The 57671-nt window shown below is 40.5% G+C and carries 51 protein-coding genes (1 of these 51 running past the window's edge); 34 read left to right on the forward strand and 17 right to left on the reverse strand.

Annotated elements, in window-relative coordinates; all coding sequences use genetic code 11:
- Positions 1 to 772 precede the first annotated feature (772 nt).
- Together J2Y37_RS12025 and J2Y37_RS12030 are read left to right on the forward strand one after the other, a co-directional pair.
- Positions 773 to 1996 (forward strand): diguanylate cyclase, encoded by a 1224-nt coding sequence (locus J2Y37_RS12025; protein ID WP_004672860.1) that lies wholly within the window; start codon positions 773 to 775, stop codon positions 1994 to 1996.
- Positions 1997 to 2004: 8 nt separating this feature from the next.
- On the forward strand, positions 2005 to 2484 hold the full coding sequence (locus J2Y37_RS12030) for an OmpA family protein (protein ID WP_349032973.1): 480 nt from the start codon (positions 2005 to 2007) through the stop codon (positions 2482 to 2484).
- Between the two features lie 58 nt (positions 2485 to 2542).
- Here J2Y37_RS12030 and J2Y37_RS12035 read toward each other — a convergent pair whose 3' ends face one another.
- Entirely contained in the window at positions 2543 to 3553 is a 1011-nt protein-coding gene (locus J2Y37_RS12035) for a metallophosphoesterase (RefSeq protein ID WP_004672863.1), read from the reverse strand.
- 169 nt (positions 3554 to 3722) lie between these two features.
- Here J2Y37_RS12035 and J2Y37_RS12040 point away from each other — a divergent pair, with 169 nt between their 5' ends.
- Entirely contained in the window at positions 3723 to 5285 is a 1563-nt protein-coding gene (locus J2Y37_RS12040) for a phospholipase D family protein (RefSeq protein ID WP_349032974.1), read from the forward strand.
- A gap of 1 nt (position 5286) precedes the next feature.
- On the opposite strand, the gene J2Y37_RS12045 is transcribed toward J2Y37_RS12040, so the two are convergent.
- Positions 5287 to 6111: a lysophospholipid acyltransferase family protein gene (locus J2Y37_RS12045; protein WP_004672866.1), complete on the reverse strand. Its 825-nt coding sequence runs from the start codon at positions 6109 to 6111 to the stop codon at positions 5287 to 5289.
- Positions 6112 to 6525: 414 nt separating this feature from the next.
- Between J2Y37_RS12045 and hflX the strand changes: the two genes are divergently transcribed.
- The 4 genes from hflX to J2Y37_RS12065 all read left to right on the forward strand — a co-directional run bounded on the left by hflX (position 6526) and on the right by J2Y37_RS12065 (position 9486).
- Positions 6526 to 7893, forward strand: a complete 1368-nt coding sequence (gene hflX / locus J2Y37_RS12050; RefSeq protein ID WP_349032975.1) for a ribosome rescue GTPase HflX — start codon at positions 6526 to 6528, stop codon at positions 7891 to 7893.
- An 18-nt stretch (positions 7894 to 7911) separates the two neighbouring features.
- Complete coding sequence (locus tag J2Y37_RS12055; protein ID WP_004672872.1) at positions 7912 to 8274, forward strand: hypothetical protein; 363 nt, start codon at positions 7912 to 7914, stop codon at positions 8272 to 8274.
- Between the two features lie 11 nt (positions 8275 to 8285).
- Positions 8286 to 8954, forward strand: a complete 669-nt coding sequence (locus J2Y37_RS12060; protein WP_005193606.1) for an LrgB family protein — start codon at positions 8286 to 8288, stop codon at positions 8952 to 8954.
- 85 nt (positions 8955 to 9039) lie between these two features.
- Positions 9040 to 9486, forward strand: a complete 447-nt coding sequence (locus J2Y37_RS12065) for a DUF2147 domain-containing protein (protein WP_171063500.1) — start codon at positions 9040 to 9042, stop codon at positions 9484 to 9486.
- Between the two features lie 74 nt (positions 9487 to 9560).
- Here the strand turns inward: J2Y37_RS12065 and J2Y37_RS12070 are convergent, their stop codons facing one another.
- Positions 9561 to 11732 carry a carboxy terminal-processing peptidase gene (locus J2Y37_RS12070; RefSeq protein WP_349032976.1) on the reverse strand — a complete coding sequence of 724 codons (2172 nt, stop codon included), beginning with the start codon at positions 11730 to 11732 and terminating at the stop codon, positions 9561 to 9563.
- Between the two features lie 262 nt (positions 11733 to 11994).
- On the opposite strand from J2Y37_RS12070, the gene nagZ reads away from it, so the two are divergent.
- On the forward strand, positions 11995 to 12999 hold the full coding sequence (nagZ, locus tag J2Y37_RS12075) for a beta-N-acetylhexosaminidase (protein WP_349032977.1): 1005 nt from the start codon (positions 11995 to 11997) through the stop codon (positions 12997 to 12999).
- A 338-nt stretch (positions 13000 to 13337) separates the two neighbouring features.
- Positions 13338 to 14180, forward strand: coding sequence for a class I SAM-dependent methyltransferase (locus tag J2Y37_RS12080; RefSeq protein WP_349032978.1), 843 nt, complete (start codon positions 13338 to 13340; stop codon positions 14178 to 14180).
- Positions 14181 to 14251: 71 nt separating this feature from the next.
- Here the strand turns inward: J2Y37_RS12080 and J2Y37_RS12085 are convergent, their stop codons facing one another.
- Positions 14252 to 15562 (reverse strand): alpha/beta hydrolase, encoded by a 1311-nt coding sequence (locus tag J2Y37_RS12085; protein ID WP_349032979.1) that lies wholly within the window; start codon positions 15560 to 15562, stop codon positions 14252 to 14254.
- A gap of 355 nt (positions 15563 to 15917) precedes the next feature.
- On the opposite strand from J2Y37_RS12085, the gene J2Y37_RS12090 reads away from it, so the two are divergent.
- The 4 genes from J2Y37_RS12090 (at position 15918) to J2Y37_RS12105 (ending at position 22139) form a co-directional block, all read left to right on the forward strand.
- Entirely contained in the window at positions 15918 to 17183 is a 1266-nt protein-coding gene (locus J2Y37_RS12090; RefSeq protein ID WP_004672880.1) for a glutamate-5-semialdehyde dehydrogenase, read from the forward strand.
- 288 nt (positions 17184 to 17471) lie between these two features.
- Positions 17472 to 18647, forward strand: a complete 1176-nt coding sequence (locus tag J2Y37_RS12095) for an acetate kinase (RefSeq protein WP_349032980.1) — start codon at positions 17472 to 17474, stop codon at positions 18645 to 18647.
- Positions 18648 to 18674: 27 nt separating this feature from the next.
- Positions 18675 to 20813 carry a phosphate acetyltransferase gene (pta, locus tag J2Y37_RS12100; protein ID WP_349032981.1) on the forward strand — a complete coding sequence of 713 codons (2139 nt, stop codon included), beginning with the start codon at positions 18675 to 18677 and terminating at the stop codon, positions 20811 to 20813.
- A gap of 18 nt (positions 20814 to 20831) precedes the next feature.
- A complete protein-coding gene (locus J2Y37_RS12105; protein WP_349032982.1) occupies positions 20832 to 22139 on the forward strand; it encodes an MFS transporter in 1308 nt (435 codons plus the stop codon).
- A 106-nt stretch (positions 22140 to 22245) separates the two neighbouring features.
- Here J2Y37_RS12105 and J2Y37_RS12110 read toward each other — a convergent pair whose 3' ends face one another.
- Positions 22246 to 22851, reverse strand: coding sequence for a class I SAM-dependent methyltransferase (locus J2Y37_RS12110; RefSeq protein ID WP_349032983.1), 606 nt, complete (start codon positions 22849 to 22851; stop codon positions 22246 to 22248).
- Between the two features lie 24 nt (positions 22852 to 22875).
- Positions 22876 to 23781: a DMT family transporter gene (locus J2Y37_RS12115; protein WP_349032984.1), complete on the reverse strand. Its 906-nt coding sequence runs from the start codon at positions 23779 to 23781 to the stop codon at positions 22876 to 22878.
- 176 nt (positions 23782 to 23957) lie between these two features.
- Here J2Y37_RS12115 and J2Y37_RS12120 point away from each other — a divergent pair, with 176 nt between their 5' ends.
- From J2Y37_RS12120 to J2Y37_RS12135, 4 genes are all read left to right on the forward strand, one after another.
- Positions 23958 to 24818: an AraC family transcriptional regulator gene (locus J2Y37_RS12120; protein ID WP_349032985.1), complete on the forward strand. Its 861-nt coding sequence runs from the start codon at positions 23958 to 23960 to the stop codon at positions 24816 to 24818.
- 206 nt (positions 24819 to 25024) lie between these two features.
- On the forward strand, positions 25025 to 26548 hold the full coding sequence (locus J2Y37_RS12125; RefSeq protein ID WP_349032986.1) for a fumarate hydratase: 1524 nt from the start codon (positions 25025 to 25027) through the stop codon (positions 26546 to 26548).
- 92 nt (positions 26549 to 26640) lie between these two features.
- Positions 26641 to 27189: a hypothetical protein gene (locus J2Y37_RS12130; protein ID WP_349032987.1), complete on the forward strand. Its 549-nt coding sequence runs from the start codon at positions 26641 to 26643 to the stop codon at positions 27187 to 27189.
- Positions 27186 to 27689: a hypothetical protein gene (locus J2Y37_RS12135; RefSeq protein WP_349032988.1), complete on the forward strand. Its 504-nt coding sequence runs from the start codon at positions 27186 to 27188 to the stop codon at positions 27687 to 27689. The genes J2Y37_RS12130 and J2Y37_RS12135 overlap by 4 nt, the downstream gene beginning before the upstream one ends.
- A 28-nt stretch (positions 27690 to 27717) precedes the next feature.
- Here the strand turns inward: J2Y37_RS12135 and J2Y37_RS12140 are convergent, their stop codons facing one another.
- From J2Y37_RS12140 to tig, 4 genes are all read right to left on the reverse strand, one after another.
- On the reverse strand, positions 27718 to 28434 hold the full coding sequence (locus tag J2Y37_RS12140) for a DUF2846 domain-containing protein (RefSeq protein ID WP_004672892.1): 717 nt from the start codon (positions 28432 to 28434) through the stop codon (positions 27718 to 27720).
- A 161-nt stretch (positions 28435 to 28595) separates the two neighbouring features.
- Positions 28596 to 29906 (reverse strand): ATP-dependent protease ATP-binding subunit ClpX, encoded by a 1311-nt coding sequence (clpX, locus tag J2Y37_RS12145; RefSeq protein WP_004672894.1) that lies wholly within the window; start codon positions 29904 to 29906, stop codon positions 28596 to 28598.
- A 30-nt stretch (positions 29907 to 29936) separates the two neighbouring features.
- Positions 29937 to 30542 (reverse strand): ATP-dependent Clp endopeptidase proteolytic subunit ClpP, encoded by a 606-nt coding sequence (clpP, locus tag J2Y37_RS12150; RefSeq protein WP_004672895.1) that lies wholly within the window; start codon positions 30540 to 30542, stop codon positions 29937 to 29939.
- A gap of 206 nt (positions 30543 to 30748) precedes the next feature.
- On the reverse strand, positions 30749 to 32080 hold the full coding sequence (tig, locus tag J2Y37_RS12155) for a trigger factor (protein WP_004672898.1): 1332 nt from the start codon (positions 32078 to 32080) through the stop codon (positions 30749 to 30751).
- Between the two features lie 265 nt (positions 32081 to 32345).
- Here tig and J2Y37_RS12160 point away from each other — a divergent pair, with 265 nt between their 5' ends.
- From J2Y37_RS12160 to J2Y37_RS12195, 8 genes are all read left to right on the forward strand, one after another.
- Positions 32346 to 34535, forward strand: a complete 2190-nt coding sequence (locus J2Y37_RS12160) for a TonB-dependent receptor (RefSeq protein WP_349032989.1) — start codon at positions 32346 to 32348, stop codon at positions 34533 to 34535.
- Positions 34536 to 35032: 497 nt separating this feature from the next.
- Positions 35033 to 37447 (forward strand): catecholate siderophore receptor Fiu, encoded by a 2415-nt coding sequence (locus tag J2Y37_RS12165; RefSeq protein WP_349032990.1) that lies wholly within the window; start codon positions 35033 to 35035, stop codon positions 37445 to 37447.
- Positions 37448 to 37543: 96 nt separating this feature from the next.
- The gene (locus J2Y37_RS12170; RefSeq protein ID WP_349032991.1) at positions 37544 to 38227 is read left to right on the forward strand and encodes a Fe2+-dependent dioxygenase; all 684 of its coding nucleotides are present in this window, start codon (positions 37544 to 37546) and stop codon (positions 38225 to 38227) included.
- Positions 38227 to 39327, forward strand: a complete 1101-nt coding sequence (locus tag J2Y37_RS12175; RefSeq protein ID WP_349032992.1) for an alpha-hydroxy acid oxidase — start codon at positions 38227 to 38229, stop codon at positions 39325 to 39327. The genes J2Y37_RS12170 and J2Y37_RS12175 overlap by 1 nt, the downstream gene beginning before the upstream one ends.
- Positions 39328 to 39727: 400 nt before the next feature.
- Entirely contained in the window at positions 39728 to 41425 is a 1698-nt protein-coding gene (gene leuA / locus J2Y37_RS12180; RefSeq protein ID WP_004672908.1) for a 2-isopropylmalate synthase, read from the forward strand.
- Between the two features lie 113 nt (positions 41426 to 41538).
- Positions 41539 to 42699 carry a homoserine O-acetyltransferase gene (locus tag J2Y37_RS12185; RefSeq protein ID WP_349032993.1) on the forward strand — a complete coding sequence of 387 codons (1161 nt, stop codon included), beginning with the start codon at positions 41539 to 41541 and terminating at the stop codon, positions 42697 to 42699.
- The gene (gene metW, locus J2Y37_RS12190) at positions 42699 to 43292 is read left to right on the forward strand and encodes a methionine biosynthesis protein MetW (RefSeq protein WP_004672910.1); all 594 of its coding nucleotides are present in this window, start codon (positions 42699 to 42701) and stop codon (positions 43290 to 43292) included. The genes J2Y37_RS12185 and metW overlap by 1 nt, the downstream gene beginning before the upstream one ends.
- Positions 43289 to 43876: a tetratricopeptide repeat protein gene (locus J2Y37_RS12195; protein WP_004672912.1), complete on the forward strand. Its 588-nt coding sequence runs from the start codon at positions 43289 to 43291 to the stop codon at positions 43874 to 43876. The genes metW and J2Y37_RS12195 overlap by 4 nt, the downstream gene beginning before the upstream one ends.
- A 205-nt stretch (positions 43877 to 44081) precedes the next feature.
- Here J2Y37_RS12195 and J2Y37_RS12200 read toward each other — a convergent pair whose 3' ends face one another.
- The gene (locus tag J2Y37_RS12200; protein ID WP_004672913.1) at positions 44082 to 44294 is read right to left on the reverse strand and encodes a cold-shock protein; all 213 of its coding nucleotides are present in this window, start codon (positions 44292 to 44294) and stop codon (positions 44082 to 44084) included.
- A gap of 407 nt (positions 44295 to 44701) precedes the next feature.
- Between J2Y37_RS12200 and rdgB the strand changes: the two genes are divergently transcribed.
- The 5 genes from rdgB (at position 44702) to J2Y37_RS12225 (ending at position 49325) form a co-directional block, all read left to right on the forward strand.
- Positions 44702 to 45325, forward strand: coding sequence for an RdgB/HAM1 family non-canonical purine NTP pyrophosphatase (gene rdgB / locus J2Y37_RS12205; protein WP_241323818.1), 624 nt, complete (start codon positions 44702 to 44704; stop codon positions 45323 to 45325).
- A gap of 153 nt (positions 45326 to 45478) precedes the next feature.
- Positions 45479 to 45697 carry a Sec-independent protein translocase subunit TatA gene (gene tatA / locus J2Y37_RS12210; RefSeq protein ID WP_349032994.1) on the forward strand — a complete coding sequence of 73 codons (219 nt, stop codon included), beginning with the start codon at positions 45479 to 45481 and terminating at the stop codon, positions 45695 to 45697.
- 27 nt (positions 45698 to 45724) lie between these two features.
- Positions 45725 to 46165: a Sec-independent protein translocase protein TatB gene (gene tatB, locus J2Y37_RS12215; RefSeq protein ID WP_349032995.1), complete on the forward strand. Its 441-nt coding sequence runs from the start codon at positions 45725 to 45727 to the stop codon at positions 46163 to 46165.
- Positions 46162 to 46947, forward strand: coding sequence for a twin-arginine translocase subunit TatC (gene tatC, locus J2Y37_RS12220; RefSeq protein WP_005193638.1), 786 nt, complete (start codon positions 46162 to 46164; stop codon positions 46945 to 46947). Before tatB ends, tatC begins: the two co-directional genes overlap by 4 nt.
- 185 nt (positions 46948 to 47132) lie before the next feature.
- Positions 47133 to 49325, forward strand: coding sequence for a PhoX family phosphatase (locus tag J2Y37_RS12225; RefSeq protein ID WP_349032996.1), 2193 nt, complete (start codon positions 47133 to 47135; stop codon positions 49323 to 49325).
- A 49-nt stretch (positions 49326 to 49374) separates the two neighbouring features.
- Here the strand turns inward: J2Y37_RS12225 and J2Y37_RS12230 are convergent, their stop codons facing one another.
- Positions 49375 to 50157: an NRDE family protein gene (locus J2Y37_RS12230; RefSeq protein ID WP_349032997.1), complete on the reverse strand. Its 783-nt coding sequence runs from the start codon at positions 50155 to 50157 to the stop codon at positions 49375 to 49377.
- Positions 50158 to 50277: 120 nt separating this feature from the next.
- Here J2Y37_RS12230 and lgt point away from each other — a divergent pair, with 120 nt between their 5' ends.
- Positions 50278 to 51090: a prolipoprotein diacylglyceryl transferase gene (gene lgt, locus J2Y37_RS12235; RefSeq protein ID WP_004672921.1), complete on the forward strand. Its 813-nt coding sequence runs from the start codon at positions 50278 to 50280 to the stop codon at positions 51088 to 51090.
- A gap of 36 nt (positions 51091 to 51126) precedes the next feature.
- Here the strand turns inward: lgt and wrbA are convergent, their stop codons facing one another.
- Positions 51127 to 51717 carry an NAD(P)H:quinone oxidoreductase gene (gene wrbA / locus J2Y37_RS12240; RefSeq protein ID WP_005193643.1) on the reverse strand — a complete coding sequence of 197 codons (591 nt, stop codon included), beginning with the start codon at positions 51715 to 51717 and terminating at the stop codon, positions 51127 to 51129.
- A gap of 146 nt (positions 51718 to 51863) precedes the next feature.
- Here wrbA and J2Y37_RS12245 point away from each other — a divergent pair, with 146 nt between their 5' ends.
- Positions 51864 to 53114 carry a YihY family inner membrane protein gene (locus J2Y37_RS12245; RefSeq protein ID WP_004672923.1) on the forward strand — a complete coding sequence of 417 codons (1251 nt, stop codon included), beginning with the start codon at positions 51864 to 51866 and terminating at the stop codon, positions 53112 to 53114.
- A 27-nt stretch (positions 53115 to 53141) separates the two neighbouring features.
- Here the strand turns inward: J2Y37_RS12245 and J2Y37_RS12250 are convergent, their stop codons facing one another.
- Positions 53142 to 54050, reverse strand: coding sequence for a DMT family transporter (locus J2Y37_RS12250; protein WP_349032998.1), 909 nt, complete (start codon positions 54048 to 54050; stop codon positions 53142 to 53144).
- 107 nt (positions 54051 to 54157) lie between these two features.
- On the opposite strand from J2Y37_RS12250, the gene J2Y37_RS12255 reads away from it, so the two are divergent.
- Positions 54158 to 54958: a helix-turn-helix transcriptional regulator gene (locus J2Y37_RS12255; RefSeq protein WP_349032999.1), complete on the forward strand. Its 801-nt coding sequence runs from the start codon at positions 54158 to 54160 to the stop codon at positions 54956 to 54958.
- On the opposite strand, the gene J2Y37_RS12260 is transcribed toward J2Y37_RS12255, so the two are convergent.
- The 3 genes from J2Y37_RS12260 to J2Y37_RS12270 all read right to left on the reverse strand — a co-directional run bounded on the left by J2Y37_RS12260 (position 54959) and on the right by J2Y37_RS12270 (position 57094).
- Entirely contained in the window at positions 54959 to 55855 is an 897-nt protein-coding gene (locus tag J2Y37_RS12260) for a polysaccharide deacetylase family protein (protein ID WP_349033000.1), read from the reverse strand.
- Between the two features lie 70 nt (positions 55856 to 55925).
- Positions 55926 to 56567, reverse strand: coding sequence for a fumarylacetoacetate hydrolase family protein (locus J2Y37_RS12265; protein WP_349033001.1), 642 nt, complete (start codon positions 56565 to 56567; stop codon positions 55926 to 55928).
- A gap of 29 nt (positions 56568 to 56596) precedes the next feature.
- On the reverse strand, positions 56597 to 57094 hold the full coding sequence (locus J2Y37_RS12270) for a YcxB family protein (protein ID WP_004672933.1): 498 nt from the start codon (positions 57092 to 57094) through the stop codon (positions 56597 to 56599).
- Between the two features lie 152 nt (positions 57095 to 57246).
- Here J2Y37_RS12270 and J2Y37_RS12275 point away from each other — a divergent pair, with 152 nt between their 5' ends.
- Positions 57247 to 57671, forward strand: partial view of a hypothetical protein gene (locus tag J2Y37_RS12275; protein WP_349033002.1) — the 5' portion only. The gene runs 373 nt beyond the window's last position; the window shows 425 of its 798 coding nt (coding positions 1-425); it begins with the start codon at positions 57247 to 57249; its stop codon lies beyond the right edge, outside the window.

A 57671-nucleotide genomic window follows, 5' to 3' on the forward strand; every position in this document is an offset into this window, starting at 1 on the left:
CAAATCCAAGATTTAAATCTTTCAATCCAAATCCTTGTTTCTCAACAAGTTTTTATCTGCATCACCGCCGATGGATGTGCATTCTACAGCATTTCTAACTCCACACAACCCCTTTTTTTAATTTATTGTGACGAGTGGCTGTTTTTTGAACTGACGAGTTACTTTTAATGCCTTTTCTTTGTAATTAAGAACTATTTTTAAACAATTAAGTCAAGTAGAATATGTTGATTGGTTCACACTTTTGGCTTTTTTGATTGAAGATACGGTCTGTTTTAAAAAAAACGCAATATTTATTGCTTGTAGTCTTATTTTCTACGAGCCAGTTTTCCTATGCCTCATCAAGTCATAACTTCTATGAGTTAGCTTTATCAATATTAAGTTATAGTAAATGGTCAAATACAACTCGCCCAACGATCTGCGTCATCGACAATTCTGAAGCAGCAGCTCAATTTCAAGTGAATATTCGACAGCTTGCATATGATTATCAAGTGCAACCGATCAACGTGAGAGACTTTGTAAAAACAGATTGCCATGTCGTGTACTTTTCTACGACATCCCCACAACAGCAGCATAATTTAATTCAATCACACCCTTCTCGCTCGTTGCTGTCATTAAGCACCAACAATCCAGCTTGTGAGGTTGGGAGTATTTTTTGTTTATATAATAAAAAAACGTTTTCAACATTTAAGGTTAACTTGGATGCTTTGAGTGATTCCAAAGTTCATATTGATCCTCGAGTTTTACTCTTGGCAAAGAACACGGAGTAAACCGAGTGATTTCAAGTTTATACCAATCCACTTCTTTACATGCTTTATTCCGTAAATCCCAATTTACAATTTTTGCGATTACTTTTGTTATTTGCTCATTTACTTTTGCTACGATTTCTATGTTTACCATGGAAACTTACGCAAAACAGAATTTACAACTATTAAGCCAAACGGTGCTCGAGCGGATTCAACCAGCGGTTGTCTTTAAAGATAAAGGGACGATTGACCAAATCCTAGCTGACTATACAACGGGACATGCAATTCGCAGTATCCATGTCTACGATCCTCAGAAACAATTACTCGCCGAAAGTCACAAAACCATAGAACATACGTCTTTTCTACAAGATTTATTGGATAAATGGTTTTTACATGATCCAGTTCAGCTCAGTATTATTCATCATAAAAAGCAAGTTGGTGAGTTGGTGCTCTATGGTAGTTCTGAAAATATTTTACATTTTCTAAAAACCATCATCATTGGTTTAGCAATTTCAATGCTTTTTATTGTGATTGCCTTATTGTGGTCAATCAACTTGACTTATCGTCAAATTATGCAAGCGATTAAACCATTGACACATATTGCTCAATTGGTGAGCGACCAAAAGGCTTATAATTTACGCTTCCCAAACAATCCGATTAGAGAGTTCCAAAATTTAAACACGGTATTTAACGAACTCTTGGAGGAAATTCAAATTTGGCATACACATTTACAGAAGGAGAATCGCCAGCTTTCATTTCAAGCACATCATGATCAACTCACTGGTCTACCGAACCGCAATTATTTCTATCAAGAATTGTTTAATATTTTTGAAAACCCGCAATACCGTCATAACTCTGCACTTTTATTTTTAGACAATAACAAGTTTAAAATTATTAATGATCAATATGGCCATTTAGCAGGAGATGCAGTTTTAGCCGAAATGGCTTTACGCTTGCAACAATCTGTTCGCCAAGAAGACTTTATTGCTCGCTTAGGTGGTGATGAATTTGCAATCATTTTGCATGCCATCCACCACGCTGACCATTTACAAGCGATTGCCGAAAATCTACTTGCAAGTTGCAAAGAACCATTAATTTTTAACGATCAAACGATTCATTTTGGCTTTAGTTTGGGAATCGCTTTTTCTCAGTTTGCTGAGAATCCTGAAGATTTGGTGATGCAAGCCGATCAAGCCATGTATAAAGCTAAAAACTTAAACCCTCATTGGTTTCTTTATAAACCAGAAATTTAGGATATGTTATGCGCACTCACACCCTTAAAATTTCATTTATTGCATTACTTTGCCTAACACTGGCTGGCTGTTTGAGTTTTGGGCCTTTAAAGTATCGTCAGGTCAAAATGTTAAAACAAGAAGGTTTCGTTTTAACAGACGAAGGCTGGAGTCTAGGTCTACCTGAACGCTTACTCTTTGATTTTAATCAAGCCGACATCAAACAAGAACATGCTAATGAGATTTCTCGCCTTGCGAAGCAATTAAATAAATACAATCTGCAAAAACTTAAAATTGTGGGTCATACTGATGATGTTGGTAATACAGAATATAATCAGAAACTTTCTGAGGAACGTGCTCAAAGCGTTTCGATGATCTTTCTGAATCAGGGCTTCAAGCAAAATAATTTAACAGTGATTGGTCGTGGCTCAAGTCAGCCTTATTTACCAAATACTTCAGAGGAAAACCGTGCCAGCAATCGTCGAGTCGCTGTGATCATTATTCCTTAGTTCTATGATCAACTCCATTTCAAAAAAGCCAACTCACATTGCAGTTGGCTTTTTTTATTTAAATCAATTCGATAATATCTATGGTTGGTGGAACCCTGAAACGGAATGGCACTCCGACCATTCCTGTGCCTACAGTCACAAAAACATCGGCATGTTCATGTGAGTAAAAACCTTTTTTATGCCCAAGGATAGATACTTTCTTCATAATATAACTAGTGATCCATGGCAACTCGATTTGCCCGCCATGAGTATGACCAGAAAGCATCAATGGCCGTATCGGCAACTCTGGGACCATATCAACGGTATCTGGATTATGCGATAAAATTAACCATGGTTTGTCCTGAGGCAAATCTGGCATAAAGCGCATATTCGCCTTACCTGCCCACAAGTCGCCAACACCAATCAAACGAAACTCTTCAAAATCAACAATCTTACTTTCAATATCAATGACATTGTTTTGTGCCAATGCTTCACTTAACAGACTTTGAATCGGCGGGCCTGGATATTGTTCATCATGATTTCCAGGGACAGAGTAAACAGGCATTTTTAGCTTCTTCAGAACTTCAAGTTCTTGAACCAATCGATTTTCTGGCTCATAAGTCCAATCACCAGCCACCACGACCAAGTCTGGCTGTGCTTTATTCAGTTTTTTGACAATACTTTTTAATTGCCGCTCATGACCTGAAAACAATCCCACATGCATATCAGCAACCAATGCAACCTTGATGGGTTGCGTGAACTCACGTTTTGGATTTAAACGAAATTGATGGTATTTGACATGAATTTGATGTGGCTCAATAAAGCGAGCATAAACCAACAGACTACTGAGTATAAAAACGAAAGCAGCTTGATGTAAGTTGTAATATCCAGACCAACCCGCATAAAGACTAAAAAACCAAAGCGGCACCAGTAAATAGGAGAGATAGAAAGCAAGTAAATGTACAAAAGCTTTGAAAGGATGAATCGTTTCTGTACGTGCTTGATGGATCCACGCCTCAATAAATGCCCAAAGCGCTAGAATGGCAAAAATAAGATAAAAACCAATAATAATAGGATCTGAATTCGACATTAACGTCCTCTTTCACTTTACTTTAGGGACATCCATCGCATCTTATATTTATCTTTTTCGATGAAATGGTATACTCAAGCCCAACATTTAATCAGTAACGATTATGGCGCAATTTTCTCATTTTAATCGCAAACATACAAAGATAAGCACAAGCGCTTACAATAAAAACATGCTTGCGATTTATTGCACCATTGTACTTACTGCTACAGGCTGTAGCACGCTACCTAAACATACCATCCAACCAGCGCCACAAGCCACATTACAAATTGATAGCTCACAGAGCTCATTAGCCCAAATCATTCGCCCCCTTCAACAACAGCATCCTGATCTCACAGGCTACCATGTTTTATTTGAACCATTAGAAGCCTTATCTGCACGTCTGAGTTTAATTGACAAAGCTGAGAAAAGTTTAGACCTACAATATTATATTTGGGACAATGATAAAGTCGGTGCGCTCGCCTTACATGCATTGATTCGTGCCGCAGATCGCGGTGTCAAAATAAGACTATTAATTGATGACAATAATGCAAAAAAGACCGAAGGGATTTTCCTCGCTTTAGCGCAACATCCGAATATTGAAGTCAAATTATTTAATCCCTATCGTTTCCGCAAATACCGCGCCGTTGATATGGTCTTGGACTTAAAGCGTATCAATCGACGGATGCATAACAAAAGTTTTATTGCAGATCATCAGATTGCTCTGATCGGTGGGCGCAATATGACCAACCAATATTATAATGTCAGTGAAAATTATCAGTTCTCAGATGTTGATGTCATGTTATTTGGTACGGCGGTAAAAGATATTTCAGAATCTTTCGACGATTACTGGAAGCACGAATATGCCTATGATGTGAGAGAAGTTGTTAAGCAACGTTCACACCGCCTGAATTATGAAAGCTTAAAACATCAGCTTGATGAACATTACAAACTGATCACAGTACAAAACTATTTAGACATCACCAATCACTCTCAAACCATTCATGCACTAATGAAGCAGGAGATTTCGCTTAATTGGGTCAAGGCAGAAGTCGTTAAAGACTCGCCTGACAAAATCAAGGCAAAAGCAAAAAAAGAAGAACATCTCAACTTCCAGTTACTCAATCATTTGGAACAGCCAGAAAAAAATATTGATTTAATTTCTGCTTATTTTGTACCAGAAAAGAAAGGCACAAAAATACTCACCGACTTGGCTCAAGATGGTATAGAGGTTAGAGTGCTCACCAATTCATTTAAAGCCAATGATGTTGCTGTGGTACATGCTTTTTATGGAAAATATCGTCAGGAATTACTTGAAAATGGGGTGCAACTTTATGAGTTCCTACCGGCCATAGACAAAAGTGATTTGGATAAACGCACTGAAGAACTTGCTAAAAAAGCCAAAATCAGTATCAAAGGTTTAAGTCGTTCTAGTTTACATGCCAAGCTTATGGCACTGGATGACAAACAAGTTTTTATTGGTTCTTTTAACTTTGACCCTCGTTCTGCCTATTTAAATACAGAAATTGGGGTGTTGTTGAATAGTCCTGCCCTAGCAAAAGAAGTGCATGCCACCATGGACCAAAACTTAACTAAATTTGCATATAAATTGGTCTTAGATGCTAACAACAAAATTACTTGGCATCGCCAAACTCCACAAGGACCTAAAATTTACACCAAAGAGCCTAAAATGAAATGGTGGCAAAAAGCAGGAATGAAAATAGTTTCATGGCTACCAATCGAAGGTTTTATGTAGTTTATTGATCTTGCGGAAGTGTTGTGAGCACTTTCTGTTGCAATTGCTTTAAACCTTCACGCATCCGTAGATCCACTTCTTTTGTTAGCGTTTCTACGGTATGTCCCTCTACAGGAATCGCGGGAAGCGTCAACAAATGTGCTGTCACTCTCGGCATTTCCAAAACACGTTGTACATGTTCCACAAAAGACATACTACCAATAAATGGTGCAACTAAATCTAGTTCCCCGTGTTGATTTTCATAGCAAATCACGCAGATTTGCACAGGTCGTTGTGCCTCTATTGCCGCCCCTAATAATCGCCCGTGTACTTTTTTGACGTTCCGACCATCGGTGGTAGTTGCTTCGGGGAAAAAGAGCACTGGAATGTCTTGTTTTAAAAACTCGGTAATCTGTTCTCGAATCCGCAGTGAATCACCCGAGCCACGCTTGATAAATAAAGTTCCGCCACCCTTGGCAATATTGCCCAGAATTGGCCATTTTTCCACTTCAGCTTTGGCCAAAAAGAAAACTCGAGCACCCGAACCCAGTACAGCAACATCTAACCATGAAATATGATTGCTCACCCATAACGCAGGTTCGCGCGGAATAACACCATGCACCTGTACATCAATATTAAAGACTTCACACAAACGGCGGCAGAAATATTGTACATAACGCGTATTTACGGGATTATTCGGATCTTTATATAAACCATGGCGATAAATAAGATAAAAGCCTTCACCAATGGTTTCTAAGCCTGAAGCCAACTTTCTACTATATAAATTAAATTTTGAGAATAAACTTAATGGTGAGTTGTCTTTTTCTACTGTCGCATCTTGAGTCATAAAATCATTAAAACCATAGAGTCAGTCAAAACTGAACATATATACATCGGATTGATCCAGTTATATCACGCCAATATCCACTTATAAAAGTTCGCTTGATAATAAAAACCGAATGTCAGCATATTTTTTTTCAATTTCAAATGATAGACCAAATCAATTATTATAAGTTAATCGAATTTATAGATTATCAGGTCATCAAATGAATCAACCCATCAAAACAACTGAGCAACAAAACACAATACCCTATGGCTATGCTTTAAAAATGATTTTGGGTTGGTCTATCTTATATATGGGAAGTCTTATTGCTTTTATCGAACTTATCTATCGCAATACAATATAAATCAACGAAGACTTTGCCCTTTGCTTTCAGTTTATCTTAGAATAGGACTTTAATGTCAAAGGTATGACAACAGCGTGGAATATTTAGAGCAACATCAAGGCGGTGAACGTGCAATTTTGGTGAGTGTATCTGTCCAATTGCTTGATGATCTTGATGGCGAAGAATTTCGATTACTCGCTCAATCCGCAGGTGCTGACATCCTAGAACACATTTCTGTACAACGAAATAGACCCGATCCAAAATTCTTTATTGGTTCTGGCAAAGTCGATGAAATCGCAGAGTTAGTCCAAAGCCTCGAAGCAGAATTAGTTATTTTTGACCATGCATTATCCCCTGCCCAAGAACGCAATTTAGAACGCATCCTGAAATGCCGTGTCATTGACCGTACAGGCTTGATTTTGGATATCTTCGCATTACGAGCCCGTACTCATGAAGGTAAATTACAAGTTGAACTTGCTCAACTCAAACATTTATCGACACGTCTAATTCGTGGTTTTACTGGCAATCTAGAACAACAAAAAGGTGGTATTGGGCTACGTGGTCCAGGTGAATCACAATTGGAAACAGACCGTCGGCTCATCCGAGTCCGTATTACTCAACTCAAAGATAAACTGGTTAAAGTACAACAAACCCGTTCACAAGGTCGTGCCGCACGTCAAAAAGCAGCAATCCCCACGATTTCTCTGGTGGGCTATACCAATGCGGGAAAATCAACTTTATTTAATATTTTAGCAAAAAGCGATGTCTATGCAGCAGACCAACTTTTCGCAACCCTAGATCCGACTTTACGTCGTCTCGATTGGGATGGCATCGGTGCTGTTGTGATCGCAGATACCGTTGGATTTGTCAGAAATTTACAACATGATTTAGTTGAATCATTTAAAGCGACATTAGAAGAAACATTAGAAGCAACTTTACTGTTGCATGTGATCGATAGCAGTAGCGCCAATATGTCTGAGCAAATCGAAGCTGTAGAATCTGTTCTGAAAGAAATTGGAGCCGACGCACCAATTTTGCATGTTTATAATAAAATAGACCTGAGCGGAGATACCGCAAAAATCCTCTATAAAGCGCCTGACCTTCCAGATCGTGTGTATTTGTCAGCTCATTCTGGTCAAGGATTAGAGTTACTCAGCCAAGCCGTACAACAATGCTTAATGGGACAATTACAACAATTCGATTTAGTTCTAAAACCTGCTTATGGCAAACTACGTACTCAGTTATATAACCTCAACGTTATTCAGTCTGAATATCATGATGATCATGGTGATTTGCATTTATCAATCCGTATTGCGCCACAAAAATTGGAGCAACTGATTAAACAAGCACATTTGCCTTTAGACGAAATTTTAGGAAAGAAAGCATCCTTATTCCAGCGCACTTTGGAAGAGTTTGAGATACAGCATCCACCACTAAATTGCGATCAACCATCATTTAGATAGACGAGAGTAAGAGATCATATGAAAGAGATTGACTGGACCGCTTGGTTTTACACGATTTTATTAATTATTGTATTTCGTGAGGGTGCTGTCGCAATCACCAAGGTCTTTCATCATCCAGAATTAGGAAATCTCGTCGGACTGATTGCTTTACTGGCAACGTTATTGATTTGGAGAAAATATAGAAAAATTTCCAATCGTCTGATTGATACCAACAACAAGATCATGAAAGAAAGTGCCTTCGCATTCCTGCCTATTTGTGCGGGTTCATTGATTATGTTGGTGCACCTAGGTAAAGAAATTCCTGTATTTTTATTTATCTTAACCTTAAGTACGTTATTACCATTGTGGATTTACGCCAAAATGGCAAAACGCTGGTTATAGAGGTCCTATATATGTTTATGATTATTTACGGCTTCGTTATTACGCTTATTAGCTATCTCATCGCAAAACCACTCAATAAAAAAATCCCTCAGATTCCTTTAATTGTTTTCGCCATGTTTATTGTGATTGGATTATTGTTTATTTTAGGCGTGCCTTATCAACAATATATGAATAGCGTGAATAGCATCTTTAACCATCTACTTGGCTATGTCACCGTTGCCTTGGCGATTCCATTGGCAGCCATGCGCTATGATGATTTACCGATTAAATCCATGCTTGGAATTTTAGGCTTTGCAAGTATTAGTGCTGTAGCCTTACCAATGGGGCTTGCTTATTTACTACATATGTCTGAACCAACGATTATGGCGTTTGCTACACGCGCAGTGACTACTCCTATCGCACTGAATATTGCAACCCTATTACATGCTCCGTTGATGATGGTAACGCTGATCGTGATTTTATCTGGTGTTATTGGCGCAGCCTTTTCGCCTTGGATCTTAAAACACATCAATGATGAACGTGCTTCTGGTTTAGCTTTAGGATTAGCAGCGCATGCCATCGGTACTGCTCAGGCGTGGCAGCGAGGTCCAGTAACTGGGCGATATGCAGCATTCGGGATGGCGGTTAATGGGGTGTTTACAGCCATTTGGTTACCAACCTTTATTTTATCTTTATCATAATTTTTGTCACAAATCTCATATTAATATTGAACTAGTTATTACAAATCACACATAATAGAACACTTGAACATTAAATGGATTTTTGATGATGGGGAAAAAATTAATAAGCGGTTTACTTTTATCTGTAATTAGCGGTTTTACTTTTGCAATCGATATTACAGGTATGTGGCAAAGTATTGATGACAAAACGGGTGCACCCAAAGCTTTAGTCGAAATTCGCCAAGAATCGAATGGAACCTATACGGGTAAAATTGTAAAACTTACACCTCGTATAGGCTATACACCAAAGGAAAAATGTATAGACTGTCCACCACCTTATACCGACAAACCAATCGTCGGATTGGATGTCGTTACAGGATTAAAGTATAGCGAAGGCTTAAACTATACCAATGGTCGTATTCTTGATCCGAATACAGGCAAAATTTATAGTATGAGAGCTAAACTGAATGCCAACGGCAAGCGCTTACACTTACGTGGTTATTTAGGTGTTTCTGCGTTAGGTCGCAATCAGATTTGGATTCGTGCAGATTAAAATCGACCTCGTACTAAAACAGAAAAAGCCCTATTTTTTAATAGGGCTTTTCTTATGAGAGGACAATGACGATATTAGCGTCCTTGTAACTTGGCATAATCTAAAAGCACATTGGCCGCCTCAGTCACAAAAACCTCTTCTTCCGGCAATGCTGGGCGTTGATGCGCTTTCATCTTGGCACGCGATTCAACTAGCGCATCAATTGACGCTTGATAGCTTTCCCAATTTGCATAAGGCTTTTGACCTGTTGCCAAACGACGTTGGTTTTCTGCATTTAATGTTTGTTGCTCTAAATCAATTAACTCTGCACGACGTTGGTTGATATCCAAAACAACTTTCTTCTGAGCAGAGGTTTTCTGAGCAATCGCTTTACGCGTTTCTAAGTATTTGAACTGAGAATCTGCTGCAACACGTTGAGCAGAAAATTCAGACAACTTCGCTACATAAGGCTGCACTGAACCTTCTCGTTTAAACGGTGCAGTTGGAATGGTATCCCATTTCAAAGCATTTTTCGCTTTACGCTCACCAAATTCTTCATTGTAAATATCAACCAGCTTAATGTCTGGAATCACCCCTTTATTTTGGGTACTGCCACCAGTAACGCGGTAAAACTTACGCTGTGTCAGTGTCGCTTGACCATAAGCCAATGAATCCAACTGAACCTGAGCCGTGCCTTTTCCTGTCGTCGTGCTACCAATCACGATGCCACGTTCATAATCTTGAATCGCAGCAGAATAAATCTCGCTCGCGGATGCAGAAGCTAAGTTAACGAGAACAGCTAACGGACCTGCATAGGTTTGTACACCACCATCGGTATCTTCAAAGACATTAACATTGCCATTGCCATCACGGATCTGCACCACAGGACCTGATTTGATTACTTGCCCCAACATACGGGCAACTTCTTCTAAAGACCCACCCGGATCGTTTCGTAGATCAATTAAGATCCCTTCAACTTTCTTCGCTTTCAGTTCTTCTAAGGCTTTGGCGGTATCGACAGAAACCGAACGGTATTCAGTGCCCGCACGACGTGAACGGTAATCAAAATAAAATGATGGAATTTCAATAACACCAAAGAGATGCTTGTTGCCATCACGTGTGATTTCAACCGTACGTGAACGAACACCTGCATCTTCTTCTTGAATAATATCGCGAACCAAAGTGACATTACGTGCCTGACTCATTGCAGCACCTGTGCCTAACAAGCGCACCACAACTTTGGTTCCACGTTTACCACGAATTAACCCTACAATTTCTGAACTCGGCCAACCGATCACATCCACCATTTTCTCGCCATCTTGAGCAACCCCAATAATGCGATCTCCTGATTTCACTTGACCTGATTTACTTGCTGGACCACCTTCGACGATCGTTTCAATTCGTGTGTAATCTTCATTGCCACGCTCAGGACGAATCGAAACACCGATCCCTTCTAAACGCAAAGTGGTTTGACGATTCAACTCCATCGCATCAATCGGTGGATAATAATTACTGTGCGGATCATAAGTCGCCAACATCGCATTCAATGTCTTTTCTAGCACATCATCACTTTTCACACGCCCCATTCGCTCTAACTGACGTGTATAGCGTTTAGTTAGGGTTTGAACAGGTGTTAAATCTTCTGGACCAGTCAAATCTTGACCATTTGCAAGTGATGGATTCTCTTTTAATGCTTTTTGTTTGGCTTGCTCTTCTTCTTTGCTGATCGTTAAATTAATCAGTTGTGAAACCAGCATCTTTTGCCAGTGGGCTTGTTGTTCAGCTTTGGTATTAAAATAAGGTACTTTTTCACGATCGATATCCAGATAAACATCTTTCTGCTGCAAGTTTTGCGGCTTTTTCAATTCAGCCAACATAAACTCATAGAACTCTCTTAATCGCTCTCGATATTGCGCATGAATCGCAAAAGGACCTGTGAGGTTTCCAGCTTTAAGTGATCCACCAAAATTTGAACCATATTTATTCTTATAATCTTCAACTTCATTGCTTAAAAATAATGAATGATCTGGATCAAGGCTATCAAGATACATATCTAAAATACGTTTTGAAGTCGTCGCATCTAAACGCATATTGAGATAATGCTGACGATCAACCAGTGTTGCTAACTGACGCGCGACCAATGCTTGTTCTTGTGATGGCTTGATCACCGTTGAAACGGCAGACGCTTCTGTCGCCGCAATAGCCTCATTCATGGTATGAGAGAAAAATAAACCACCAGTCGCAATTGCAACTGCACACGCTATCATTTGAAGTTTCATAAAATTTTGGTGCTTCCTTGGATATGGCAATTATTACATGCTGATCATATCGATATGAACATATTTCATTCAGTATTTATCAGCCTGTAAACTCGTCGGTTGCTATAAATAACGTCTCAACGAGTATTTATCATCAATATCATGTAGTTTTATCATATTCTGTACTGACAAAATGTAGCAAATCATTGCACAATTTAGCTATCGTTTTTTTCATCAAAATTCAAACGGAATCCATATGATCGGCGCGTTGATGCTAGATATAGCTGGCACAGAACTTACTCAAGAAGATATTGAACTCTTACAAGCGCCACAAGTCGGTGGCATGATTTTATTTGGACGTAACATTGAATCCCCTCAGCAGGTTCGCGCTTTAACCGATCATATGCGTCAAGTCCGCCCTGACATCCTGATCGCAGTTGATCAGGAAGGTGGTCGCGTACAACGCTTAAGAAAAGGGTTTACTTTACTACCGGCAATGGGTCGACTCGGTGAACACTATATCCACAATCCTCAACAGGCGATTGAACTGGCAGAACAATGCGGTTGGCTCATGGCGATTGAGGTACTTGCAGTCGGTATTGATTTTAGTTTTGCGCCTGTTTTAGACCTGAATGATGTCAGTGATGTGATCGGTGATCGTGGTTTTTCTAAAAACATGCAAGATATCGTACCACTTGCAGATGCCTTTATGCGCGGCATGAAAAAAGCAGGCATGGCAACCACAGGCAAACACTTTCCTGGACATGGTTCAGTCAAAGCAGATTCGCATGTCGCAGCAGCAATTGATAGCCGTTCATATCAGGAAATCTATGATAAAGACATGCAGAGCTTTATTCAGTTGATGCCACAACTTGATGCGCTGATGCCAGCCCATGTGATTTATGATCAAGTTGATCCAAACCCAGCAGGCTTCTCACCATTTTGGTTGCAAAATGTTTTACGCCAACAACTTAAATATGATGGCGTTCTCTTCTCAGATGATTTAAGTATGCAAGCTGCGTGTGTGGCGGGTGGTGCTGATGCGCGTATCCAAGCAGCATTAAACGCTGGCTGTGATATGGGGTTGGTCTGCAATGATCGCGCTGCTGCTTGTACCGCATTAGATGGGATCCAAACACTTGCTTTGCCAAATCAACAACGTTTAGAACGTATGCGTGGTAAAATCCCAAATATTCAGGTGGGTACAACACTGACATTAGATGAAAACTGGCAAACCGTCAGAAAAGCCATTGAAGAATTTAAGAATTCGTTTTAATTTTACTTAGATTTTTTAATCTTTTTATGAACATAATTTAATCTTGCCGAGTGTTCATCTGATTAAAGGATTTTGCCTTCGGCTCGACTTACTTTTCAGGGATGCAAAGTAAGCAAAAATATTTCGCAGCTTTAGTCGCTGCTCATAGGCTGAGGGTACATCCTGAGCAATTTCAAAGCAACGCTTTGAAAGCAGCGCAAGACCAGATCAACGGCGGCATCCATGCCGTCCCACGATAGTAAATAACAAACCTAAAATAGGATTTTGTGGAAAAATCTCAATTTTAAAAAAAGATTAATTTTATATATCCAAATTAGGAAAAATAGAGTCTAGGACAGATGACACAACAACTTTCGAAACATCGCCACATTTCATTTACAGCGCACTATACGGGGTATATTTGGTATCAAATGGGGATTTCACATCCTGCACTCGCAACCGCAAAAGGAAAAACACTTGCAGCTTTAGTCCACCCAATTGAAAGTTGGGCGGAAAAATATGTCGGTGGCAGCATGCGTACCACCTTAAAACAACGGCACACCATGCTCGATACGCATTTAAAAGCATTGATTGAACAGCATCCTCATTTACAAGTGCTCGAAATTGCGTGTGGCTTATCTCCTCGTGGTTGGTGGTTTAGACAACACTATCCAGATATCACCTTTCGCGAACTCGATCTACCAGACATGGCCGCAACAAAACAAGCTGCGCTGCAACAGATTGAACCGCATGCCGATGAAGTGCTTTCTGTGGATTTATTCACAGATGCTTTTGCAACGGCTTTTGAAACATTTGATCCAAACCTTCCATTGGTCATTATCAGCGAAGGATTGATTAACTATTTTGATAAACCGCTATTACAACAGCTCATCAAATCAATCGCTATCTATGGCAATGGCTTTAAAGAATTACATTACTTAACTGATGTTTATCCTGAGCCAACTCAAAACAAACTTGCCACCATTATTTGGAATAGCAGCCGCTTACTGAAGTGGATGTCACGCAGTGCTTTTAGTTTTCATTTTAAAACCGCGATTGAAGTTGAAAACTTTTTTAAAGAGGCAGGCTTTAAACAGGTTGAAGTGCTGCAACCCAAACAGTTTTTTGAACAAGTCACTTTAGAAAATAAACAACAACATTTAGGCGATCTCGTCTGGACGATTCAAGCAAGTAATAAATAGCCCCAATAAAAAAGAGAAGTGACTATTATCTATTCACTTCTCTTTTTTTAAATCTGTTCATAATGGTTAAATCAAACGCGTTTTTGGCGCTCGATAAAACGAGTTAAACGTTCAGCAACGTCAAAGCTACCGTGTTTAAACAAGATACGTAGACCTTGTTCAGTGATATCAAAAATTAAGCATTCAATTTTAAACTCACCTTCCTCATCAGCCAAATGCAAGGCTAAGTCACGTGGATGCTGACGAATAAAATCAAGCTGATCCAAGTCATCGACTTTCAAATACACACCAAAGAAAGTGATATCTACAATTTTAACAGCAGCTTCAGTCTCTAAATGGCGATGTGTCAATTTTGAATCTGGTTGTAAAACAGCAATGCGCTCTTCACCACGACGTTCAATCTGTTGCATTTGTTCACGCGTCATCGAAATAATGCCATCAAGATGATCGATGGACTCACCTTTCAAAAATGAGGTAAACAAATTCATGGTTTCTTTACGGCGTTGCAACTGCGGTACGTGATCTGCATTGGCAATCAAAGCAAACTGCATATCTTGGCACTGCAAAGCAAAATCTGCATTTTCATGAGGCAAAGTAAAGCTATCGTACTGCCCCGCTGCAACCAATGTTTTGCATTGTGGTACAGGTACATTACTTAAGCGCAATAAACGATTACAGTTAATTTCATAACGTTCACGCTCAGTGCTGCTGAAATCAGCCATTTGTCTAAAAAACAGACGCTTTGCTGTTGGTGACATACGGGTTTTATCAAGTTTGGCATGATTGACTAAATAGAGAATGACTGCTTGACCAAATTCTTCCATGCGATCTTCACGCATTAAATGCAATGATTCTTCGAGCAACATCCGCCAGCTTTTACGTGTCTTTTGCATCACGCCCATCAACACCATACGATCCATAAGCTCTGGGCGTTGATCAGCAAATGAAGATGCGATAACAGAACCTAATGACATCCCCATCATTGAAACTTTATCAATTCCAACAATATCGAGCCATTGCCCAAGCATTTTAGACAAATCTGGTAATTCTAGTATTGAAGCTGACGCACCTGTATCGACATTACGAATTTGTTGATTTGAGCCCATCGAAGGTAAGTCAATCAAGATAACAGGACCACTCTCAAAGAGTTGTTCAACACAATACTTATAAGAGTTAAAGTTTTGAAATGCGCCCCCGACAATTACAATCGGCGTGTTGTGGATCGTTTTAGGATCTGCAATTGCCATATATTCAATTTTCCAACCATCAATCCACGTTGTACGCGCTGGTTGTTTAAAACTGTTTTTATTGTAGATGTCAAAAAAACCAAAGCCTGTGAAGCTATGATTTAAATCCGAGTCCATTTGGATAATGGAATTCATGTCCTTCCTCCATCCTTGTTTATTTTTCTGTTGCAAGCATGTCATTTTTAGCGACCCTGCCCTGCAAGTTAACAAATTTATAAAATTTGTATTACATTTATCCTATACTTTTTCATTCTATACAAATGCATGTTTTATACGCAATCATTTCCTTAACCACTTATCTTGTTTAGACCAATAATCTTTTGCAAAATATGTATTCATATCCTGATATTCTGTATATTTATCGCATAAAAATAAAAAAAATTGCGCCAATTAACAATTTGTAATTTTTTTGAATTGTCAGTTCCGCCTATTCATTGTTCGGCATTTGACTGTTACTATCTTTATAAATACATGCAATCATCAAAATGCTATGCAAGACTCAATTCAAAACTATATGCAACAGGTAGGTACTCAGGCGCGCCAAGCGTCAAGTATTTTAATGAGTGCGCCAACTCATTTGAAAAACCATGCTTTGTCTGCAATTTATACCGCTTTAGAAAACAATCAAGCGCAAATTTTGGCAGCCAATCAGATTGACATGAATAACGGACGTCAACGCCAATTAGACAATGCGTTGCTTGATCGTTTAGAGCTGACCCCTGCGCGTTTTAAAGGAATGCTACAAGGCTTAAAAGATGTAATCGGCCTCATTGACCCGATTGGGGAAATTACAGATCTCGCCTATCGTCCATCTGGTATTCAGTTGGGTAAAATGCGTGTTCCGCTTGGTGTCGTTGGGATGATTTATGAATCAAGACCCAATGTGACTCTTGAAGCTGCATCATTGGCATTAAAATCTGGTAATGCCATCATTTTACGTGGTGGATCAGAAGCATTGGAATCAAACAAAGCGATTGCTCTTGCAATCCAACACGGCCTACAAATATCTGGTTTGCCTGAACACGCCGTTCAAGTCATTGATACCCCTGATCGCGCAGCAGTCGGTCATTTGATCACGATGACTGAATTTGTCGATGTGATTATACCGCGTGGTGGAAAAAGCCTGATCGAACGTATCAGTCAAGAAGCACGTATTCCAGTAATTAAACATTTAGATGGTAACTGCCATGTTTTTGTTGAAGCTCAAGCAGATCTACAAAAAGCTTTGCCTATCGCACTGAATGCTAAAACGCATCGTTACGGTGTTTGTAATGCCATGGAAACGTTATTGGTAGATGAAGCAATTGCTGAGGAGTTTTTACCGCGTATCGCAGAACTCTATGCTGAGAAGCAAGTTGAACTGCGCGGATGCCCTGAAACACAACGTATTTTGGGTATATCGGTTAAAACAGCGACTGAGGAAGATTGGTATACAGAATACTTAGGTCCAATCCTTGCAATTAAAGTTGTAACCGGAATGAATGAGGCGATTGAGCATATCAATAAGTACGGCTCTCATCATACCGATGCGATTATTACGGAAAACTTTAGTTTGGCACGTGAGTTCTTGGCACGAGTTGATTCAAGTTCTGTAATGATCAATGCTTCAACACGTTTTGCTGATGGTTTTGAATATGGATTAGGTGCGGAAATCGGCATTTCTACCGATAAAATTCATGCGCGTGGCCCAGTTGGTTTAGAGGGCTTAACTTCTCAGAAATGGATCGTTTTTGGAGATGGTCAAATCCGCCAATAACTTAAACTATCTCATTTAAACCCCGACACGATAAAGCGCATTAAATTGATCTTTATCGTGTTTTTATATATTTTCATACAAAAATACGGCGAAAACCAACAGATTAATCAAAAGAACCTGTTATTTACAAACTATACTAAATAAGTTGATTTATAAAACAGTTGTATAGGCTAAAGTCTATTTTGCCAATGCAACACCACATGCTAAAACATAGCGCTTGTTGCTGCTTATAAAACGCAGTCAAACCAAGCTCTCATCATAAAATTAGAATTTGTTAGGTGGTCAAACGTGGCGATATCTGTACTGGTAATAAACTGTGGTTCATCATCTATTAAATATGCGCTTATCTCAGAACGCCGCGAAGATCGCATTTATGGTCTAGCAGAAAACTTGGGTGCAGCCGATGCTCGGATTAAAGGTATCACGCTTGGTGGCGAAGCACTTGAACTCTCGATTCCGTATGCAGATCATGCCAAAGCTTTAGAAACCCTGCTCTCACGTTTATCCAACTACAATCCTCAAGCCATTGGGCATCGTGTGGTGCATGGTGGCAATATGACCCATGCTGAGCAATTAACCCAACAAACGATTGATCGCATTCGTGACGCAATTCCACTTGCACCTTTGCACAATCCCGCAAATTTGATTGGGATTGAGGCAACCATGGCGTTATTTCCACAACTCCCTCAAGTGGCTGTCTTTGATACGGCATTCCATCAAACTATGCCTGAACGCGCCTATCGCTATGCCTTACCACAATTTTTATATGATCAGCACCAAGTTCGTCGTTATGGCTTCCATGGTACTAGTCATGCTTATGTGACAGAACGCGCCAGTGAGTTAGCAGGTCAGAAGAACCAAGGCGGTTGGCTCAGTGCTCACTTAGGCAATGGCAGCTCGACCTGTGCGGTTTGGAATGGACAGAGCCTTGACACTTCGATGGGTATGACCCCACTTGAAGGTGTCGTGATGGGTACCCGTAGTGGTGATGTTGATCCAAGCCTTCCTTTATTTTTATCCAACAATTTAGGCTGGGATATCCAAAAAATTGACAGTATGCTTAATAAAGACAGTGGCTTATTGGGCTTGTCGGGTTTATCCAATGACATGCGCACGTTAGTTGAAGCATCTGAAAATGGTCATGAAGGTGCAATACTCGCGATCGAAGTCTTTTGTTATCGACTCGCAAAATCTTTATCTGCGTTAAGTTGCGCCCTCCCTCGTTTAGATGGTTTAATTTTTACTGGTGGTATTGGTGAAAATTCTACCGATGTGCGTGAAAAGACTTTAGCGTATTTATCACACTTTGGTCTGCAATTTAGTCAAGAGAAAAATAATAGCTTAGCGCGAGGTAGCGAAGGCCGTATTGACCAAGGTACAGGCCCACAAATCTGGGTGATTCCAACAGATGAAGAAGGTCGTATTGCCAAAGAAACGCGCCAAGTGCTTGAACAAACTGTTTAACCTACTCAATAAAAAATTAAGGTCATTATGAATACGATTTTACTTATTCCCACAGGTGAAGGTGTCGGTTTAACCTCTGCTTGTTTAGGCATGATTTACGCACTGGACTGTAAAGGGATCAATGCGGGTTTCTTAAAACCATTTTCTCAAATCGCAGATGTAACCGTTGATCGCACTACAACTTTATATCGTCATTTATTCCAGCATCATGCTGTAGAGCCTATAACCTATGATCGTTTAACCCAACTCATCGCACTCGGTGAAACCGATGAGTTGTTGGAAGAAGCCGTTGCATTGCATCGCCAAATTGCGGCTGATCATGATGTGATTATTGTGGAAGGTCTTGTGCCAAATGGACAAGATCACTTCGCCATCGAAGTCAATGCCGCATTAGCGCAAGCATTTGATGCTCAAGTGGTGTTGGTCAGTACCGCAGATTTAGCTGATCCACGCAAAACGGCAGAACGAATAGATGCCCACTTACGTCAATTCGGCGGCGCAGCATCGACACGAACAACGGGCGTATTATTTATGCGTACCAAAGGACTGCCTGAAAGCACAGCAGCCATCCCAGTCACACTTGATCCAAGTTTACGCTTAGATCAAAAAATAGCTGATTTTTCCTTAGAACTTCAACACTACAATCGTTTTATCGGCACAGAAGCATTGCCTATTATCGGCTTAGTTCCTTTTAGTAACATTCTCAGCGTGCCACGAAGTTTAGACATTGCTGAAATCATCAACGGCACATGGTTACATCAAGGTGACGCCAAACATCGCCGCATACTGCATACCAGTTTAATTGCGTCCAACATTGAATCTGAATTACACAAATTTGTTGCAGGCGAGCTTATTATTAGCGCGTCGCAACGTACCGATACTTTGCTTGCTGCAAGCCTTGCTAGTAGTAACGGCACACCATTGGCGGGTTTAGTACTCACCGAAAAATCCCCACCCTCTGAAAATGTATTAGAATTCTGTCAAAGTGCGATTAAACAAGGTTTACCTGTTTTACATACCCCACTTACGACATTAGAGGCACTGAAAAAGCTCAGCCGTTTTGGTAATGAAATTCCAATTGATGATACCGAACGAGCGGAACAAGTCACGCGATTTGTTTCCAGTCATATTGATAGCCAATGGCTTGATCAACATACGCAACATAATTTGCATCCACGCCTATCTCCTTCCGCCTTCCGTTATGAGTTAGTGCAAAAATCCATTGCAGCCAAAAAACGTATTGTTTTACCTGAAGGTGACGAACCTCGTACCGTCCAAGCAGCTGCCATTTGTCAGGCACGTGGTATTGCACAGTGTGTGTTATTGGCTAAACCAGAATCGGTGGCAGAAGTTGCGAAAGCACGCGGAATTCAACTTCCAGAAGATTTGCAAATCATCGATCCTGATAGCATTCGAGAGCAATATATCGAACCAATGGTCGAGTTACGTAAAGGAAAATTGGATGCACTCCAAGCAATCGCCCAACTCCAAGACACAGTTGTACTCGGCACGATGATGTTGGCATTGGATGAAGTGGATGGTTTGGTTTCAGGTGCGATTCATACCACGGCGAATACGGTTCGCCCTGCATTTCAGTTAATCAAAGCTGCGCCGAACTATTCACTGGTATCATCCATCTTCTTTATGCTGTTACCAGATGAAGTCTTTGTTTATGGTGACTGTGCGATCAATCCCGACCCAACGGCAGAACAACTGGCTGAAATTGCGATTCAATCTGCCGACTCTGCCAAAGCGTTTGGGATTGATCCAAGAATTGCCATGATTAGCTATTCAACTGGAACCTCTGGCACTGGCGCTGATGTAGACAAAGTTCGTCAAGCCACTGAAATAGCGCAACAACGTCGACCAGACTTACTGATTGATGGACCACTCCAATATGATGCGGCTTCAGTTGAAAGTGTGGGCCGTCAAAAAGCGCCTGACTCACAAGTGGCAGGGCGTGCCAATGTGTTTATTTTCCCTGATTTAAATACGGGCAACACTACCTATAAAGCGGTGCAACGTGCTGCCAATGTGGTCAGTGTCGGCCCGATGCTGCAAGGCTTGAATAAACCAGTTAATGATTTGTCTCGTGGTGCTTTGGTCGATGATATCGTGTTTACCATTGCGTTAACGGCGATTCAAGCAGCGCATGAAGTAGCTTAGCCGAGGAGTAAAACAAGCTTGACTCAATGCTCCTTTGGAAGAAGTTTTTATTTTGTCCAATTTTCTGCAATTCTGAATAGCATTGCTTCAAGATGTATACATTTAGCCCTTGCATGGTGGGTTCTTTCGATAACTCACCATGCAACCTCATTTGTCGTTTTTGTTGCTATAGGCACAGCAGCAGATCTCTTAGCGCGGGGACTATTTGGATCACTCGGTGATACCTATAATAAAAAACGACTGATTTCTTTGTGTTATTGGATGAGTCTAATCTCAGCAATCGTCATCGCATTCCTTGCGACCATGCAGATATATTTAGCAATTGTACTTTTTATTTGCCAGATTTTAGGTGGTTTAGCCATTGGTATTCGTGAACCATTGCAAAGCAGTATTGTTCCATTTCAAGTTAGCAAAGAACAACTTTCCAGTGCGATTCAATGGCGATCAGCAGCAATGACGATTGTAACTTTTTGCTCACCCATGATTGGCACAGGATTAATTTCCCTCATCGGCGCGCACAATACGATTTGGTGTAGTGTGGGACTGATTATTCTATCCATCATCTTATTGAATTTCGCCAAATACTCAAATGTCGCTTCAGAAGAAAATTCCATCCCCAAACGTCCTAAATGGTACAGCGGGTTTTCTGCAATCAAACAACTCCCACCTGAAATCAGTTTAATTAAAATCACTTTCTTCATAAATTTCGGGCTATTTCCTTTTTTCAGCGTGGTTCTACCCGCTTACTTTTATCAAAATTACAGTAAAAGTCCGTGGTTATTTGGAATAGCTGAAACATTTTTTGCAATCGGCATGTTTCTTGGTGCAACAAAAATTGGCACACTCGCCAACTCTTTCTTTGGTCGAGCAACAACCACGTATTCTGGGTATTTAGCTTTAAGCCTAGGCATTTTTATATCTGCACTGATGTGCCAAGTTTTATCCGTTTTTCACTTCGGCTATTTTAGCGTGATGTGTTTTGGTATGTGCCTAGCGGGTTGTGGGTTAATGGTCGCCGTCACCAATACTGGTTTTATGCGCAGCGCAGCAGTACCACATCATTTTCTTAATAGAATCAGTGCATCATCGACATTTGGTACAGGTGTCGCAAACCCGCTAGGTGTTGTTGTTTCAGGTATTTTCATCACTGCTTTTGGTATATATGCGACATTGATTTTACTCAGCCTCATTCTGGTTATCGCATCATTACTCTCCTTTCTGAGCGTAAATCTCCGTCAGGTATTATCTTTACCTGATAATGAAATTCATGGTGCTTATTCGCGTATCTACCCGAAGGCATTTTCTAAAGATATCAGTATGACTTAGATCAATGATATTGCGTTAACGGCGATCCAAGCAGAATAACATCACCAAACCCAAATTACCGCTTTGACTAAAACAGCTATTTATCTCAATAAACAGCTGTTTTTCTTTAGATAAATCGTGCCAACCAAACCGTATGCCCTGCACACTCAGGATCTTCCGCCACCATCCTGATCACTTCAAATCCATATCTTTCCAATAAAGTACGATATTCATCAGCGGCTAAACTGGCATGGTACAACGGCTCACCAAACATCTCGCCGATTGCCTCACCATGTGCAGGTCCACTGGTAAACATTAAAACTGTTCCCGTTCTGGCATGATGCGCAAAAGATGCAAACATTTTTCTTTGATCATCGTGTGTGAGATGAAAAAAACTATCCCAAGCCAAAATCCCCTGAAATTTCTGATCAACGTTAAAATGACGAAAATCTTGCTGTATCCATCTCTGCTCAGGAAAACTTGATTGCGCCATTTCAATCATTGCATCTGAGGCATCTACCCCTGTGATCTGATGCCCATGTTCAATCAAGTATGCCGCGATGGGTTTGGCAGAGCCGCAACCCAAATCCAAAAGATGAGAATTGACTGGAATCAAAGCAAGAAATTGATCTAACCATGTTTTTTCATATAAATGATTGCCTCGACGCTCGGTCCACGCACGACCATGTTTTTTATAAATATCAATAATGTTTTTTGCCAAATCTGCTTGCATCACTACACTCCCGTTCAGCCTGAGCTAAGCCTGCTTTGAAGTAGGCAACACGTTTGTCCGTGGGCCTTTAATAAAGAAAATCGCATTGCCACATAGAATCAAAATCACGCCAATCACGGCATTGATATGCCATTGATAACCTTCCCATATCGTTGATATGACCATAGCTACCAAAGGAAATAGCAATGTACTATATGCCGCTTTTCCTGCTCCTATCCTTCCAACCAAATAAAAATAGGCGGTAAATCCAATCACAGAGCCAAACACTGCTAAATAGAGTAAAGCTGTGATTGCGCTCAACTGCATACTTGGGAAGAAGTTATCTTGCTTAAAGCCCGAAATCAATGCCATTAATATCGCACCATAGAGCATGCCATAAGCATTGGTGGTGAAGATATCCAAACCTTGCTTTTGATGCCGAGTACTGATCATATTCCCCAGAGAGAAACCATAAGTGCCCAACACACACAGCGCAATCCCTATCAGGGTATTACGATTTAAGTCAGCTCCGATCACATCATGCCAAAATAGAGCAATGATACCGAGTAAGCCTAACAAAGCTGCGGGATAAAAACGTGCTGAGACCTGTTGAGCGAAGAACAGTTTGGCGTTGATGACATTAAAAATCATCGCCATAGAAAATATAACAGCTTCTAAGCCACTGCTGATATATTGCACTGCATAGTAAAAACAAACGAAGTTCAAGCCAAAAACACATAAACCTTGTAATAAACAGAACAAGTGATCTGTGCGATTCAGCTTTTGCAGTTTTCTACTCACGATGACAAAAACAAATAATATCATCGCAGAAATAAAGAAACGCCAGAACACGGCGACATTAGCGGTGATACCACTTTGTTGCTGTAGACTAATCGCAATCCATGTGGTTCCCCAGATCACCACAACCGAAGCATATAACAGCGCATTCATATTTTATAAACCAAAAATCATTTACACTATTTTGCTTGGTCTGAGATCTCGATAGCTTGCATCATCTTGCGTTCACTATCACCAACTTGCGGTTTTCTATTTCTTCTCTTGCATCGATGACCATTATGTATTAAAAATCGCTACACTAGTCACATATCTAAAGCTTTGAGTAGAAGATGAAATATCAGATTCTAGATCAATTACAACAATATAAAGCGCAATTACTCGACTCGGTAGAACTGGGTTCGGGTATGCAATTGGCGATGTGGCAAAACAACCAAGATCGGGTCAACGTCTGTAGCAACCACCATACTTTAAGTATGTATATTCAAGGTGGCTATCAAAGCTATCAAAAAACAGCACAAGGTTGGCACAATGGAGGCGGGCCAGATCGTATGTGTCTCATGCCCCAAGATTTTGACTCAACATGGGATCTGCGTGATTCACTCACGTTCGTGCATCTTTATTATACTCAACAGCATTTACAACGCGTGGCTGAACAAGTCTGGGATCGTGAACCGAGTCAAATCACGCTCAACCCACAAGTGTTTGTATCCGACCCACACATCTCAATGATTTACCGACATTTTCTACTCAACGGAGCATGGGATAATCACGAAAACCATTTACAAATGAGCACCGCAACCACGCTATTACTCAACCATCTCATTAAAAATTATAGCCACACACAATGGCAAGTACCTGTGGTAAAAGGAGGTTTATCACCATATGTGCTAAGGCAACTTTTAGAATGGATCGATCAGCATTTGTATCTCAGCCTCACACTGTCTGATTTGGCGCAACAAACGCAACTCAGTGAATATCATTTTGCACATATGTTTAAACAATCCATGCAGATGCCACCGCATCAATATGTGATGCAACGTCGCCTAGAACTGGCGCATCAAGCCCTACAGACCACCCGCTTAAATCTCACCGAAATTTCTGCGCAATATGGGTTTAGTTCAAGTAGTCATTTTAGTAATCGCTTTAAGAAATATTTCGGCTACTCTCCCTCTAAAATGAGAATGAAATAAGGTCAATTTATATTGCCAATAAACGATGTTCATGATGATTGAGCCGCTTTGCGTTTCCCCATCGGGAGAACATAAGAGATTTAGCAAGAAACTGAAACTCACATCTTTCGACCTTTAGCCAAATGCGCGCTAAAACTCCCACAATGGAGACTTTTTGTCATATAATTTAGCCCGCCAGCTAATCGCCCGCTCAAGAGAAATTTGATATGACAACGATCATCAAACAAGATGACTTGATTACATCAATCAAGGATGCCTTACAGTTTATTTCTTACTATCACCCACAAGACTTCATCCAAGCGATGAGCCGTGCTTATGATCGTGAAGAAAACCAAGCTGCAAAAGATGCAATTGCCCAGATCCTCATCAACTCACGTATGTGTGCTGAAGGCCATCGACCAATCTGTCAAGATACAGGGATTGTCAATGTTTTCCTTGAAGTGGGTTTAGACGTTAAATTTGATTTAAGCATAAGCTTAGATGATGCGATCAATGAAGGTGTACGCCAAGGTTACTTAGAGAACTCAAACGTTCTCCGTGCCTCTGTTTTGGCTGATCCTGCTTTTGGTCGTAAGAATACTAAAGACAACACCCCTGCTGTGATCCACTACAAACTCGTACCGGGTAACAAAGTGGATATTACCGTTGCTGCGAAAGGTGGCGGTTCAGAAAACAAATCAAAACTTGCCATGCTCAACCCATCTGATTCCATCGTAGATTGGGTCCTTAAAACAGTCCCAACCATGGGTGCAGGCTGGTGTCCACCGGGTATGCTCGGTATCGGTATCGGTGGTACTGCTGAAAAAGCCATGATGCTTGCAAAAGAAGCGCTCATGGAAGAAATCAACATGGACGAATTACTTCGTCGTGGTCCACAAAACAAGATGGAAGAACTCCGTATAGAGATCTTCGAGAAAGTGAATGCACTTGGTATTGGTGCACAAGGTCTTGGTGGTTTGACCACAGTTCTTGATATTAAAATCAAAGACTATCCATGCCACGCTGCAGGTAAGCCAGTCGGTATGATTCCGAACTGTGCGGCAACACGTCACGCGCACTTCCAACTTGATGGTACTGGTGTTGCACACATTCAAGCACCGAAACTTGAAGACTATCCTGCTGTCACTTGGGATTCTTCAAAATCAACACGTGTAAATCTCGATACCATTACCCAAGAAGAGATGAATGCTTGGAAACCAGGCGATACTTTATTGTTAAACGGTACGATTTATACAGGTCGTGATGCTGCTCACAAGCGCATGGTTGACATGTTGAACAATGGTGAAGAACTGCCTGTTGATTTAAAAGGTAAGTTTATTTACTACGTGGGTCCAGTCGATCCAGTCGGTGATGAAGTGGTTGGCCCTGCTGGTCCAACAACCGCAACTCGTATGGACAAGTTTACTCGCCAAGTGCTAGAAGCAACGGGCTTGTTCGGTATGATCGGAAAAGCGGACCGTGGTCCTGCTGCGATTGAAGCGATCAAAGACAATCAAGCAACTTACTTGATGGCCGTTGGTGGTGCAGCGTATCTCGTATCGAAAGCGGTACGTGAAGCTGAAGTGGTTGCATTTGCTGACTTAGGTATGGAAGCGATCTATAAGTTTGTGGTTGAAGATATGCCTGTTTCTGTCGCCGTTGATGTAAATGGCACATCGATCCACGCAACTGCACCAAAAATCTGGCAAGCAAAAATTGGAAAAATCCCAGTGGTTGATGCAACAGCTTAATTGAATATTTGTCCCACAAAGGAGTATCAAGAGATGCTCCTTTGTGTACTTTAGGATAGACTAAAACAAAATAATCATCATAACGTCTAGATATGTCTAAAAAATTTATCCTTACACTCATTTTAGGTTGCTGTCTGAGTAGCCTAAATTCAGCATGGGCAAGTCCTCCTACAGCTGAGACCATTGAAAAATATTTTCAAACCATCCATCAACGTGAAATTTCACAACAACTTTATGAAATTCGCAAAGCCTATTATCAAAATCTTGCCTATAAACGTGTCTTATATCAAGTCCAAGCGCCTGACTTAGATCCACGTTTACTAACGCCTAAACAACAGCTCGTGGCTGAACAAATTGCAGCATTATATTTACAAGATAGTAATTTTCGCTCACCTGAATACATCTATCAACATGCCTTTGAAAAAGCACAACGCTATTACTCAGAAGAAAGTTTAAAACATCAAATTGAAATTTTTCAAACAGAACAAGGGCAACAATTGGTTGAAAAAAACAATCTTATGGGAACTGCACTTGCACTACACCTCCCCTATGTTTTAGAACGATATTTAGCGGAAAAGGACTTTATAATCACCTTATTTCGAGATGTTTTCCCACCAATAAATAGGGAGCAAGCACAATGAAATTTAATTTTTTGCTTATGATATGTACAGCATTTTATAGCACAGGCAGTCTTGCATTACCTGCCACCCAAGAAACGGCTCAAGCGGTATTAAAAGCGAGTTTGTTCGATCAAACCATTCAATATTATCAAAATGATAATATTGCAACACGTTATAGCCAAGCTATAGTTCAAATCATTCCTGAAGCAGATCTACGTAAAGATCGCTTACTTTATCAAAAAGATATTGCTCAGCGCTTTAAACAAGAAATGCGTAGCCAAGATTTTAGTGACTATTATCAGCGTTTTTTCACCCAATTCTATGTCAATTTTTATGAAGAAGAAGACTTGGTCGCATTATTACATTATTCTGAACATCCGCTCTATCAAGCCTATTTAAAACAGGTTTTAAACATTATAGATGAAGATCAGAAAAATGATTATAGCCCTGAACAGAGTACAAAATCTGCACAAACTGAGCAGCAGGTGCTCGAACTGCTAAAAACGTTGACTCCTAAATAAAAAAGCAGGCTAATGCCTGCTCACTATTTTACCAAGTCAAAGGATTCCACAGCTTAAATGGTTTGACCAAATGTACTTCTGATTTTGCATCATATTTTTCAGGTTTTAGCTCTTGAGGTTTAGAACGAATCTTGCCAGATTCATCCTGTGCCACAAAATTATAGCTTGATGATTTTAAGCGTGTAAATGCAATTTCTTGACGAGCGACTTTTTCAGGCGTTGGCATAAATGGACCACTCGGCTCACTTCGAGAAATCTTATTTTCTTCATCATATTTAATGAAATAAGTTTGCTCAGCATCAACACTAAAATCGATGTATTTCGGTTTTTGGAAATGTAATCCAACCAAAGGACGGCTCACGCTTAATCTGTAAGTGCCTGCGGGTAATTCTAGCCAATAATAATGATTGTGCAACAAACTTGGAATACGATGTCCATTGATAAATAAGTTTGCGGCAGCGATTTCCTGACGATTCCATCGTGTATCTGGACGATAGAGATAGACCACCGCTGCTTGTTGATTTTGTGGCTTAATCGGTGAGAAATGTTGCCCTAACTTTTGATTGACCCAACCACCTACAGTGAAGCCACCGACGTGATATTGATCAAATAAACCGGGTTCTTTTTCAGTATCAACAGGTGGTAGCGTTGCGGTCAGTGCTGTTGGATTCTGTTCAACTGCCTTATGACTTTGACAGCCAGCCAATACCCCTGCACAACATAATGACAATATTAAATAACGCATGACATCCCTCAAGGCGTTTTCTTGGATTTATTTTTAACTGCGCAACACTATGCGGTTTTTTCAATTTTTAAGATTAACACCTCAATGCCCAATTGCAAATAAAAAAAGCATGAAAAGCGAGGCCTTTCATGCTTTTTTAGATAAACGATAGATCTGTGGCGTTAAGCCGATTTAGAATCTATCACTTTTAAATCCTTCTTTTCACTGACTTCAGACTTCGTCACTTGCGGTAAACGTTCTGCTTTAAATGTCGGTTTGGCTGTACCATTAATCACAGCTTCATCAACAATCACAGTACCCACATCTGTACGACTTGGCAAATCATACATGGTTTCGAGCAGTACATTTTCTAAAATAGAACGTAGACCACGCGCGCCTGTATTACGCTCAAGTGCTTTTTTCGCCACAGCGCGTAATGCAGACTCATCAAAGACTAAGTCTACATCTTCCATCGTGAACAAATGTTGGTATTGACGTGTTAACGCATTTTTAGGTTCTGTCAGAATCTGCATAAGTGCATCCTCATCCAGTTCCTCTAAAGTTGCGATCACAGGCAAACGACCAATAAACTCAGGAATCAACCCAAACTTCACAAGGTCATTTGCTTCCACCTGACGGAATAATTCTGATACTTTCTTCCGATCATCTTTATTCTTCACATCAGCCGTGAAACCAATACCGCCCTTTTCTTGACGTTGTTGGACGATTTTTTCCAAGCCTGAAAAAGCACCGCCACAAATAAACAAAATATTGGCAGTATCAATTTGGATAAATTCTTGCTGAGGATGCTTACGACCACCTTGAGGCGGAATAGAAGCAACAGTCCCTTCAATCATTTTCAGTAATGCTTGTTGTACACCTTCACCCGATACATCACGAGTAATAGACGGATTTTCAGATTTACGCGTAATCTTATCGATTTCATCAATGTAGATAATACCTTTTTGGGCTTTCTCTACATCATAATCTGCTTTTTGCAATAACTTCTGCACAATGTTTTCTACATCTTCACCGACATAGCCAGCTTCGGTGAGTGTCGTCGCATCTGCCATAGCAAAAGGAACATCGAGTAAACGAGCAAGTGTTTGCGCAAGTAAAGTTTTACCCGAACCTGTTGGTCCGATCAGCAAAATATTACTTTTTGCAATTTCAACTTCTTGATCGGTATGACCAGACTGCCCCACTTTCAAGCGTTTATAATGGTTATACACCGCTACAGATAAGGTTTTCTTTGCAATATCTTGTCCAATAACATACTGATCTAAGGCAGCACGTATTTCATGTGGCTTAGGCAATGCTTTGCTTGCCCAATCCCCAGCTTCGACCTGTTGACTGGTTTGTACCAAGTCCAAGCAGACATCCACACACTCATTACAAATATATGCGTCCTCACCTGCAATCAGTTTCCCGACTTCAGACTGCGTTTTACCGCAAAATGAACAATGTTTTTGTCCTTGAGGATGTTCGGACATATTTACTCCAATTCTTGAATCTTTAGAAAATTACGGGCGCTTACTTAATACTTGATCAACTAAACCATATTCTTTAGCGGCATTGGCAGTCATGAAATTATCACGATCTGTATCACGCGCAACTGTTTCATAGTCTTGACCACTATGCTCGGCCATTAAACGGTTCAGGCGTTCTTTGATAAAGAGTATTTCACGTGCATGAATCTCAATATCTGACGCTTGACCACGGAAACCACCTAAAGGTTGGTGAATCATCACACGCGCATTTTCAAGACAGTAACGCTTGCCTTTGGCACCCGCATTTAACAGGAATGCACCCATCGACGCAGCTTGACCCATACAGTAAGTCACCACATCAGGTTTGATAAACTGCATGGTGTCATAAATCGCCATACCCGCAGTGACAGATCCGCCAGGTGAGTTGATATATAGATGAATATCTTTTTCAGGATTTTCAGCTTCTAAAAACAACATTTGCGCAACGATTAAGTTGGCCATGTTGTCTTCCACTTCACCCGTCAAGAAAATGACACGCTCGCGTAGGAGACGTGAAAAAATATCAAATGAGCGCTCACCACGAGATGACTGCTCGACGACTACAGGAACTAAAGCATTATCAATTGTTGGAACATACATACGTTTACTTATTCCTAAATTATTGTGACACGATCTATGCCAACAATATGAGGGATAATCGATGAAATTGCAAAAGGTTCAATCTGAAATATTCGATTATTTAGACTAAAATCTGGCAATTTTTTAACAAATTAACACTTTCATAACATAGACAAAGACAGATAAAAAAAGGCGCTTACGCGCCTTTCTTCTCAACTTTTGAAAGATTAGCCACGGCGAGCTTGTTGCTCTTTCAGTAAGTCTTCATAGCTTACAGCAACTTCATTTACTTTAGCAGCAGCTAAAATATGATCAACTACTTGGTCTTCTAAAACCACAGCTTCGATTTGAGCACGTTGCTGTTTGTCAGTTTTAAAGTATTCAATAACTTCAGTTGGATCTTCATAAGAAGAAGCCATGTCATCGATATAAGCTTCTACACGCGCTTGATCAACTTCAAGTTTCGCATCAGCCATTACTTTGCTAACCAACACACCAAGTTTAACTGATTTTTCAGCTTGTTCTTTGAACAACTCATCAGGAAGCATGCTGCTATCAAATGATTGCGCGCCTTGAGCACCAAACTGTTGCGTAAACTGTTGGATCATTTGTTGACGTTGACGGTCAATTTCTTGAGCAACCATAGAAGCTGGCACTTCGATTTCGTTTGCAGCAACAAGCGCATCAAATGCAGCTTGTTTAATTTGGTTGCGAAGACCGTTACGAACTTCACGATCCATATTCTTGCGAACATCAGCTTTTAACTTTTCTAAGCCTTCTTCTTCAGTCACACCAAAAATCTGTAAGAATTCAGCATCAATTTCAGGAAGCTTTGGTTTTTCAACTTGCTTCACTGTGATTTTGAATTGAGCAGCTTTACCAGCCAAGTTTTCAGCTTGATAATCTTCTGGGAAAGTAACATCAATCACTTTCTCTTCGCCTGCTTTCATGCCAACGATACCATCTTCGAAACCTGGGATCATACGACCTGAACCAAGTACCAGTTTAAAGTCTTCAGCCGTACCGCCTTCGAACTTCTCGCCATCAACAGTACCTTCAAAGTCGAAAGTCACTTGCATGTCTTTCTTCGCCATACCTTTGGTTACAGCCCAAGTTTGACGTTGTTTTTGCAAGTTTTCGATCATCGTATCAACGTCTTTATCGTTGATTTCAGATGATTTACGTTCAACTTCCAAGTCAGCAAAAGCTTTTACTTCTACTTCTGGATAAACTTCAACAGTTGCTTCATAAACTAAAGCATCGTCTTTGTTTTCAACTTTTTCAATGTTCGGCATACCGACAGCATTGATTTTTTCTTGTTGAATCGCTTCAAACACGGTGTCACGAATGATGTCATTCACAACTTCTTGATAAATGCCCGCACCATATTCACGGCGTACTACATTTAAAGGCACTTTACCTGGACGGAAGCCGTTGATCTTCACAGTTTTGGCAGTGCGCTGTAAGCGAGCTTCAAACTGCTCGTTAACACGGCTCGTCGGTACAGAAACATTTAAACGACGGGCAACGCCCGAAACCGCTTCAGTCGTTACTTGCATGGCTTCCTCGATATATAGTTAGTAATAACAATTTTTTAAAGTGCCACATTATATGACAACTTTTCAGATATACAAAATTAGATGATGAAAAAGTCACTTACTTTCATTTTTTTCTTTAATTAACGCCAATTTAACAGCTTTCTTAAATAAAACTTAAAACAATGTTTCTTTTTGTTGTTAATGATAAGTTTTATCATTATCATTACAGCATTTTTAATATTTATCATTCGCGTGATTTGTGTTTTTATTTAGGGATATTTCAGTTATGGCAAGTTTCAACCCTCACCCTCTCTCCGCTGCGTTACTCGCTCTTGCATCTAGCGCTACATATGCCAACAATGAACCAGCAACGCACCAGTTATCAACAATCGTGGTTTCCGCAGCAGGTTATGAGCAAGATATTAAAAATGCGCCGGCAAGTATTAGCGTAGTTACGAAAGATGATATTGAGAAGAAAAATGCCAGCAATATCGCTGAATTATTATCAGATATACCTGGTGTTGATATTCGTAATGGTGTTGGTAAAACAAGCAATCTGAATATATCAATACGTGGAATGGGTTCTAATTACACACTAATATTAATTGATGGACGTCGACAAACGACCTCCTCTGACGTAACGCCGAATGGTTTTGGTGAAACAGCAACAGGTTTCCTACCACCAATTTCCTCTATTGAACGAATTGAAGTCATCCGAGGTCCCATGGCTACTCGTTATGGTAGTGATGCTATGGGCGGAGTCATTAACATTATTACAAAAAAGGTCACTGACACGTGGGCTGGCAATGTCACTTTAAGTGGCAACCTTATGGAGCACAACAAAGAAGCTGATTCGAGCAAAGTTAACTTTGCCCTAAATGGTCCTCTTATCAATAATATTCTTGGATTACAATTACGTGGCAGTTACTTAGATAGAAAAGGTTCTGAACGTGTTGTCCCTAATGGTACTGGACGAGACCCTCGACCATATAAAGCAGACAACTTTGATGTAGGCTCAAAACTCTCATTAAATATTAATGATCAAAATTCAGTTTGGTTAGATGCATTCCACTCTAGCCAAACCTATAAAAATGATGACAATCGCTTAGGCACTTTAGATACCCCAACAAGAGCAAGTGGATATCGCCCAGAACTCGAATTCAATCGAACTCAATTCTCAGTTGGGCATGACGGAAACTATGATCTAGGGACATGGCGTAGCTATATCAGCCATAACACAACCGAAACACAAGGACGCACAATCCCGTCAGGCACTTTTCCCAACCAAGCACATTCTGGCAATGATCGAACGCTAAAGAATACAGACATTATTGCCGATACTCACTTTGTTGCTCCAATAGGAGCACATCTAGTAACGGCTGGACTTGAATACCGTGATGAAACGATTGCTGATGATATTGCGGGTATTGGAGCTGAATTTTCAGCCAAAGCATTTTCTGTTTATTTAGAAGATGCATGGACTATTACCGACAACCTTATCTTTACTTTAGGTGGTCGATATGAAGATCATGATGGTTTTGGCGGACATTTTAGCCCTCGCAGTTATTTAGTATGGAATGCTTCACCAGAACTAACATTAAAAGGTGGGATCAGCACTGGCTATAAAGCACCTTCAGCAAAAACCTTACATAACGGAATCACTAGCGTAAGTGGCCAAGGTGCCTCTTTTAGTATTGGCTCTCCAAATTTAAAGCCTGAAACAACGACGAATTATGAACTTAGCGCAAATTATGATATTGGTAATTTCGACTTAACCACAACGTTATTCTACACACAGTTCAAAGATAAATTTGCGTCTGGCCCCGCGCTAGCCAACTGTCATTATACGGATGCTAATGGAAATCAACCGAATCTCAATAAACCCAACTGTGTAAGTTACGGATCACACATCACAGGGATGCAAGAGTTCTCACAACAAATCAACACAGATGAAGCAAAGTCGCAGGGCGCTGAGGTTAGCTTAACTTACAATATCATTCCTGAATGGACATTAAAAACTGCATATACCTATATGGACTCAGAGATCACCAAAGGGACAAATAAAGGAAATCCTCTAGAGAACACACCTAAAAATGCATTTAGTGCGACATCAACATGGCATATTAATCCTCAACTAGACTTGTGGCTACAACATGAATATAAATCTAGCCGTGTTCGTAGTTCATCAACGCCAAATGCTGGCACCGATGCAGCAACAGAATATCGATTAACTGGTAACAAATTAAAAGGCTACAACTTATTTAACTTAGGTACTAGCTATCAAGTAACCAAAAATATTCGTATCAATGGTGCTATAAATAATTTACTTGATAAAGATTTTACTAGTCACCAATCGTACACGTCTATCGATGGTTCTGAAAAACAAGTCTATGACTACTTGGCATTTGGAGCAGCTATTTCAGGAACCTACATCCCGAGTAGAAATTACTGGTTATCTTTTTCGTATGATTTCTAAACTCAATAAAAAAATCAGCTCTCGCTCCTAATCTTCCCACCTGCAAATTGAATGTAAAACTCAACTTGCAGGTGGTTTTTATTGGCTAAAAGTTTCCAATCAACATAGATTTTATCACTTACACACTTATTTGAACCCCATTATAGAAATATACTACTTATTCAACCGCGTATAGACTCCACCCCTATATCATAGATATAAAATAATAATGTTAAATAAAAACAATAACCTATTTTCACCAATCATTATTATAAAAATATACAGCACAATGCATCGTTAATATCAATTTAAAAATATAAGCATAAATATCAAAACCTTAATAACACATACAGAAACGAGAACAAATAAAGACATTGATAACGATAATAATTATCATTAGACTTCGCACACATTGTTACATAGTTTAACAATTCATTCACTTTTACCGCATTATTTGTAAAAGTTTCACAAAGTTGCGAGTTCGGTCATTCACCACTTCAATTTCGGGGTTTCTCTCAATGGCAAAAATTAAAAGTCGTAAACACCTTGGTACTACACAGTTAGTTGCACTTGCTGCAAGCCTTCCTTTGACTGCACACGCAGCTACACCACAGGAAAATGTGACTAAACTTCCAACAATTGAAGTGAAAGCTGAAAACAGCTACAAAGCCGAAGCCATAAGTTCGCCAAAATACACCCAACCATTAGTTGATACGCCACAAACCATACAAGTCATCAAAAAAGAACTCTTACAAGAACAAGGTGCCTCTTCACTCATTGAAGCATTGCGTAATACCCCAGGAATCACGCTGCAAATGGGTGAAAATGGTAATACCAGCGCAGGTGACACATTCCAAATGCGTGGTTTCTCTACCCAAACTTCAACCTATGTTGATGGTGTCCGTGATCTTGGTGCGGTCAGCCGTGACGTATTTAACCTAGAACAAATCGAAGTGGTAAAAGGCCCATCAGGTGCTGAAGCGGGTCGTGGCTCTGCATCTGGTTATATCAATTTAGTCACTAAATTACCAAAAGCTGAAAATAGCAGTGAAGTTTCTGCACGTTATAACACGGCTGAAAATGCACGTTTGACTGCGGATATCAACCAAGCGATCAATGAAAGTGTAGCGATTCGCTTCAACGCTATGGGCCAAGACGGTGGCGTTGAAGGTCGTGATGTGGTTGAGAACAATGGTTGGGCTGTGGCTCCCTCTATTGTATTTGGTTTGAACACAGATACCCGTTTTTACTTATATTCACAACACATTCGTCAAAACAACATCCCTGACGGTGGTATTCCCACAATTGGAATGGATGGTTTCTATTATGGTTATTCATCTAACTATACAAATACTAAAAATAGAGCACTTGAAACTAAAATTCGCAATGATATTAACAATTCAGCAGACGCTCAAAAAATTAATAGTGCGTTACGCAAAGCGCCTGAAGTTAACCGTAGCAACTACTATGGCAACGCTAATGATTATGAAGATATTAGCTCAGACATGATATCAGCCAAAATTGAAAGTGACTTTGGTGAAAATATTAAATTTACCAACATATCTAGATTTGGTAAAACTCATATGAAACGAGCATTAACTGGAATTAATGCAATTAATGCTCCATCTGTTGATCTTACTGTAAACCCTGATAATACATATACCTATAATTTTAATTACGGTACATTTGATCTAAACAATAAAGATACTTGGACAATTGCACGTTCACATCAAGGTGTAGATCAAGAAAATAAAATCTTGGCTAATCTTTCAGTATTAAGCTTTAACTTTAAAACAGGTGCAGTCGAGCATGACCTCGTTGCGGGTTTAGAGTTTCTGCAAGAGCAGCAAATTTCTCGTACCTTAGCTACCCAAATACCAGGGCAAACGACTATAACCACGCCACCTGCAAATTTATACAATCCAAATCGTCATGATGTCATGCCAAAACTGGTTTACACAGGGGCTTATAGTGATGGCGAAACTCAAACAGCCGCTGCATATTTATTTGACACCATTAAATTATTGGATAACCGCTTACAGTTTAATGGTGGAGTTCGTGTAGATTACTATCATACAACTTATGATGCGCTCTCTATAGCGTCAACAGGCGTAGAAACACCAACTGATTTAAAAGCACATGACACATTAGTCAGTTGGAAACTGGGTAGCTTATTCAAGCCAACAGAAAATAGCAGTGTTTATGCATCTTATGCCAAATCACTCACGCCACCAGGAAGCGCAAACTTCAACCTATCTGATGCAACATCAGGAACTCAAGCCGCAAACAATCCTCGTGGTAAACCTCAAGAAACACATCACTACGAAATCGGTAGTAAATGGGATGTGTTGAAAAACACATTGGCGTTAACTGCAGCGGTATATCGCACTGAAAATGAAAATCAGTTTACGCAAGACCCGATTACGCTTGAGTCGCTGCAAGAAGGAAAAACCAAAGTTGAAGGTGTAGAACTGGGTGTCGTTGGTCAAATTACCGATGCGTGGAACATTTCTGCGGGCGTTGCTCACATGAAAACCAAGCAGAAAGATCAGCAAAGCGTAAGTACCAATACAACAACTGGCGTAACAACAGTTACAACCACTGATTCTGTACGTTGGTCTCCTGACTGGACCGCTTCTTTATGGACGACTTATGACATTGCAGGCTTTAAAGTTGGTCTAGGTGCACGTTATGTCGATGAGCAAAAGCGTGTGATTACAGACAATCCAGCCCCAGCAAACATGCCAAAAGTCCCATCTTATGTGGTATTCGATGCAATGGCAGGTTATAGCATTAACAAAAATGCCTCTGTAAACCTCAATGTTTATAACCTTGCTGACAAAGAATATATCAGTGCATTAAACAATGGTGGTAGCCGTTTTGCTTTAGGTCAACCTCGTTCAGCGGCATTAACCTTTAACTATAAGTTCTAAATGATTGAGTTGAATCTTCACATTGAATAGATGCTATCAGCCTGCCAGAAAAGGTATAATTTTTGGCAGGCTGTTTCGTATCGAAAGGTTTAAAAAATGATGTTGCATATCCCTGAATTATTAAACAAGCAACAAGTCACTGAACTTCGTCAGCAGATGAAACAGCCAGAGCTTTGGGTCAACGGTTCTCAAAGTGCAGGCGTACAAGCTCAACAGACCAAAAACAACTTACAAGTCGACATTCAAAGTGATTTATACCCATCGATTAGTCAGTATGTATTAACGGCATTACAACAAAATCTATTGCTTCGCTCTGCTGCGCTTCCTCAGCATATTTTAGTTCCCATGTTTAATTGCTATCAGCATCAAGGTAATTATGGCAATCATGTCGACAGCGCCATCCAATATTCATCTCAGACAGGCACTGCCATTCGTACCGATGTCTCGATTACCGTTTTTCTATCCGAACCTGATGAATATGAGGGTGGTGAGCTGATTGTAGAGGACACTTATGGCAGCCATGAAGTCAAACTGGATGCAGGTGATGCCATTTTATATCCGTCGACCAGCCTACACCGCGTTGAGCCAGTGACTCAGGGTAGTCGCATTGCCGCATTTACATGGATTCAAAGCATGGTCAGAGATGATTGGCAACGCAGCATGTTATTCAACTTGGATATGACCATCCTAAAACTCAGACAACAGCTCGGGGATGCTGAAGAGGTTGTGGCTTTAACCCATCATTATCATAATTTATTGAGACAATGGGGAACATTATAATGTCTCAAACACCACTTGCGCCTTTGACACAGATTCCGCCACAGCTCCAAACTATTGCAGATTACCAATTGCAGGCACAAAAGCATGTAGCAGAGTCCACTTGGCACTATTTACAAGGTGGGGCCATGCACGAACTGAGCGTGCAGCAAAATCAATGTCAATTCCAAGATATCCAACTGATCCCTCGTCATTTAAATGACTTCACACACGGTCACACCCAACTCAATCTATTCGGTATCAATTATCCACATCCGATTTTTTTAGCACCGATTGGACATCAAGCGCTGTTTTATCCTCAAGCAGAGCAAGCCACGGCACTTGCAGCCGAAGTGATGCAAAGCAATTTTGTACTCAGCACCTTAACCAACACTCACATGCAGGAACTTAACAAAGAGAATCCGTATAAATGGTTTCAATTGTATTGGCAAGGTGATCGAGAACACGCTTTAAACTTGATTGAAATGGCTAAGGTAAACAACTTTAAAGCCATTGTGATCACCATCGATGCGCCACATACCGGAATTCGAGATCGGGAACGTAAAATTGATTTTCAACTTCCAATAGACTTGCCCCACCCTCATCATCAAGCCCCACAACTGATTCAAACTTTAGCTGATCATCAGCATCCAATTTTTCAGGGACTGATGAAATACGCACCAACATGGGATGATATCGCATGGTTGGTCAAGCAGACTGATTTACCTGTGATACTGAAAGGCATCCTCCACCCTGCCGATGCGCAAAAAGCATTAGAGTATGGCGTCTCAGGGCTGATTGTGTCTAATCATGGTGGACGCGTATTAGATACCACCATCCCACCCTTGATTGCGCTTGAAAAGATTCGAGCTGTCGTGCCAACAGACTATCCAGTGTTATTGGATGGTGGGATTCGTCGAGGTTCGGATGTGTTTAAAGCGATTGCTTTAGGTGCATCTGCGGTTTTGATTGGTCGTCCTTATATCTATGGTTTAGCAACCGCGGGGGCTTTGGGCGTTGCGCATGTGATCAGGATTTTAAAAGAAGAATTCGAAATTAGCATGGCATTGATGGGAACAGCCACCATAAAAGACATTAACCAAGATTTTATTTATCGGAAATAGTAAAAATATCGGAAATTATTTTCATTATTCTGCTATTCAGTGCAAAAATAGGAAATTATTTTTGATTCATTCCAATTAAAATGCTTATACACCTTTGCAGTCGCTTGTATTTTCACCTAGACTGATTTTGATTAGATGATTAATATAGCTGCAAAACCAAATAACTGATTTGAATGGTAGATAATGAAAACAAATCACGGCGTTACCGATCCGTCATATACAAAACATCTCGCTGCTCTCCTGATGCTGCGCCTCGCGCGCGTATAAATTTTCTGCCTAGTCTTTTAGGCAATCGAAACATAAATCCTCTTTAAATTGATTCTGATAGACACCATATATATTTATAGTCGGTTGTATTTACGCTGAACATGCAACCTCGGCTATAACAAGGAGTTACCTAATGATGTTGGCTGACCCAAGCAAAAAATACCGCCGTATGTACCAACGAGTGGATTTACCAGATCGTCAATGGCCGAATAATGAAATCAACCAAGCACCGATTTGGATGAGTACCGACCTTCGTGACGGTAACCAAGCGATTTTTGAACCGATGAACATGGAACAAAAATTCAAAATGTTCAATATGTTGGTCAAAATTGGTTTCAAACATATTGAAATTGGTTTTCCATCTGCATCTCAAATTGACTTCGACTTTGCTCGTAAATTAATTGAAGAAAATTTGATTCCAGACGATGTCTATATCGAAGTTTTGGTTCAAGCACGTGATCATTTGATTGAACGTACCTTTGAAGCATTGGTCGGTGCAGAACGTGCGATTGTGCATATTTATAATTCAAACTCACCGACCTTCCGTCAAAAAGTATTGAATGTTGACGCAAACGGTGCAAAACAGCTTGCGATGAATGCGGCGAATAAAGTCAAAGAATATGCTGCACAATACCCTGCGACTGAATGGGTTTTCCAATACAGTCCAGAATGTTTCTCTGCAACTGAATTAGAAGTCGCGAAAGACGTCTGTGATGCAGTGACTGAAATCTGGGAAGCATCACCTAGCAACAAAGTGATTTTGAACTTACCAGCAACGGTTGAAGTTTCAACGCCAAATGTCTATGCCGATCAAATCGAATGGATGCATCGCAACTTGGCTCGTCGTGATGGCGTGATTATCTCAGTTCACTGTCACAATGACCGTGGTTGTGGTATTGCTGCGTCAGAATTAGCAATTATGGCAGGTGCTGACCGAGTCGAAGGCTGTGTCTTTGGCAACGGTGAACGTACAGGAAATGTTGACGTTGCAGCGATGGCATTGAATATGTATAGCCAAGGTGTTGCGCCAAACTTAGATTTTTCGAATATCAATGAAATCATTGCCACTGTTGAAGAATGTACTGGTTTACCTGTGCATCCACGCCATCCATATGCGGGTGATTTGGTCTTCACAGCTTTCTCTGGTTCACACCAAGATGCCATCAAAAAAGGCTTCGAATTCCAAAAAGACCAAGAAATGTGGGATATGCCTTACTTACCAATTGATCCGAAAGATTTAGGCCGTGACTACGATGCAGTGATTCGTGTCAACAGCCAATCAGGTAAAGGCGGTATTGCATACTTGTTAGAATCGAATTACAACGTGGCTTTACCGCGACGCGTACAAATCGAATTTAGCCAGATCGTGCAGCAATACACCGACGAAAATGAGACTGAAATCAGTGCACATCAGATTTGGCAATTATTCCAAGACACGTATGTGGATGTGAAAAACAGTCATTATCAAACTAAACATTATCAATTGTCTGATATCAATGGCAAACAAATCATTGAATTAGATATTGAAATCGAAGGCGAAGTTCAACGTCTCCGTGGTGAAGGTAATGGTCCAATCTCTGCCATGCTAGATGCCTTGCAATTACCAATCGATGTGGTGAACTACGAAGAACGTAGTATCAGTTCTGGTGCAAATGCGAAAGCACTTGCGTTGATCGAAATCCAAGTCAAAGGTACAGGCAAGAGTGCATTTGGTGCAGGCGTACACGACAATATTGTCACCGCATCTATCGAAGCCATTATTGCATGTACCAACCGTTTGATTGAGCAAGGTGTATTAACCACCGAACAAGTGGTTGCCGCTGCCATCTAAGGTGTTGATGATTCAACCTATTTAAATATCGAAAAAATGACTTTTGAAAGGGTACCTGAATTGGTATCCTTTTATTATTGATTAAGAAACTTTATACAAGGCGAATCATTCTCGTGTCTTTTCCATCGGATTCAGTGGGTTTAGTCACACCACAAAAAATTTCATTTGAAGCTCCATTAGAGCTTGAGTGCGGACGGATTTTGCCTCGTTTCGACCTGATGGTTGAAACCTATGGAACCCTCAACGCAGATCACTCCAATGCCATCTTAATCTGCCATGCATTGTCAGGACATCATCATGCTGCTGGATTTCATCATGAAAATGATAAAAAAGCGGGCTGGTGGGATGAATGTATTGGTCCTGGGAAAGCAATTGATACCAATCACTTCTTTGTGGTGTCTTTGAATAATATCGGTGGATGTAGTGGCTCAACAGGTCCCACCTCACCCAATCCTGAAAATGAAAACCGTCCCTATGGTCCAGACTTCCCGTTGGTGACGGTTCGTGACTGGGTCAAAACCCAAGCCATGTTGTCTGATCGTTTAGGCATTGAGGTTTGGTACGCCATTATTGGCGGTTCTCTCGGTGGCATGCAGGCCTTACAATGGTCACTGGATTATCCTGATCGCCTAAAAAAATGTGCGATCATCGCCAGTGCACCAAAGCTTTCTGCACAAAACATTGCCTTCAATGAGGTTGCACGCCAGTCTATTCTTTCCGATCCAGATTTCCATCATGGACGTTATTTGGAAAATGATAGTTATCCAAAACGCGGTTTGATTTTGGCGCGGATGGTCGGTCATATCACCTATCTATCTGAAGAAGCCATGAAACAAAAATTTGGTCGTGATCTAAAATCGGGCAAGTTTATGTACGGTTTTGACGTTGAGTTCCAAGTCGAAAGTTATTTGCGCTATCAAGGCGAACAATTCAGTCGCAATTTTGATGCAAATACTTACTTGATTATGACCAAGGCATTAGATTATTTTGATCCCTCTCGTGAATATGAGCATTCATTGACGAAAGCGATGCGTAAACCGAAATGCAAATTCTTGGTGATTTCATTTACCACGGATTGGCGTTTTAGTCCAAGCCGATCACAGGAAATCGTGGATGCCCTGATTGATAATCATCAACCTGTCAGTTATTTAGAGATAGATGCTGAACAAGGTCATGATTCCTTCTTGTTCCCGATTCCGCTGTATGTGAAAACATTACGCGCATTTTTAGGTGGAGAACAGCAGTTGCAATCGACCCATTTGGAGGCAAGCTAATGCGTATAGACCAACAACTTGCTGAAAAATGGATTACCCCGAATACTAGCGTGCTCGATTTGGGCTGTGGGGATGGTGAATTATTGGCTCATATGAGCAAACAACACAATATTCGCGCTTATGGCTTAGAAATTGATCAAGAAAAGATTGCAATTGCCATCAGTCGGGGGTTAAATATTATTCAACAGGACTTAAATTTAGGTTTAAGCCGTTTTGCTGACCAGTCTTTTGACTCTGTGGTCATGGCACAAGCTTTGCAAGCTGTAGATGCACCTGATGTATTACTTCGTGATATGGTGCGTGTCGGCAAACAGGCAATTATTACTTTTCCGAACTTTGCGTATTGGAAGACTCGTTCTTTTCTTGCGCTGAAAGGAAAAATGCCTGTTTCGGAAGCGTTGCCTTATATGTGGTATAACACCCCGAATATTCATTTATGTACTTTCCGAGACTTTGAAGCCTTATGTGCTGAGAATCGGATTAAAATTATTAATCGACTTGCCGTTAATGGTGACCAACAAGGTAGTGTGCTCAGCAAGCATATGCCGAACCTATTTGGTGAAGTCGCAATTTATCGAGTGAGCGCACTATGAAAAAGACATTTATCAGCACCTTTTTGTTTGGTCTGATCAGTATACAAGCGCACGCTGACTATGTTGCTCAACCACAATCGGTTGCAACACAAGCAGCGCGATACTCAGTCATGAGTATTGGTGAATTACAAAGCGCGGCGAAAGCTGGTCAGGCAGGAGCACAATTTTATCTCGCAACACGTTACCAATATGGTAAAGATGTTGCAAAAGATGAGAAACAAGCATTTGCTCTGTTTAAAGCAGCAGCCGATAAAGGCATCTCTGCAGCACAACTCAATGTAGGTCGTATGTACGCCGATGGCATGGGTACGAAGAAAGATGAAGTTTTAGCGCGTAAGTATTTTGAAAAAGCGGCAAGCAACGGGGATAACCGTGCTAGCTTTAATCTTGCCATGATGGAAGAACAAAAGAAAAACTATATGGGGGCTTATCAATGGTATGAGCTTTCAACGCGTGATGGCATGCTTGATACTAAAGTAATTAGCCTTTCTGAAGGTAAAAAAACAGCCTTGGCTGCAAACTTGACTCAAGAACAGATTCGCACTGCGCGTGATCGTGCTGATCGATGGATTCAAGCACAGTAATTATAATATTTTGCTGTACTAAAACCGACTGAATTATGAGGTCGGTTTTTTAATGCACCCAAAATTGTTCAAGATCACTTCAGTTTTCCCTTGATCATAACCGTACAATAAAAGTGAGCTAGGATAATGATTTTAGATCACTTCTCTAAACAGCAAACGTAAAAAAAGCACTATAAAGTGCTTTTTTTGAATGCTGGGTTACTTATTAAAGAGCAACGATATTCACAGCATTTGGGCCTTTTTGACCTTGAGCGATACTGAATGAAACTTGTTGGCCTTCAAACAAAGTTTTGAAACCTGAGTTTGCGATTTCGCTGAAATGAGCGAAAACATCTGGACCTGATTCTTGTTGAATAAAACCAAAACCTTTAGTTTCGTTAAACCACTTCACTGTACCAGTAACTGTTGTAGTAGACATAATATATCCTATTGAATTTTAACATTTTAGCCATGTTATTACGGCTAATGATAACTTTGAAAAATAATGAAGAATTGAGCTTGATATCTGTAAAAAACGAAGGATTATGACTAAAACTGCGATACTTAGAGAAGATTAACCAAAACAATAATTTTTCTAGTTAATTGAATGATACCTGAAAAAAATAAATATTCAAGTTTTTTTATATCTTATATGATCTAATTAAATAAAAGATAAAAAATAAAATAAATTACTCGTTTGTTTTCAATACACTTAGAGAATTTCGATTAAAAAACATTTTATTCGCGATATTATCAAAATCGTGTAAAACAAGATAATTTAACTACTCTCATGCTTCAAAAGTCACTAAAATCTTAGATATTCAATCCAGATACCTCAAAACCATCATGTCTAATCCCCATTGGCTACAACACGGCAGTCTCGTCCTTGCAAGCAACAACAAAGGCAAAGTTGCCGAATTTGAACATCTGTTTCAACAACTTAATTTACCGATCGAGATTATTCCTCAAGGCAAACTTGATATTGAAGATGCCATCGAAGATGGTTTGAGCTTCGTTGAAAATGCCATTATCAAAGCACGTCATGCAGCAAAAATTTCTGGCAAACCAGCTATCGCAGATGATTCAGGTCTATGTGTACCGATTTTAGGCGGCGCACCTGGGATTTATTCTGCGCGTTATGCAGGTGAACATGGCAACGATGCTGCCAACAATCAAAAACTGTTGGCTGATCTTAAACCTCTCCGCAACAATGACGAGACCATTGAAGCGATGTTTGTCTGCGTCTTGGCTTTAGTTACGCATGCCGAAGATCCGCTGCCGCAAATTTTTCAAGGGATTTGGAAGGGTGAGATTTTAGAAGCCACGCGTGGTGAAAATGGTTTTGGATATGATCCTTTATTCTGGTTAGCAGAACTTAATCTTTCCAGCGCAGAACTCAGCAAAACAGAGAAAAATAAAATCAGCCATCGTGGTCAGGCGATGCAACTTTTTAAAGCGAGCTTAAGCTAATATTGACCGAAGCCCAAAACATTTATTCGGGCTTCTTTCTTTTTTATATAAAAATCATTCCTCTGTTTACTGTCTTAAAATTGCAATATTAGTGTCACGCCTCTGTCATGCCAAACTGTTGAGATATAACCAAAGTTTTATAGGAATATGGTTATGGCTGGTTTATCGATTTGGCATGTACTTATTTTTGCAGTAGTGGTTATTTTACTGTTCGGTACATCAAAGCTTAAAAATTTAGGTAAAGATGTTGGTGGTGCTGTGAAAGATTTCAAAAAATCGATCAAAGAAGACGAAGAAACCACGACTGCTCTAAATGAACCTCGTACCATTGATGCTCAAGTCAAAAGTACTGAAAGCTCAATAAAAAGCTAAGCGAGCGCCATTATGCTGAATTTGGGAATGTCCGAACTGCTTGCGTTCGGCATTATTGCTTTACTGGTACTCGGCCCTGATAAGCTACCTGAAGCCGCTCGTTTTGTGGGGAAATGGTATGCCAAAATTAAGCGTCTGGTCAGTAACGTTCAAAATGATATCGATCGTGAATTACGCTTGTCTGAGCTACGCGAACAAATGCAAAAAGAAATGCAACGTATCGCTGAACTTGAGCAAAAAATGCAAGCTCAGATGACCTCATTGGAACAGCAAAAAGTCTCTTTAGAAGATGAACCTCAAACTGCGGTATCCAAAAACAATCGCACACCACTTCATTACCATTATTTATTACATCCAGTGGCATGCATTTATCTACCGAAGTTTGCACTATTACATATGGCATCTCCGACTCCACATTCACCATTTGATTTAACCTCTTCAACTCCTGAATTAAAGGTGGCGGTATGAGTTCACCATCCAGCTCTCCATTAACCCAAACCACTTTGGGAAATGATGATCAAGACGTTAAGCTTGAAGAAATGCCGATTACCAAGCATCTGATGATTTTGCGTCGACATTTATTTAAAATCGTTGCTGCAATATTGGTTTTGTTCTTCTGTTTACTGCCCTTTGCTAACCGTACCTATCAAATCCTTTCAGAGCCGTTACGAGCGCAGTTGCCTGTCAGTTCATCCATGATTGCAACGGATGTCACCGCGACATTTATGGCACCCTTTAAATTGAATTTCTTTGTCGCACTGATGCTGGTTATGCCCTTTATCATTTACCAAATTTGGTCCTATGCTAAACCTGCGCTATATGAAAAAGAAAAATCATTGGCACTGCCTTTATTGATTAGTAGCATTGCTTTGTTTTACATCGGTATTGCTTTTGCGTATTTCATCGCCTTGCCATCTATTTTGCATTTCTTTATCAGTGTTTCTCCTGAAACCGTAGCACCAATGACAGACATCAACAGTTATTTGGCTTTTTGTTTGAAGCTATTTATTGTTTTTGGCTTAACATTTGAAATTCCAGTGATTACCTTATTACTCATTTTAATCGGGGTAGTCAGCACGCAAAGTTTGATCGAGAAACGGCGCTTTATCATTGTAGGTTGCTTCTTTGTCTCCATGTTTGTCACGCCGCCTGATGCCATTTCAATGATTATGTTGGCAGTGCCGATGTGGTTACTTTTTGAATTGGGTTTGTTCTTTGGAAGAATCATCGAAAAAAGAAAAACAGCATAGCGATTCACTCTATCGCCATAAACAATTTTCCAAACAGGTCCTAGACCTGTTTTTTTGACCAAACTTTATATTATTATTTGATTTTTAATGTATTTGTCACATAAGTGTCAAGGCAACGTCACAATTTCAATCTAAGTTAAAGGCGGGAAATTTTTTTACTGAACATATAAACTTAGGATGATTCCATGACACAGCTGACGCCATATCATGAAGACCAAGAACTGGATAATAACACCTCTACAAATGTTCATTTTCGTGACATTTTAGAACAGCATATTAGCCGCCGTAGCCTCATCACCAAAACAGCAAGCGGTGCTGTCGCATTGACATTGGCATCAACATTGACAGGCTGTAATGATAACGATAATAAAAATACTGGTGGTGGCACAACAACACCTGTTGACCCACATAAAAAGCCTGAGAAGTTAAACTTCACTGCTGTGCCGAAGAATTTAGACGATATTGTGACTGTACCTGAAGGCTATGAAGCACATGTTTTATATGCTTTAGGCGATGCGATTAATCCAAACTACGCAGAATGGGATGACAATAATATTCCTTCTGGCCCAAGTTTTCAGTTCCGTTCAGGCGATCATCATGATGGCATGAGCTATTTTGGATTAAATACTGCCACTGGTCGTTATGATGAGCAACAATCAAACGATGGCTTATTGGTGCTCAACCATGAGTACATCAATCCAACTTTCTTACACCCTAAGGGTCCAACCAAAATAGATGGCCGCCGTCCTGAAGATGAAGTGATTCGTGAAGTAAATGCGCATGGCGTCTCAATCATTCATGTGAAAAAAGATGCGAAAACTCAAAAAGTTGAACTGGTAAAAAACTCTGTGTACAACCGTCGTATCACTGGTTCAACCTTGATGGAGTTCGCTGGTCCTGCGGCAGCAAATGCCCTGTTAGCAACTAAGTTTTCTCCAGCTGGCGTACAAACACGCGGTACGCATAACAATTGTGGTAATGGTTATACCCCTTGGGGAACCTACCTCACCACCGAAGAAAACTTTATTGGTTATTTTGCGCGTAGTGCAACCGATGATGTCGCACGCCGTCCAGAAGAAATCGTGGCGCTTCAACGTTATGGTTTGAAAGCAGGCTCTAGTACTCGTTATGGCTGGGAAACAGCGATTGGACAAGTCGACTCACAAGACCTCTATGACCGTTGGAATGCAGACGCAAAAGCCGAACAAGCGACCCAAGACTATCGTAACGCACCAAACACCTTTGGTTGGATGGTGGAAATTGATCCATTTGATAACCGCCAAGCACCTGTAAAACGTACTGCTCTTGGACGTTTTGCCCATGAAGACTGTCGTACCAGCCGTGTGATCGAAGGTGAAAATCTAGCGTTCTACATGGGCGATGACTCACGTGGCGAGTATATCTATAAGTTTGTATCCGATGCCAAGTGGGATCCAAAAGATATCAACGGCGGTTATCGTGCTGGCGATAAATATATGAACAGCGGTAAATTCTATGTTGCTAAATTCAATGCTGATGGTACAGGTCAATGGATTGAGCTCAGTTATGGTAAAAATGGCTTAAATGAAAGCAATACAGCCTACCCTTTTAAATCACAAGCAGATGTGGTGACCTTTGCACGATTGGCAGCGGACTCTGTAGGTGCAACCAAGATGGATCGTCCAGAATGGTGTGCGGTTAACCCTGTCAATGGTGAAGTGTATGTGACACTCACCAACAACTCGAATCGTGGTTCAAGCTATCCAACTGATGCAGCGAACCCTCGCAGTTATGAAGACTTATATAACAACGAAAAACTTCAGAAAGGCAACGTCAACGGTCATATTATCCGTTTCCGTGAAACAGATGATAAAACTACGGCTGAAAGCTTCAAGTGGGATATCTACTTATTTGGTGCGGAAGCAGCAATGGCATCAAACATTAACCTTTCTGGCCTAACCGATAGCAATGACTTCTCATCACCAGATGGCATGTGGTTTGACACTCGTGGTGTGCTTTGGATTCAAACGGATGATGGCGCTTATACCGATGTCACCAACTGTATGATGCTTGCGGCATTACCAGGTCAAGTCAGTGATGGTAGCAAAGCAACCACATCAAACGGAACTGAAACGATTATGGGAGCCAAGGTGAATGATGAAAATCTGCGCCGCTTCCTAGTCGGACCAAAAGAATGTGAGATCACAGGTGTGACCATGACGCCTGACTACAAAGCTATTTTCATCAACGTACAGCATCCAGGCGAAGACTCTAAGAGCTATGCAGCGCCAACAAGTCACTGGCCTGCAACTCAAACCAACCCAAATAACACAACTGCTCGCCCACGCTCAGCTACGGTGGTAATCACGCGTAAAGATGGTGGTGCGATCGCTGGCTAATCGCTGAGCTGATCCAACATGACAATGCCAATCTTCGGATTGGCATTGGCTATTTCAATAGCATAATCTGTTGACGCACAATATTTCCTTGCTGCTCTCCTTGTTGTGCTTTTTCCAACCACTGCCATTGTGTTGGTGTCATGCGTAAAAAATTTGAACAGCGTGTACCATAAATAGGACTTTGTATAAACGTTGAGGAAAGTAAGGCCTCCATCTCTTTGCTAATCCCTGTATCAGGTAACAACTCTGGAATAACTTTACGTTCATCTTCTAAAATATCCCAAATGGCATATTCTAAATCGGATTCTGAAATCTTTGGTTGCTGTAGCATCGGCAAAAATTCTTGGGTAAAGCGTTTGCGTAAATGCATGGTTTTCTTCCAATCTTCGGACATTAAACCATTGGAAACCACATACACGCCTTTGGCTAAAACTTGTGGTGCTTCTCCTCGATTACTCATATAAACAGCTTGTTGTTTATCCCCCACAAATAAATTAAAGCCCGCATATTCTTGTTGTCTTTGTTCTAGCATTTGAGCAAAACGAATCGGCGCTAAATCGCTTTCAAGGAAATCTTGAATCAAATGTCCTCTTGAGGTCTGATATTGCTGCTGTTCCCGTCCATTTCGAAAATTGGTCACGATCGCCCAACGGCCCGATGCCGTCACCCCCATCCATGTACCACCTGATTGCAGATCCTGCCCTGCCACGATCGAACTATTTTCCCATGCGTGCAAAGCAACACTGGGGCGATGATAAAACTCATCCCGATTTGAAATTAAACACAGTGGCAGTTCCTCCAGAACTTGCCATGCAAACGCGACAATACACATTGATCTTGTTCTCTTATCTTAAGGACTGTTGACTTTCACATTGAATGTACAACATTTTTAATATCATTCCGCTACAATTTGCTCAAAACTTAATTCCAAATTCTAAACTGAGGAACAGCGATGCTGACCTATCCAAATATTGATCCAGTTGCACTGAGCTTAGGACCAGTACAGGTGCACTGGTACGGACTCATGTACCTGTTGGCTTTTTTATGTGCTTGGGGGCTCGCCTCTTATCGCGCTAAGCAACGTGATGGCTGGACGGGAGATATGGTTTCAGATCTCGTCTTTTATGGTGCACTCGGCGTCGTGCTGGGTGGTCGCGTTGGCTATGTACTGTTTTATGAGTTTGCGAAGTTCTTAGAAAATCCACTGTGGTTATTCCAAGTGTGGACAGGTGGCATGAGCTTCCACGGCGGCTTTCTCGGCGTGGTAATTGCCATGTTATTTTGGTGTAAAAAATACCAAAAGACATGGTTTCAAACCTTGGACTTTATTGCGCCTTGTGTGCCGACAGGTTTGATGTTTGGTCGTATTGGTAATTTTATTGGTGGCGAACTGTATGGTCGTCAAGTTCAAGACCCGAGTTATCCATTTGGCATGATTTTCCCAACAGATCCATTAGGTTTGGTACGGCACCCCTCACAGCTTTACCAAGCGATTTGTGAAGGCTTAATTCTCTTTATTGTGTTGTGGTGGTTTAGCGCGAAACCTCGCCCACGTATGGCTGTTTCAGCAGTATTCTTGATGGGTTATGGTGTTGCACGTTTCTTTATGGAGTTTTTCCGCCAACCCGATGCAGATCAAGGCTTCATCTTATTTGGCTGGATGACCAAAGGTCAAATCCTGAGTTTCCCGATGATTATTATTGGACTCTGGATGATTTGGTATGCATACCGTAAAAATATCTATGATTGGCAACTGAAAAAATAAAAATCATGGGAGCAGATGCTCCCATTTTTTATGACTTTAAAATAGTTTTTTAACCACTTCACCCAAGCGTTTGCCTTGTGCCTCACATAAGATTTTTTCATCTTGACTCATGCCCTGATCATGGCGAGGTCCACTGACATGACTTGCGCCATAGGGAGTGCCGCCTGTTTTGGTATTTGACAATGCAGGGATAGAATTCGGCAGACCTAAAATCATCATGCCATGATGAAATAACGGCGGTAACATACTCAACAAAGTGCTCTCTTGCCCACCATGCATCGACCCCGAAGTCGTAAATACACAAGCAGGTTTATTATGCAAAGCCCCATTGAGCCATAGGCTAGTGGTTTGATCCCAAAAGTATTTCATCTCACTGGCCATATTGCCAAAACGCGTGGGTGAACCCAAAGCCAATCCTGAACAATGTGTGAGATCATCTAAGCTACAATAAAGATCACCCTCTTCTGGAATACTTGCTTCAGCTTGCGTCACAACCGTTGCTAGATTGGGTACTGTTCGAATACGCGCGGTCACACCTACAGATTCAATTCCATCGGCAATCAGATGTGCCATTTGCTTGGTTGAACCGTATTTACTGTAATAAAGAACAAGAATGTAAGGTTGCATCGGTTTCAAGGTTTTTGTTAACTTAAAGAAGATATTATACGATTAATGCCAATTTATTCGCTGTTTTGTGTATTGATCAATCCAAAAATCTTCCCGAAGCCCTCTTTCAAAAGAGGAAGATTTGAAAAATAACTAGGATAGAACCCATGATCTTAAACCGTTATCTAAAAAAACTGAATTTTTTAGAAAAAACATGGTTTCAATTTATTGTCTTTGTATTACGTCGTTTTGAGGCTGATCGTTGTCGAGAACAAGCAGGATCTTTGACCTATACCACGCTCTTTGCGGTCGTCCCAATGCTTACCGTATTTTTGGTAATTATTTCTTCGATTAAAGCTTTAGAGCCTGCTAGGCAGCAGCTACAACAACTGATTTATAGTAACTTTTTGCCAAAAAGTACCATTGCCTTTGATAAGGCCTTGAGTGCTTTTACTGATAAATCAAGTAATCTCACCGTCATCGGTATCTTGTTTTTATTTGTTACCACAGTACTGATGCTATCCTCGATTGAAAATGTGTTTAATCGCATTTGGCGGGTGAAAGAGACACGTTCTGGTCTAGTCGGTTTCATGCGCTATTGGACCATTATTTCTCTAGGTCCAATCCTTTTAGGCAGTGCATTTGTACTTTCTTCAGCTGTCGCATCCATGAATATCCTCAGCAATAATTTTGCAGGCTATCAACTTGATGGTGCTTTTCTATTATGGCTAATTTCGTTTTTATTAACGGTCTTCGGTTTCTTTATTTTATATTGGACCATACCGAACCGAAATGTGCCGATTGTCTCCGCGATCATCGCAGCATGTTTTAGTGCGACTGTGTTTGAAATCTTAAAGCGTTTATTTGGCTGGATCATGAGTAATTTCACCAGCTATGAAATTGTGTATGGTGCTTTCGCGGCGATCCCCATTTTTCTACTTTGGATTTTTCTGTCTTGGAACATCATCTTATTAGGCGTAGAAATCAGTTATGCACTGACCGCGTTCCATTCGGGCAAAGAACAAAAACGTCATCCAATCATGATGTTATTGGATATCTTAGAGTTGTTCTATAAGAAACAGCAAATTGGTAACAGTGTGAGCGAGCATGAGCTACTCGATATTGTAGGCCGTGGTGAGCTCGGGCGTTTACCCTCATATATCCTGCAATTAGAAGCACAAAATCTGATTAAACGAACCGATAAAGATGAATATGTATTGGTCCGTAATTTAGCACAGGTTGATTTTTGGAGTTTCTTTACTGCTCTCCCTTATCCACTCCCTTTAAGAGATGATGTGTCCAATGTGCATCAGGATGATGAGTGGATGGAAAAAATCGGGCCAGCGCTCATTGAAAGCAATGATTATTTAGCTGCCAAGTTATCGATTCCCCTTTCAACTATTTTTGAACAAAAGTAACAAGAAGACCTCTACATGAGGTCTTTTTTATTTCCTCAACCATCCTTGCAAGCTCACCACCATAATTCCAATCAAAACTAGAATTGAACCAAGCACGAAATTAGGTTCAATTCGCTCACCTAACAACCACATGCCAAACACAATACCAAACAGCGGCGTTAAAAAAGAGAATACCCCTAAGCGAGATGCTAAATAATTTCTAAGTAACCAAAACCAGGCTAAAAAGCTCGCAAAAGACACCACCAACGTATGGAATGCCAAGCTGCCGATCACTAAGGGAGTAAAGTGAATGCTTGCTTGTCCTAAAAACACAGCCAACCCAAACAGTAAAATAAAACTACCGGCCAATTGATAGAAAAGCGTCTGTGTCACAGCAGCTTGCGCCAAAGAAGATAAGCGTACGGTGATCGTAGTTGCTGCCCAAGCGATACCCGCTGCCAATGCCAACAAATCACCCCAAAGCATTTGTTGCTCGATCAGCGAAGCGGTTCCTTGTTGCCCTCGGATAAACGTCACAACGATTCCAACAAATGCCAGAGTAATGCCACTCCATTGCAACAGGCTTAAACGCTCAGAGGGTAGTTTCCAATGTAAACCCAAAGCCACAAAAATCGGTGCGGTATACAGCAAAACCACAGCATGTGAAGCCGAAGTCCATTGCAATGCCTGCGCCAATAAAAAGAATTCTAAAGAAAATAAAAACGCGACCAAAGCACCTGCTTTAAGATTTTGTCGATTGAGTAGCTCAGCCGTTTTATCCAGACACAATAAAGGCAATAGTAGGATTGCGGCTAAACCAGAACGTAAAGCAATTTGCATTAAGGGAGAAATATCAGGCGCAGCCATTTTTAAGATGACTTGTTGTAGCCCCCAAATCATACAGAGACCGATCATAAGACCTGATGCTCGTGCATCTAATGTTTTACGCTCATCCATTGCCAGCTCTCAATTTTATAATTAGAACGTCAATATAAAGCTGTCGTATTTTGATGATATAGTGAAATTCAGACAATGCATGCATGTTTTCAGGCAATTCTCATATTATGAAAAAATCAGCACAACGCATCCAAGATTTTCATGAACTTCCTGCATACGATGATATTCCTGCATCATTGTGGTTACGTATTCGTGATGCACCTGCTGAAACGTTTTATCCAAAACATGCGCACGCATGGGGCGAGTTTATTTATACTTTTGATGGGGTACTTGAGGTCAGTATTGATCAGATTCACTATCTTACTCCTCCTCCGTACGGCATTTGGCTGCCTCCTCATTTACAACATAGTGGTATCAATCGTAATGAAGTGACGCACTGTACCTTATATATACATGAAAGCCTGTGCCAAAACATGCCGCAACAAGCTGGCATTTTACTGACAGCACCGCTGGTTCCTGCATTGTTGGAACATATTCGTAAACATCCATTTTCAGAACAAGATCCAGAATATTTAAGGCTGCTGCAAGTATTATTGGATTCACTCACACATGCTGAACTGGTCGGAAGTTATTTACCCACCACACAACATCCTTCCCTATCAAAAATATTAAGTCACTTACACCAATATCCAGCCGATAACAGTACGCTGCAACAACTTGCGAAAATGATTAACATGACCGAACGAACCCTAGCACGTTATAGCCAAAAGGAGCTTGGCATGTCGCTGCACGAATGGCGGCAACGCCTCAAAGTTATGAAAGCAATGTCAATGCTCAATCAAGGTAAAACCATTGAAAACATCGCATTGGATTTAGGCTATGCCAGTTCATCCGCTTTTATATATATGTTTAAACGCTGGATGCACTTTACCCCAGACCAGTTCCGCAAGTTATATCAAGGTCGCTAATTAAGGCAAATCAAAACGCTTTAAATTATCTTGCTCATATGGCGAATCTTCGGCGGGATAACGTAGTTTGATATGTCCTTGTTGTTTTGCCAGTGACCAAACAATGCTTTCGCCAGCAGGTAAAACCATTGAAGTTCGCTTATATAGCGGATCGGTATAAGCTTTTTCACTGTCAATCAACTGCCAACCGCGTTGTTTAAATGCAGTGATCACATCATCCAAAAAAGCAGCATTAATTGCATTTACATGTAATAACAGCACATGCTTTGGCGAATAACCAATTGTATCCGTTGCCAACTGATCATAATAATCAGCTCGATCTAGCAAATGATGAATGTATGCTTGCTTTAGTTTCTCAAGTTGCACAGTCTGATTATTTTTTTGATATGACAGATATTTCTGGTTATAAAACCAGTCACTGGCATCAATACTTACAGCACCCGACTGATAGCCATGTTGTTTAAGATATTCAACAACCGTATCTCTTTTCTCTCGCGTATCACCTTCTTTCAGAAAAGGATAACGATATCTTGCAACCCAACCCTGTAACGGTTGAAATACACGCTCTGCTCGTCGAATCCCATCAATGTATTGTTGGCTGCTGGTACTGTCTTTATTTAAACTAAGGTGAAGTTCACTATGGTTAGCAATTTGATGACCTTGTTTCCCCCATTCAGCAACCAACTGTAACCCTGCATAATCACCGATCTTAATCACACTTGGATAAATAATACTTTTCAGTTGATGTTGATGGAGTTGTTCTAAAATACGCTGATTAATGGGTGTTGCCTGAACATTTAAATCAGGATTTACACCGTCATCAAAACTTAAAGCAAGCTGCTTGGCATGACCGAGGCTTGTGATCAAAAACAATGTCAGACATAGCCATATTTTCATTCTATTCTTCTCATTTTCTAGCAATAAAAAAGGCGCTGATATCTGAATATCAGCGCCATATCATTGACGCTTATGCTTTAACAAATGTATCCCAGTCATATTCACCCGTTTGGGTAATCAATTTCATCGTCAGTTGATCATTTGGATGAAGTGCACCAACACCTGCTGGTGTCCCTGTCATAATCACATCCCCCGCTTCCAAGCTAAAAGACTGATTGATTTCAACCAATAACGCCCCGATATCGAACAACATATCTCGGCTAAAGCCATGCTGACGTTCTTCACCATTAATCATCAAAATAAGCTCTAATTCTTGTAGATCACCAATTTCGTCAGTTTCGACCCAATCTGCAAGAATACACGCACCGTCAAAAGCCTTAGCACGCTCCCACGGTTCTCCTTTGCTCTTTAAATCACTTTGCAAATCACGCAATGTTAAATCTAATCCCAGCGTAATCGCACCAACTGCCTCTAAAGCTTTTGCCTTATCTGTTTCTTGAGATATTGGATGAGCAATGTGCAAACAGATTTCACATTCAAAATGACACTCGCCCAATGCCTGATTCCAACTTACGCCATGCGCTAGTGAACCCAAGCTACTTGGTGGCTTCATAAATAAAATCGGACGATTTGGGATCGCATTACCCAATTCTTTCGCATGCTCGGCATAGTTTCGACCAACACAGACAATTTTTGAAGGACGTGTATTCATGGAAGCTCCTTGTTCTTTTAAACCGTTATTTATTTTTTAAAGCTATTTTCAAATTTACTTTGATCAGCAGGACTGGAAAAAGCACGTTTAGGTATAATCACCACTGTTTTCGTTTTTAGTTCTAACATATAAGTCAGCTTACCAGTGATGAAAGACTGTACTTCATTATAAGCCGCCGTTTGCTTTTTCCCCGCGGCATAAAGTTCAAAGTGGTCTTGGTATAAGTCAATGCCTTGTTCACTTTTGCCAAATTGGTAACGCACAAATTGACGCTTGAATAACAAAGGCAATAACCAAAATCGCATGATCGCTTGCATGATCAAAAAGAAAACACCAAGTGCCACATAGTAGCGCCCCACGCCAGTAAAACCTAAATAAATCCCCCAAAGGATAATTCCGATACTAATTGCGGGTGTTAGAAAACGAGTGATCGGTTTTTTGCCAAACGTAATCAAAGCAAAACCATCTTGAGATTCTTCTAGATTTAGATAATAGCGCGCAGAGAGTGTTGGACGTTGTTCAGACATTATCGATTTCTAACATTTAAAAACTTGCCCCTATTAGAGCATAAACGCTTTTAAGAGAAAGTGATTTAATCGAGATTTTATACAAAAATTACGTGTTATCATGCCCTTCATTATTCATTTTAATATAAATTCAATAAATTAATGAGGCTGTAATGCTATTACCTAAATTGAAAATATGTTTTTTATTCGTTAGTGTTTTGGTGTTATTGGCAGCATGTAGCCAACAACAATTGATCAACAAAATTGTCCCAGAACAAGATCAACAATTTGCAAAACAAGTATTTGAACAACTCCAACAAGGAGATTATGCCACCTTAGAGGCACATTTAGATTCTGAATTACAAACTGCGGATATACACTCGACCTTTATACAAATGACAGCACAATTTCCAAAAGTGCCGATTCAACAAGTCAATATTATTGGAGCACACAAACTCGAACTACCAAATCAAACTCAATATCATTTGACCTTTGAATACGAATATCCACAACAACAATGGTTACTAAACGATCTGATTTTTAAGAAAAAAAATGATCAAATCACCATTATGGGACTTCATGTCACCCCAATTGATGC

The organism is Acinetobacter sp. 3657 (assembly GCF_031456775.1).
In the GTDB taxonomy this organism is placed as follows: Bacteria; Pseudomonadota; Gammaproteobacteria; order Pseudomonadales; family Moraxellaceae; genus Acinetobacter.

Excerpts from the sequence above, each read along its gene's own strand:
- J2Y37_RS12030 (WP_349032973.1), top strand. The coding sequence starts at position 2,005 with ATGCGCACTCACACCCTTAAAATTTCATTTATTGCATTACTTTGCCTA.
- J2Y37_RS12035 (WP_004672863.1), bottom strand. The coding sequence starts at position 3,553 with ATGTCGAATTCAGATCCTATTATTATTGGTTTTTATCTTATTTTTGCC.
- J2Y37_RS12040 (WP_349032974.1), top strand. The coding sequence starts at position 3,723 with ATGCTTGCGATTTATTGCACCATTGTACTTACTGCTACAGGCTGTAGC.
- J2Y37_RS12045 (WP_004672866.1), bottom strand. The coding sequence starts at position 6,111 with ATGACTCAAGATGCGACAGTAGAAAAAGACAACTCACCATTAAGTTTA.
- J2Y37_RS12055 (WP_004672872.1), top strand. The coding sequence starts at position 7,912 with ATGAAAGAGATTGACTGGACCGCTTGGTTTTACACGATTTTATTAATT.
- J2Y37_RS12060 (WP_005193606.1), top strand. The coding sequence starts at position 8,286 with ATGTTTATGATTATTTACGGCTTCGTTATTACGCTTATTAGCTATCTC.
- J2Y37_RS12065 (WP_171063500.1), top strand. The coding sequence starts at position 9,040 with ATGATGGGGAAAAAATTAATAAGCGGTTTACTTTTATCTGTAATTAGC.
- J2Y37_RS12070 (WP_349032976.1), bottom strand. The coding sequence starts at position 11,732 with ATGATAGCGTGTGCAGTTGCAATTGCGACTGGTGGTTTATTTTTCTCT.
- nagZ (WP_349032977.1), top strand. The coding sequence starts at position 11,995 with ATGCTAGATATAGCTGGCACAGAACTTACTCAAGAAGATATTGAACTC.
- J2Y37_RS12080 (WP_349032978.1), top strand. The coding sequence starts at position 13,338 with ATGACACAACAACTTTCGAAACATCGCCACATTTCATTTACAGCGCAC.
- J2Y37_RS12085 (WP_349032979.1), bottom strand. The coding sequence starts at position 15,562 with ATGAATTCCATTATCCAAATGGACTCGGATTTAAATCATAGCTTCACA.
- J2Y37_RS12090 (WP_004672880.1), top strand. The coding sequence starts at position 15,918 with ATGCAAGACTCAATTCAAAACTATATGCAACAGGTAGGTACTCAGGCG.
- pta (WP_349032981.1), top strand. The coding sequence starts at position 18,675 with ATGAATACGATTTTACTTATTCCCACAGGTGAAGGTGTCGGTTTAACC.
- J2Y37_RS12110 (WP_349032983.1), bottom strand. The coding sequence starts at position 22,851 with ATGCAAGCAGATTTGGCAAAAAACATTATTGATATTTATAAAAAACAT.
- J2Y37_RS12115 (WP_349032984.1), bottom strand. The coding sequence starts at position 23,781 with ATGAATGCGCTGTTATATGCTTCGGTTGTGGTGATCTGGGGAACCACA.
- J2Y37_RS12120 (WP_349032985.1), top strand. The coding sequence starts at position 23,958 with ATGAAATATCAGATTCTAGATCAATTACAACAATATAAAGCGCAATTA.
- J2Y37_RS12125 (WP_349032986.1), top strand. The coding sequence starts at position 25,025 with ATGACAACGATCATCAAACAAGATGACTTGATTACATCAATCAAGGAT.
- J2Y37_RS12130 (WP_349032987.1), top strand. The coding sequence starts at position 26,641 with ATGTCTAAAAAATTTATCCTTACACTCATTTTAGGTTGCTGTCTGAGT.
- J2Y37_RS12135 (WP_349032988.1), top strand. The coding sequence starts at position 27,186 with ATGAAATTTAATTTTTTGCTTATGATATGTACAGCATTTTATAGCACA.
- J2Y37_RS12140 (WP_004672892.1), bottom strand. The coding sequence starts at position 28,434 with ATGCGTTATTTAATATTGTCATTATGTTGTGCAGGGGTATTGGCTGGC.
- clpX (WP_004672894.1), bottom strand. The coding sequence starts at position 29,906 with ATGTCCGAACATCCTCAAGGACAAAAACATTGTTCATTTTGCGGTAAA.
- clpP (WP_004672895.1), bottom strand. The coding sequence starts at position 30,542 with ATGTATGTTCCAACAATTGATAATGCTTTAGTTCCTGTAGTCGTCGAG.
- tig (WP_004672898.1), bottom strand. The coding sequence starts at position 32,080 with ATGCAAGTAACGACTGAAGCGGTTTCGGGCGTTGCCCGTCGTTTAAAT.
- J2Y37_RS12160 (WP_349032989.1), top strand. The coding sequence starts at position 32,346 with ATGGCAAGTTTCAACCCTCACCCTCTCTCCGCTGCGTTACTCGCTCTT.
- J2Y37_RS12165 (WP_349032990.1), top strand. The coding sequence starts at position 35,033 with ATGGCAAAAATTAAAAGTCGTAAACACCTTGGTACTACACAGTTAGTT.
- J2Y37_RS12170 (WP_349032991.1), top strand. The coding sequence starts at position 37,544 with ATGATGTTGCATATCCCTGAATTATTAAACAAGCAACAAGTCACTGAA.
- J2Y37_RS12175 (WP_349032992.1), top strand. The coding sequence starts at position 38,227 with ATGTCTCAAACACCACTTGCGCCTTTGACACAGATTCCGCCACAGCTC.
- leuA (WP_004672908.1), top strand. The coding sequence starts at position 39,728 with ATGATGTTGGCTGACCCAAGCAAAAAATACCGCCGTATGTACCAACGA.
- metW (WP_004672910.1), top strand. The coding sequence starts at position 42,699 with ATGCGTATAGACCAACAACTTGCTGAAAAATGGATTACCCCGAATACT.
- J2Y37_RS12195 (WP_004672912.1), top strand. The coding sequence starts at position 43,289 with ATGAAAAAGACATTTATCAGCACCTTTTTGTTTGGTCTGATCAGTATA.
- J2Y37_RS12200 (WP_004672913.1), bottom strand. The coding sequence starts at position 44,294 with ATGTCTACTACAACAGTTACTGGTACAGTGAAGTGGTTTAACGAAACT.
- rdgB (WP_241323818.1), top strand. The coding sequence starts at position 44,702 with ATGTCTAATCCCCATTGGCTACAACACGGCAGTCTCGTCCTTGCAAGC.
- tatA (WP_349032994.1), top strand. The coding sequence starts at position 45,479 with ATGGCTGGTTTATCGATTTGGCATGTACTTATTTTTGCAGTAGTGGTT.
- tatB (WP_349032995.1), top strand. The coding sequence starts at position 45,725 with ATGTCCGAACTGCTTGCGTTCGGCATTATTGCTTTACTGGTACTCGGC.
- tatC (WP_005193638.1), top strand. The coding sequence starts at position 46,162 with ATGAGTTCACCATCCAGCTCTCCATTAACCCAAACCACTTTGGGAAAT.
- J2Y37_RS12225 (WP_349032996.1), top strand. The coding sequence starts at position 47,133 with ATGACACAGCTGACGCCATATCATGAAGACCAAGAACTGGATAATAAC.
- J2Y37_RS12230 (WP_349032997.1), bottom strand. The coding sequence starts at position 50,157 with ATGTGTATTGTCGCGTTTGCATGGCAAGTTCTGGAGGAACTGCCACTG.
- lgt (WP_004672921.1), top strand. The coding sequence starts at position 50,278 with ATGCTGACCTATCCAAATATTGATCCAGTTGCACTGAGCTTAGGACCA.
- wrbA (WP_005193643.1), bottom strand. The coding sequence starts at position 51,717 with ATGCAACCTTACATTCTTGTTCTTTATTACAGTAAATACGGTTCAACC.
- J2Y37_RS12245 (WP_004672923.1), top strand. The coding sequence starts at position 51,864 with ATGATCTTAAACCGTTATCTAAAAAAACTGAATTTTTTAGAAAAAACA.
- J2Y37_RS12250 (WP_349032998.1), bottom strand. The coding sequence starts at position 54,050 with ATGGATGAGCGTAAAACATTAGATGCACGAGCATCAGGTCTTATGATC.
- J2Y37_RS12255 (WP_349032999.1), top strand. The coding sequence starts at position 54,158 with ATGAAAAAATCAGCACAACGCATCCAAGATTTTCATGAACTTCCTGCA.
- J2Y37_RS12260 (WP_349033000.1), bottom strand. The coding sequence starts at position 55,855 with ATGAAAATATGGCTATGTCTGACATTGTTTTTGATCACAAGCCTCGGT.
- J2Y37_RS12265 (WP_349033001.1), bottom strand. The coding sequence starts at position 56,567 with ATGAATACACGTCCTTCAAAAATTGTCTGTGTTGGTCGAAACTATGCC.
- J2Y37_RS12270 (WP_004672933.1), bottom strand. The coding sequence starts at position 57,094 with ATGTCTGAACAACGTCCAACACTCTCTGCGCGCTATTATCTAAATCTA.